The 55,719-nt window shown below is 60.2% G+C and carries 60 protein-coding genes, 2 tRNA genes and 1 pseudogene (1 of these 63 only partly in view); 23 read left to right on the top strand and 40 right to left on the bottom strand.

What is annotated here, in order from left to right:
* From astE to FH08_RS0114640, 9 genes are all read right to left on the bottom strand, one after another.
* A protein-coding gene (astE, locus tag FH08_RS0114600) for a succinylglutamate desuccinylase (protein WP_031359032.1) crosses the window boundary here: on the bottom strand, positions 1-234 show its start. Its footprint begins 801 nt before the window's first position; only the first 234 of its 1,035 coding nucleotides appear in the window; it begins with the start codon at positions 232-234; its stop codon lies beyond the left edge, outside the window.
* Positions 218-1,561, bottom strand: coding sequence for an N-succinylarginine dihydrolase (astB, locus tag FH08_RS0114605; protein WP_031359033.1), 1,344 nt, complete (start codon positions 1,559-1,561; stop codon positions 218-220). Before astB ends, astE begins: the two co-directional genes overlap by 17 nt.
* 9 nt (positions 1,562-1,570) lie before the next feature.
* Positions 1,571-3,046 carry a succinylglutamate-semialdehyde dehydrogenase gene (gene astD / locus FH08_RS0114610; protein WP_031359034.1) on the bottom strand — a complete coding sequence of 492 codons (1,476 nt, stop codon included), beginning with the start codon at positions 3,044-3,046 and terminating at the stop codon, positions 1,571-1,573.
* A gap of 11 nt (positions 3,047-3,057) precedes the next feature.
* Positions 3,058-4,095, bottom strand: coding sequence for an arginine N-succinyltransferase (gene astA / locus FH08_RS0114615; RefSeq protein WP_031359035.1), 1,038 nt, complete (start codon positions 4,093-4,095; stop codon positions 3,058-3,060).
* The gene (gene aruF / locus FH08_RS0114620; RefSeq protein ID WP_031359036.1) at positions 4,092-5,147 is read right to left on the bottom strand and encodes an arginine/ornithine succinyltransferase subunit alpha; all 1,056 of its coding nucleotides are present in this window, start codon (positions 5,145-5,147) and stop codon (positions 4,092-4,094) included. Before aruF ends, astA begins: the two co-directional genes overlap by 4 nt.
* 55 nt (positions 5,148-5,202) lie before the next feature.
* Positions 5,203-6,414 (bottom strand): aspartate aminotransferase family protein, encoded by a 1,212-nt coding sequence (locus tag FH08_RS0114625; protein ID WP_031359037.1) that lies wholly within the window; start codon positions 6,412-6,414, stop codon positions 5,203-5,205.
* Positions 6,415-6,662: 248 nt separating this feature from the next.
* Positions 6,663-7,478 carry an ATP-binding cassette domain-containing protein gene (locus tag FH08_RS0114630; RefSeq protein ID WP_051888277.1) on the bottom strand — a complete coding sequence of 272 codons (816 nt, stop codon included), beginning with the start codon at positions 7,476-7,478 and terminating at the stop codon, positions 6,663-6,665.
* Positions 7,479-7,621: 143 nt separating this feature from the next.
* Positions 7,622-8,056, bottom strand: a complete 435-nt coding sequence (locus tag FH08_RS0114635; protein ID WP_235210367.1) for a hypothetical protein — start codon at positions 8,054-8,056, stop codon at positions 7,622-7,624.
* A gap of 33 nt (positions 8,057-8,089) precedes the next feature.
* The gene (locus tag FH08_RS0114640; protein ID WP_235210368.1) at positions 8,090-9,292 is read right to left on the bottom strand and encodes an EAL domain-containing protein; all 1,203 of its coding nucleotides are present in this window, start codon (positions 9,290-9,292) and stop codon (positions 8,090-8,092) included.
* Positions 9,293-9,753: 461 nt separating this feature from the next.
* On the opposite strand from FH08_RS0114640, the gene FH08_RS0114650 reads away from it, so the two are divergent.
* The 4 genes from FH08_RS0114650 to rpsU all read left to right on the top strand — a co-directional run bounded on the left by FH08_RS0114650 (position 9,754) and on the right by rpsU (position 11,828).
* Positions 9,754-10,299, top strand: coding sequence for a GNAT family N-acetyltransferase (locus FH08_RS0114650; RefSeq protein WP_031359041.1), 546 nt, complete (start codon positions 9,754-9,756; stop codon positions 10,297-10,299).
* Positions 10,300-10,427: 128 nt separating this feature from the next.
* Positions 10,428-11,021, top strand: a complete 594-nt coding sequence (locus FH08_RS0114655; protein WP_031359042.1) for an IMPACT family protein — start codon at positions 10,428-10,430, stop codon at positions 11,019-11,021.
* A gap of 5 nt (positions 11,022-11,026) precedes the next feature.
* A complete protein-coding gene (locus FH08_RS0114660) occupies positions 11,027-11,383 on the top strand; it encodes a 2Fe-2S iron-sulfur cluster-binding protein (RefSeq protein ID WP_051888278.1) in 357 nt (118 codons plus the stop codon).
* A 232-nt stretch (positions 11,384-11,615) separates the two neighbouring features.
* Positions 11,616-11,828 (top strand): 30S ribosomal protein S21, encoded by a 213-nt coding sequence (rpsU, locus tag FH08_RS0114665; RefSeq protein WP_031359044.1) that lies wholly within the window; start codon positions 11,616-11,618, stop codon positions 11,826-11,828.
* 92 nt (positions 11,829-11,920) lie between these two features.
* On the opposite strand, the gene FH08_RS51865 is transcribed toward rpsU, so the two are convergent.
* The 3 genes and pseudogenes from FH08_RS51865 to FH08_RS0114675 all read right to left on the bottom strand — a co-directional run.
* A complete protein-coding gene (locus FH08_RS51865) occupies positions 11,921-12,223 on the bottom strand; it encodes a hypothetical protein (protein WP_152602831.1) in 303 nt (100 codons plus the stop codon).
* A 74-nt stretch (positions 12,224-12,297) separates the two neighbouring features.
* A tRNA-Met gene (locus FH08_RS0114670) sits at positions 12,298-12,374 on the bottom strand.
* A gap of 227 nt (positions 12,375-12,601) precedes the next feature.
* Positions 12,602-13,282 (bottom strand): annotated as a pseudogene (locus tag FH08_RS0114675) (peptide MFS transporter); the annotation flags it as partial.
* Positions 13,283-13,705: 423 nt separating this feature from the next.
* Between FH08_RS0114675 and FH08_RS0114680 the strand changes: the two are divergent.
* Positions 13,706-14,449 (top strand): SDR family oxidoreductase, encoded by a 744-nt coding sequence (locus FH08_RS0114680; protein WP_031359046.1) that lies wholly within the window; start codon positions 13,706-13,708, stop codon positions 14,447-14,449.
* Here FH08_RS0114680 and FH08_RS0114685 read toward each other — a convergent pair.
* The 15 genes from FH08_RS0114685 to FH08_RS0114755 all read right to left on the bottom strand — a co-directional run bounded on the left by FH08_RS0114685 (position 14,389) and on the right by FH08_RS0114755 (position 26,542).
* Positions 14,389-15,135: a ribonuclease HI family protein gene (locus FH08_RS0114685; RefSeq protein WP_063771202.1), complete on the bottom strand. Its 747-nt coding sequence runs from the start codon at positions 15,133-15,135 to the stop codon at positions 14,389-14,391. The genes FH08_RS0114680 and FH08_RS0114685 overlap by 61 nt on opposite strands.
* 100 nt (positions 15,136-15,235) lie before the next feature.
* Positions 15,236-16,477, bottom strand: a complete 1,242-nt coding sequence (gene ccmI / locus FH08_RS48430) for a c-type cytochrome biogenesis protein CcmI (protein WP_035566249.1) — start codon at positions 16,475-16,477, stop codon at positions 15,236-15,238.
* Entirely contained in the window at positions 16,474-17,055 is a 582-nt protein-coding gene (locus tag FH08_RS0114695) for a cytochrome c-type biogenesis protein (protein WP_235210369.1), read from the bottom strand. Before FH08_RS0114695 ends, ccmI begins: the two co-directional genes overlap by 4 nt.
* Positions 17,048-17,587, bottom strand: coding sequence for a DsbE family thiol:disulfide interchange protein (locus tag FH08_RS0114700; RefSeq protein ID WP_031359050.1), 540 nt, complete (start codon positions 17,585-17,587; stop codon positions 17,048-17,050). Before FH08_RS0114700 ends, FH08_RS0114695 begins: the two co-directional genes overlap by 8 nt.
* A complete protein-coding gene (locus tag FH08_RS0114705; RefSeq protein ID WP_051888279.1) occupies positions 17,584-19,623 on the bottom strand; it encodes a heme lyase CcmF/NrfE family subunit in 2,040 nt (679 codons plus the stop codon). The genes FH08_RS0114700 and FH08_RS0114705 overlap by 4 nt, the downstream gene beginning before the upstream one ends.
* Positions 19,620-20,090 (bottom strand): cytochrome c maturation protein CcmE, encoded by a 471-nt coding sequence (gene ccmE, locus FH08_RS0114710; RefSeq protein ID WP_031359052.1) that lies wholly within the window; start codon positions 20,088-20,090, stop codon positions 19,620-19,622. The genes FH08_RS0114705 and ccmE overlap by 4 nt, the downstream gene beginning before the upstream one ends.
* Positions 20,087-20,275 (bottom strand): hypothetical protein, encoded by a 189-nt coding sequence (locus FH08_RS53380; RefSeq protein ID WP_031359053.1) that lies wholly within the window; start codon positions 20,273-20,275, stop codon positions 20,087-20,089. The genes ccmE and FH08_RS53380 overlap by 4 nt, the downstream gene beginning before the upstream one ends.
* Entirely contained in the window at positions 20,275-20,994 is a 720-nt protein-coding gene (ccmC, locus tag FH08_RS0114720; RefSeq protein WP_031359054.1) for a heme ABC transporter permease CcmC, read from the bottom strand. The genes FH08_RS53380 and ccmC overlap by 1 nt, the downstream gene beginning before the upstream one ends.
* A 13-nt stretch (positions 20,995-21,007) precedes the next feature.
* A complete protein-coding gene (gene ccmB / locus FH08_RS0114725) occupies positions 21,008-21,676 on the bottom strand; it encodes a heme exporter protein CcmB (RefSeq protein WP_031359055.1) in 669 nt (222 codons plus the stop codon).
* A complete protein-coding gene (gene ccmA / locus FH08_RS0114730; RefSeq protein ID WP_051888280.1) occupies positions 21,664-22,359 on the bottom strand; it encodes a cytochrome c biogenesis heme-transporting ATPase CcmA in 696 nt (231 codons plus the stop codon). Before ccmA ends, ccmB begins: the two co-directional genes overlap by 13 nt.
* 11 nt (positions 22,360-22,370) lie before the next feature.
* The gene (locus FH08_RS0114735; protein WP_031359057.1) at positions 22,371-22,985 is read right to left on the bottom strand and encodes a NapC/NirT family cytochrome c; all 615 of its coding nucleotides are present in this window, start codon (positions 22,983-22,985) and stop codon (positions 22,371-22,373) included.
* 9 nt (positions 22,986-22,994) lie between these two features.
* A complete protein-coding gene (locus FH08_RS0114740; protein WP_031359058.1) occupies positions 22,995-23,501 on the bottom strand; it encodes a nitrate reductase cytochrome c-type subunit in 507 nt (168 codons plus the stop codon).
* A gap of 10 nt (positions 23,502-23,511) precedes the next feature.
* Complete coding sequence (gene napA, locus FH08_RS0114745) at positions 23,512-26,016, bottom strand: periplasmic nitrate reductase subunit alpha (protein ID WP_031359059.1); 2,505 nt, start codon at positions 26,014-26,016, stop codon at positions 23,512-23,514.
* Positions 25,988-26,323 carry a chaperone NapD gene (locus FH08_RS0114750; RefSeq protein WP_031359060.1) on the bottom strand — a complete coding sequence of 112 codons (336 nt, stop codon included), beginning with the start codon at positions 26,321-26,323 and terminating at the stop codon, positions 25,988-25,990. Before FH08_RS0114750 ends, napA begins: the two co-directional genes overlap by 29 nt.
* A gap of 60 nt (positions 26,324-26,383) precedes the next feature.
* On the bottom strand, positions 26,384-26,542 hold the full coding sequence (locus FH08_RS0114755) for a periplasmic nitrate reductase, NapE protein (protein WP_031359061.1): 159 nt from the start codon (positions 26,540-26,542) through the stop codon (positions 26,384-26,386).
* Between the two features lie 53 nt (positions 26,543-26,595).
* On the opposite strand from FH08_RS0114755, the gene FH08_RS52560 reads away from it, so the two are divergent.
* Positions 26,596-26,748 carry a hypothetical protein gene (locus tag FH08_RS52560; RefSeq protein ID WP_160172472.1) on the top strand — a complete coding sequence of 51 codons (153 nt, stop codon included), beginning with the start codon at positions 26,596-26,598 and terminating at the stop codon, positions 26,746-26,748.
* Between the two features lie 218 nt (positions 26,749-26,966).
* Here FH08_RS52560 and FH08_RS0114760 read toward each other — a convergent pair whose 3' ends face one another.
* A complete protein-coding gene (locus tag FH08_RS0114760; RefSeq protein WP_031359062.1) occupies positions 26,967-27,671 on the bottom strand; it encodes a glutathione S-transferase N-terminal domain-containing protein in 705 nt (234 codons plus the stop codon).
* Between the two features lie 293 nt (positions 27,672-27,964).
* Between FH08_RS0114760 and FH08_RS0114765 the strand changes: the two genes are divergently transcribed.
* From FH08_RS0114765 to FH08_RS0114775, 3 genes are all read left to right on the top strand, one after another.
* Positions 27,965-30,142 carry a malate synthase G gene (locus tag FH08_RS0114765; RefSeq protein WP_031359063.1) on the top strand — a complete coding sequence of 726 codons (2,178 nt, stop codon included), beginning with the start codon at positions 27,965-27,967 and terminating at the stop codon, positions 30,140-30,142.
* Positions 30,143-30,205: 63 nt separating this feature from the next.
* Positions 30,206-30,439: an AbrB/MazE/SpoVT family DNA-binding domain-containing protein gene (locus FH08_RS0114770; protein WP_031359064.1), complete on the top strand. Its 234-nt coding sequence runs from the start codon at positions 30,206-30,208 to the stop codon at positions 30,437-30,439.
* On the top strand, positions 30,432-30,842 hold the full coding sequence (locus FH08_RS0114775; protein ID WP_031359065.1) for a PIN domain-containing protein: 411 nt from the start codon (positions 30,432-30,434) through the stop codon (positions 30,840-30,842). The genes FH08_RS0114770 and FH08_RS0114775 overlap by 8 nt, the downstream gene beginning before the upstream one ends.
* 177 nt (positions 30,843-31,019) lie before the next feature.
* Here the strand turns inward: FH08_RS0114775 and FH08_RS0114780 are convergent, their stop codons facing one another.
* On the bottom strand, positions 31,020-31,271 hold the full coding sequence (locus tag FH08_RS0114780) for a helix-turn-helix domain-containing protein (protein ID WP_235210371.1): 252 nt from the start codon (positions 31,269-31,271) through the stop codon (positions 31,020-31,022).
* A gap of 73 nt (positions 31,272-31,344) precedes the next feature.
* Positions 31,345-31,674 (bottom strand): type II toxin-antitoxin system RelE/ParE family toxin, encoded by a 330-nt coding sequence (locus tag FH08_RS0114785; RefSeq protein ID WP_031359067.1) that lies wholly within the window; start codon positions 31,672-31,674, stop codon positions 31,345-31,347.
* A gap of 202 nt (positions 31,675-31,876) precedes the next feature.
* On the opposite strand from FH08_RS0114785, the gene FH08_RS0114790 reads away from it, so the two are divergent.
* Positions 31,877-31,966 (top strand) — tRNA-Ser (locus FH08_RS0114790).
* Between the two features lie 104 nt (positions 31,967-32,070).
* Here FH08_RS0114790 and FH08_RS0114795 read toward each other — a convergent pair.
* The 3 genes from FH08_RS0114795 to acs form a co-directional block, all read right to left on the bottom strand.
* Positions 32,071-34,089 carry a sodium:solute symporter family protein gene (locus FH08_RS0114795; protein WP_031359068.1) on the bottom strand — a complete coding sequence of 673 codons (2,019 nt, stop codon included), beginning with the start codon at positions 34,087-34,089 and terminating at the stop codon, positions 32,071-32,073.
* 7 nt (positions 34,090-34,096) lie between these two features.
* Complete coding sequence (locus FH08_RS0114800) at positions 34,097-34,426, bottom strand: DUF4212 domain-containing protein (protein WP_031359069.1); 330 nt, start codon at positions 34,424-34,426, stop codon at positions 34,097-34,099.
* 127 nt (positions 34,427-34,553) lie between these two features.
* Positions 34,554-36,536: an acetate--CoA ligase gene (gene acs, locus FH08_RS0114805; RefSeq protein ID WP_031359070.1), complete on the bottom strand. Its 1,983-nt coding sequence runs from the start codon at positions 36,534-36,536 to the stop codon at positions 34,554-34,556.
* 385 nt (positions 36,537-36,921) lie between these two features.
* On the opposite strand from acs, the gene FH08_RS0114810 reads away from it, so the two are divergent.
* From FH08_RS0114810 to FH08_RS0114855, 9 genes are all read left to right on the top strand, one after another.
* Positions 36,922-37,833, top strand: coding sequence for a DMT family transporter (locus tag FH08_RS0114810; RefSeq protein WP_031359071.1), 912 nt, complete (start codon positions 36,922-36,924; stop codon positions 37,831-37,833).
* 277 nt (positions 37,834-38,110) lie between these two features.
* A complete protein-coding gene (locus FH08_RS0114815; RefSeq protein WP_235210372.1) occupies positions 38,111-38,650 on the top strand; it encodes a TIGR00645 family protein in 540 nt (179 codons plus the stop codon).
* 80 nt (positions 38,651-38,730) lie between these two features.
* The gene (locus FH08_RS0114820; RefSeq protein WP_031359073.1) at positions 38,731-40,266 is read left to right on the top strand and encodes a fumarate hydratase; all 1,536 of its coding nucleotides are present in this window, start codon (positions 38,731-38,733) and stop codon (positions 40,264-40,266) included.
* A gap of 238 nt (positions 40,267-40,504) precedes the next feature.
* The gene (gene bfr / locus FH08_RS0114825) at positions 40,505-40,981 is read left to right on the top strand and encodes a bacterioferritin (protein ID WP_031359074.1); all 477 of its coding nucleotides are present in this window, start codon (positions 40,505-40,507) and stop codon (positions 40,979-40,981) included.
* 13 nt (positions 40,982-40,994) lie between these two features.
* Positions 40,995-41,927: a glutamate racemase gene (gene murI / locus FH08_RS0114830; protein WP_035566255.1), complete on the top strand. Its 933-nt coding sequence runs from the start codon at positions 40,995-40,997 to the stop codon at positions 41,925-41,927.
* Between the two features lie 266 nt (positions 41,928-42,193).
* The gene (locus FH08_RS0114835; RefSeq protein WP_031359076.1) at positions 42,194-42,433 is read left to right on the top strand and encodes a (2Fe-2S)-binding protein; all 240 of its coding nucleotides are present in this window, start codon (positions 42,194-42,196) and stop codon (positions 42,431-42,433) included.
* 396 nt (positions 42,434-42,829) lie between these two features.
* Positions 42,830-43,606, top strand: coding sequence for an energy transducer TonB (locus FH08_RS0114845; protein WP_031359078.1), 777 nt, complete (start codon positions 42,830-42,832; stop codon positions 43,604-43,606).
* Between the two features lie 80 nt (positions 43,607-43,686).
* A complete protein-coding gene (locus tag FH08_RS0114850) occupies positions 43,687-44,475 on the top strand; it encodes a MotA/TolQ/ExbB proton channel family protein (RefSeq protein WP_051888281.1) in 789 nt (262 codons plus the stop codon).
* A gap of 12 nt (positions 44,476-44,487) precedes the next feature.
* Complete coding sequence (locus tag FH08_RS0114855; RefSeq protein WP_031359080.1) at positions 44,488-44,913, top strand: ExbD/TolR family protein; 426 nt, start codon at positions 44,488-44,490, stop codon at positions 44,911-44,913.
* A gap of 370 nt (positions 44,914-45,283) precedes the next feature.
* Here FH08_RS0114855 and FH08_RS0114860 read toward each other — a convergent pair whose 3' ends face one another.
* A complete protein-coding gene (locus FH08_RS0114860; protein ID WP_031359081.1) occupies positions 45,284-46,246 on the bottom strand; it encodes a LysR family transcriptional regulator in 963 nt (320 codons plus the stop codon).
* Positions 46,247-46,429: 183 nt separating this feature from the next.
* On the opposite strand from FH08_RS0114860, the gene FH08_RS0114865 reads away from it, so the two are divergent.
* The 4 genes from FH08_RS0114865 (at position 46,430) to hemP (ending at position 48,818) form a co-directional block, all read left to right on the top strand.
* On the top strand, positions 46,430-47,302 hold the full coding sequence (locus FH08_RS0114865; protein WP_031359082.1) for a pirin family protein: 873 nt from the start codon (positions 46,430-46,432) through the stop codon (positions 47,300-47,302).
* A gap of 156 nt (positions 47,303-47,458) precedes the next feature.
* Entirely contained in the window at positions 47,459-47,869 is a 411-nt protein-coding gene (locus FH08_RS0114870) for an OsmC family protein (RefSeq protein ID WP_031359083.1), read from the top strand.
* A gap of 55 nt (positions 47,870-47,924) precedes the next feature.
* The gene (locus FH08_RS0114875; RefSeq protein ID WP_031359084.1) at positions 47,925-48,416 is read left to right on the top strand and encodes an SRPBCC family protein; all 492 of its coding nucleotides are present in this window, start codon (positions 47,925-47,927) and stop codon (positions 48,414-48,416) included.
* 141 nt (positions 48,417-48,557) lie between these two features.
* Entirely contained in the window at positions 48,558-48,818 is a 261-nt protein-coding gene (gene hemP / locus FH08_RS0114880; RefSeq protein WP_031359085.1) for a hemin uptake protein HemP, read from the top strand.
* A 299-nt stretch (positions 48,819-49,117) separates the two neighbouring features.
* Here the strand turns inward: hemP and FH08_RS0114885 are convergent, their stop codons facing one another.
* From FH08_RS0114885 to uvrB, 6 genes are all read right to left on the bottom strand, one after another.
* Positions 49,118-49,531, bottom strand: coding sequence for a heme-binding protein (locus FH08_RS0114885; RefSeq protein WP_031359086.1), 414 nt, complete (start codon positions 49,529-49,531; stop codon positions 49,118-49,120).
* 71 nt (positions 49,532-49,602) lie between these two features.
* Positions 49,603-51,009 (bottom strand): 4Fe-4S binding protein, encoded by a 1,407-nt coding sequence (locus FH08_RS0114890; RefSeq protein ID WP_031359087.1) that lies wholly within the window; start codon positions 51,007-51,009, stop codon positions 49,603-49,605.
* A 5-nt stretch (positions 51,010-51,014) separates the two neighbouring features.
* A complete protein-coding gene (locus FH08_RS0114895) occupies positions 51,015-51,860 on the bottom strand; it encodes an FTR1 family iron permease (protein ID WP_031359088.1) in 846 nt (281 codons plus the stop codon).
* Positions 51,861-51,941: 81 nt separating this feature from the next.
* Entirely contained in the window at positions 51,942-52,295 is a 354-nt protein-coding gene (locus tag FH08_RS0114900) for a cupredoxin domain-containing protein (protein ID WP_031359089.1), read from the bottom strand.
* A gap of 70 nt (positions 52,296-52,365) precedes the next feature.
* Positions 52,366-52,914, bottom strand: a complete 549-nt coding sequence (locus FH08_RS0114905; protein ID WP_031359090.1) for an iron transporter — start codon at positions 52,912-52,914, stop codon at positions 52,366-52,368.
* A gap of 324 nt (positions 52,915-53,238) precedes the next feature.
* Entirely contained in the window at positions 53,239-55,332 is a 2,094-nt protein-coding gene (gene uvrB / locus FH08_RS0114920) for an excinuclease ABC subunit UvrB (protein ID WP_031359091.1), read from the bottom strand.
* Between the last annotated feature and the right edge of the window lie 387 nt (positions 55,333-55,719).

Here is a 55,719-nt window from a genome sequence, read left to right on the forward strand (position 1 = left end):
CGCGACGAGCATCGAAAGCATTTCGATCGGCGCGGTTTCATCGCCGTGTATCCCCGCCGATGCCACCACGCTTTGCAGCACCTCGCCCTCAGGTTCGAATCGAACGATGCCGTCGCCGAGCCATGTCCACTTCACGCCGCCCGGCAACCGGCCTTCAGTCAGTGCGGGCTTCTTTCCATCGAGCACAAAGTCGAGAAAGTTCGCGAACATGGCCGGCTCAACGCTGGAAGTCATAGATGGCACCAAGCTTGAGAATCCCGGTCAGCGCGTCAAGTGCCGCGCGCGATTCATCGAGGAGTTTCAGATCGGCGAGATCGCCGGATGCAATGCGGTCGCGATAGTGCGTGTCGATCCAGGCATCGAGTTGCGCGAACAACGTGTCGTTCATCCAGACGCCGGGGTTGACTACGCCACGCTCCGCATCGTTGAGCACTACGCGCAGCCGCAAGCACGCAGGACCACCGCCGTTCTTCATGCTTTCGCGAAGATCGAAGACGAGGACCTCGTCAATGGACGTGGACCGTGTATGCAACGAATCGAGGTACTTGGCGACACGCGCATTTTCCCTGCACTCCTGCGGCACGACCAGCACCTGCCGGCCGTCGGGGCGTGTCAGCAACTGGCTGTTGAACAGATACGACGAGACAGCATCGGCCACGCTGACTTCTTCTTCGGGCACTTCGATAGCGGTGAACGCGCCGCCATGCGTTTCAAGTTTCGCGCGAAGCTGGTCGTACACGCCGGCCTGATTCAGGAACGCGCGCTGGTGGCAAAACAGCGTGTTGCGGTTACCCACGGCGATCACGTCGTTATGAAACACGCCTGCATCGATCACATCAGGAAGCTGTTGCGCGAAGACAGTGGCATCGTCGGAAAGACCATGAAGGCGTGCGACCGCACGGCTTGCTTCCAGCGTTTGGCGTGCAGGAAAGCGCTTCGGTTCTGCCGAACCCTGACCGTATTCGCTGCGTCCGTAGACGAAAAACTCCACGCCCTTCTTGCCATACTCGTTACAAAAACGCGTGTGATTGGCTGCGCCTTCATCGCCCAATGCGGGTGTGCCGGGCAACGCGTGATGAATCTTGAAATGCTTCTCATCGGCGAAAATGGCCGAGAGCGAACGACGCGTTTCTTCATGCTCGATCGCACGATGCAACTTCGTGCTGAGATTGGCCGGTGTGAAATGCACGCGGCCATCGTTCGTATCCGCCGATGGACTCACCGTCGCAGCGTTCGCGGTCCACATCGCCGAGGCGGAGCTCGCAGCGGCCAGCAATTCGGGCGCTTCTCGCGCAGCACGTTCGACTACTGCAGCGTCATCACCGGTGAAACCAAGGCTACGCAGCAACTTGAGCGACGGCCGCTCCAGCGGCGGCAGCACGCCTTGGTGAAATCCAAGGTCGGCCAACTGCTTCATCTTGCGCAGACCCTGCTTCGCCGCGGCCTTCGGATTGGCGGCCGATTTCTCGTTGTTGCGCGACGCGACATTGCCGAACGACAGCCCCGCGTAGTTGTGCGTCGGGCCGACCAGCCCGTCGAAGTTCGCTTCGAATGCTTGCATCGTGGTTCCTCAGAACTGAAGGCCGGGCGAGACGCTCGCGGGCATTTGCAACTGGGTGCTTTCGACGGATGCCATAGGATACGAGCAGTAGTCCGCTGCGTAAAACGCGCTCGGACGCTGGTTGCCGGAGCGGCCGATACCACCGAACGGCGCCGCCGATGACGCGCCGTTGGTCGGCCGGTTCCAGTTCACAATGCCGGCGCGAATGGTGCGCTGGAATTGGGTCCACGCGGCTTGGTCGTCAGCTAACAGGCCGGCGGATAAACCAAACGCGGTGTCGTTGGCGCGCTCGATCGCCTGATCGAAGGTCGCGTAGCGCGTGAGTTGCAGCATCGGGCCGAAGTGTTCTTCGTCGGGGACGTTGCGCGCATTCGTCACGTCGATGATCGCCGGCGTCACAAAGCCGAGCTGCGCGGAACGTTGCGTCATTTCAAGCAAGGGCTTGCCGCCCGCTTCGATCAACTGCGCCTGCGCCTGCACGAGCTTCGCGGCTGCGCGCGCCGAGATCACCGCGCCCATGAACGGTTGCGGGTCGGCATCGAAGGTGCCCGTTTGAATCTTCGATGTCACGTCGATCAAGCGCGCGGTGAACCGCTCGCCGAATGCGTTATCGGGAACGAACAACCGGCGTGCGCACGTGCAACGCTGCCCGGCAGAAAGGTAAGCCGACTGGATCGTGTGATGCACGGCGGCATCGATGTCTTCGACATCAGCCACCACCAGCGGATTGTTGCCGCCCATTTCCAGTGCGAGCACGATCTCCGGACGGCCGCCGAATTGCCGATGCAGCAACGTGCCGGTATCCGAACTGCCGGTGAAGAACAAACCGTCGATCTGCCGATGATTCGCCAGCGCAATGCCGGTGTCCTTCTCGCCTTGCAGCAGATTCAATACGCCTGCGGGCAAGCCGGCCTGCGCCCACAAGTCCACCGTCATTGCCGCCACGCCGGGCGCGAATTCCGATGGTTTGAACACCACCGTATTCCCCGCGATCAACGCCGGGACAATATGCCCATTCGGCAAATGGCCTGGGAAGTTATACGGCCCGAACACGGCCACGACACCGTGCGGACGATGCCGAAGTACTGCTATGCCATCAGCCATTTCCTGGCGCTTCTCGCCGGTACGTTCGTTATACGACTTGACGGAGATATCGACTTTGGCGGCCATCGTCGCGACTTCGGTCCGCGCTTCCCACAACGGCTTACCGGTCTCGAGACCGATGGTGTGAGCCAGCGCTTCCTTGTTCTCGGTCACGAGCGCCGCGAAACGCCGCGTGATCGCGATGCGCTCGTCCAGCGTCAACGCGGACCACGAAGCGAACGCGCGTCGTGCTGAAAGGACGGCGTGCTCAACGTCCTGAGCCGCTGCGCTCGCGCCTTCCCACACCACGTCGCCATTGCCCGGGTTACGCGATGCAAACGGTGCGCCGGTACCCTCGGTCCACGTGCCATCGATAAATAATTGAGTCGAAATCTTTGTCATGTTCCTTGTCCTTAACTTACGTTCTTCGCACGTGGTTGCGATGCCAGCACACGCACCGTATCGCCGGCTTGCACGCGCAGCGCGGCGGCCTCTTCCGGTGTCAGCAGGAAGGTGCCGTCCTCGGGCACGCCGAACGTCGCGCCGCAGCGGAAGTCGTCAAGCGATGTATTCGATACCAGGCTGCGAGCCTCGCCGTGCTCTGCACGCTCACCAATGCGCACCGTCACCAGCACGCTCTCGCGCACCGTGCGCAAGTCGGCTACGTGACATTCGAGGACGGGACCTGCATCGAAGATATCGACGTGATTTTCATAGCGCAGCCCTTCCGTTTCGAGCATCTTGCGTGCGGGCATGGTGTCCCGATGCGTCAACCCGACCGCCGCTTGCGCGTCTTCGGGCAGCATCGCGAGATAGACCGGATAGCGCGGCATCAACTCGGCGAGGAACGACTTCTTGCCGTGCGAGCTGAGATAGTCGGCGGCATTGAAATCGATCTGGTAGAAGTGCGATCCAACCGCCTGCCAGAATGGCGACGCGCCGCTTTCATCGAAATGGCCGCGCAGTTCAGCGCACAGGCGCTCCGGAAAGCGCTCGCGGAATTGCGCGATAAACATGAAGCGCGAACGCGACAGCAAACCACCCACGCCGGCCGTGCGGTATCGCGGACTTAAAAAGAGCGAGCAGACTTCCGCGTAACCGGTGAGATCGTGCGAAATGTTGAGCAGCGACATCTTGGTCCACACGCCCAGGTCGCGGCTGGCATGCACGACCGTCGATACACGGTAGTTATAAAACGGCTGCTCCAGCCCGACTTCCGTTTCAATACCGCACACGCCCGCAATATCGCCGGTAGCAGTGTCTTCCATCGCGAACAGATACCCTGCTTCGAAGGCTTCAGCCTCATCGGCGAGCGTTCGTCGGGCGCGTTCAACCCGCGCTGTCAGCGCATCGCGGTCTGGCTTGAAGGTGGTGAGTCCCGGTCCGGTCTCGTGCGCGAGCGCGACGAGCGCGTCGACATCTCCAGGCTGCACGCAGCGGACAACAATCATTGCAATTCTCCCGAAGCCTGATGAAGCGGCACGCAACGCACCGTATCGGAATCTTTCACGCTTAGAACCTTGCACAGTTCCGCCGACAGCGGCGCACCGGTCGCACGCGAGGACGGCAGGTTGACCAAAGCGCATCGAAACGCGTGCGCACCGCCGGCTGCGATCAGGTAAGGCGTGCCTGACGTGCCCGTGTCATCCTGAGCCATTCGCACGGTGCGAACTTCGTTCGCCAACACGGACGCACTGCGCTCCACCGCGACGGTCAGAACCGGGCCGGCATCGAAGATATCGACGAAACGATCCGGCTCGAAACCTTCCTCAAGGTGGATGTCATACGCGAGCAACGCACCGTCGTCCGGCTCGCCCAGCACGCGCTGCGCCTCGGGCGGCAACAGCGGCACGTAAAGCGGATAACTCGGCATCACTTCCGCGATAAACGTCCGGCTGCGGCCACCGGACTCCAGTTCGACCTGCTCGAAATCGCGGCCGAAGAACTTGCGCCCGACCGCTTCCCAGAACGGCGATACACCCGCTTCATCGGTGACGCCAAGCATTAGCGAGAAGACGTCGTCGGAGAAACGCTTGCGGTGCGCGGCCACGTACATCATGCGAGCGCGAGAAAGCAGATGCGCGGCAGCATCGTGCGTGGCTTCGCGCACCGATGGGTCGATATAGAAACCCGTCAGGCGGCTCTTGCCGGTGAGTTCATGCGACATGGTGAGCGCGTGAATCTTGCGGTTCACCTTGAGTTCGCGCGAGGCGTGGATCAGCGCGTCATTACGGAACGCGTAGAACGGTTCCGAATAGCCCGCCGATGCCACGATGCTCGAACTGCCAAGCAACGCGCCGGTCGCTGTTTCCTCGAGCACGAACAGATAAAACTCCTCGCCCGGAAACTCGACTTCCGCGCGAAACGAATCTTCGGAAAGCGCAACGCGCGTTTCCAGGACACTGCGGTCGCGCGGTAACGAATGCAGCACCGGATGCGCGGCATTCGCCATCCGTTCGAGCGCGTCGAGATCCGCGAGTCTTGCGGGGCGGACGATTAACATCGGCGGTTCCGTTGGTTGAGAGAATAGACCGAAGCCCGGACCGAAGCCCGCAGGTTCACTGAGCCACGTTGGCGATGGCCTTTTCGATGCGCGCGAAGCCCTCGTCGAGATCGGCCATGGGCATGATCAGCGACGGCGCGAAACGCAGCACGTTCGGCCCCGCGATCAGCATGATCACGCCTTGTTCCGCGGCAGCGTTGAGCACGTCCTTGGCGCGGTCCTTGTACGCGTCGGCGAGTTCGGCGCCGATCAGCAGTCCCTTGCCGCGAATTTCCTTGAACACGGAGAAACGCTCGTCGATGCGCTTCAGATGCGCCTTGATCGCCTCGCTGCGTTGCTGCACGCCTTCGAGCACGGCAGGGTCGCTGATCAGTTCAACCACCTTGTCCGCAATAGCCGCGCCGAGCGGATTGCCGCCGTACGTCGTCCCGTGCACACCGACCTTGAAATGCGCCGCGATCTTGTCCGTGGTCAGCATTGCGCCGATCGGGAAACCATTGCCGAGCGCCTTGGCGGTCGTCAGGATGTCCGGCGTCACGCCGTAGCCCATGTACGCGTAAAACGTGCCGGTGCGGCCCACGCCCGTTTGTACCTCGTCAAAAATCAGCAGTGCGCCGTGCTGGTCGCAAGCCTCGCGCAGACCCTGGAGGAACGCGGGATCGGCGGGCAGCACACCGCCTTCGCCCTGCACCGGCTCGACGATCACCGCACAGGTTTGCGGGCCGATCGCGGCACGGGCGGCGGCCAGATCGTTATAGGGAAGATGCGTGATGCCTTGCGGCGTCGGGCCGAAACCTTCGGCGTATTTCGGCTGGCCGCCCACGCTGACGGTGAACAGCGTCCGGCCATGGAACGACTGCGTGAACGAGATGATTTCGACTTTCTGCGGACCGGTGTTGTCGATAGCGTAGCGGCGCGCGAGTTTCAGCGCGGCTTCGTTCGCTTCTGCACCGGAATTCGCGAAGAACGCGCGGTCGGCGAAAGTCAGGTTCGTGAGGCGAGTCGCGAGCCGCAGCACCGGTTCGTTGGTGTAGCCATTACCGATATGCCAGAGTTTCTGGCCTTGATCGTGGAGCACTTTCAGCAGTTCGGGATGCGCGTGGCCCAACGCCGTCACCGCGATACCACCGGCGAAATCGACATAGTCACGACCTTCCGTATCCCATACGCGGGAACCGAGTCCGCGATCCGGCACGAAATTCGCCGGGGAGAAAAGAGGCACCATCACTTCGTCGAACGTACCGCGCGTTACATTGAGATCCGTCATGAACCGCTCCTATGCTTGTTCGGGTATTCCAGCTTATGTTCCAGCTCACACATTGTTATCAGATGGTAGGCGTGCGCGGGCCGCGCGTCTTGCGGGAACGCGACAAGGTTTCATGGTATTCGAGGGGATTGACGCTTGTAAGTCAGCCGAAAGACATAGGCGCGTGGCCTGTCGGTGAAAATCGGACGCGGAGCGATCAACCCGATCGCCCCGCCAGGCTCTCAGAGCCAGCACTAATAAGTCCAGCCCTACTTAAGGCTGCCGGACAAAAATTGCTTCAGCCGTTCGCTCCTGGGCGTGCTCAACACCTCAGCCGGCGCGCCCTCTTCTTCCGTGCGGCCCTGGTGCAGAAACATCACATGATTCGATACATTCCGCGCAAAGCCCATCTCATGCGTGACAACGATCATCGTGCGGCCTTCTTCAGCCAGCTTCTGCATGACCTTGAGCACTTCGCCCACCAGTTCGGGATCGAGCGCGGACGTGGGTTCATCGAAGAGCATCACATCGGGATGCATGGCGAGCGCGCGTGCAATGGCCACCCGCTGCTGCTGGCCGCCCGACAAATGCGACGGATACTGCTTCTCGACCTTGGGCGCCAGCCCAACCTTCTCCAGGCATTCCCGCGCCCGTTCGCTCGCTTCTTTCTTCGATAACCCCAGCACATGCATGGGCGCTTCCATGACGTTTTCAATCGACGTCATGTGCGCCCACAAGTTGAAATGCTGGAACACCATCGCGAGCTTCGTGCGCACGCGCTGCAACTGCTTGTGGTCGGCGACTTCGAGATTGCCCATGCGATCGGTTTTCGTGCGCACCGGCTCACCGTCGACGATGATCTCGCCCGCGTTCGGCCGTTCGAGGAAGTTGATGCAGCGCAGGAAAGTACTTTTGCCCGAGCCGCTCGAGCCGATGATGCTGATCACATCGCCGGCGTTGGCTGCGAGCGAAACGCCCTTGAGCACCTCGTTCTCGCCGAAACGCTTGTGGATATCGCGGGCGACGAGTTTGACCGCGGCGTTTTGCGCGGCGGCCGATGCAGCATTTTGTGCGGATGAGTCCAACGCATTCTCCCCGGAAGATGGGTCTGGCGGGCCTGTCGGGTCTGACACCCCGCCCTATGTCGATCATGGCTGCGGATTCTACCGAAAGCCGCCGGTGGACAGGCATAGGGACAAACGCCCTCGCGCGGCTGACGGCCAAACGCTCAGTCCTTTGCATCCGACGCGGGAGCCGGCATCACCGCCCGCGCTTGCTGCGCGACGCGGCCATTGGCCATCGCGATCTCGGGGCTGGTTTGCAGCATCGGCAGGTATTGGGCGTCGAAAGCGGCGTTGCGATCCTTCGCGCCGAACATGCCCGTCACCGCGTGCGCCATGTCGATACGGCCGTCCGGCGTGGCGTCAGCGTCGTCCAGCACGTCATCAAGTGCAGCAATCAGCGTTGAGAGTGGGCCCAGCCATTTGTAAGCGCTGCCGTTGATCACGATCTGCAGGAACTCACCGGGCGACACCGCGCCGAATTCGGCTTCGTGGCGGGTACGTAATTCGTCGAGGATGCTACGGTGCAGCGCCAGCAGCGGATGGCGCACGTCCTTGAGAAACGTGGTCGCGACCGGGTCGGTCATCCTGATGATGGTCATGGTCATTGCCCCGAAGTGGAAAATGAGCCAAGCCTACACCGTCGCCAGGCCACGCCCTACATAGCGAATAAAATCCGGCGCGGTCAGCGGCGCGGAAAAAAGCCAGCCTTGCCCGAATTGGGCGCCGCGCGTGCGCAGGTAACACGCCTGCTCCTCGCGCTCGATACCCTCGGCGACCACCTGTACATGCAGCGTCAGCGCCATGTCGATAATGTGCGACGCCACGCTGCTGGACGCCGCGTCCTGGTCGACCGTATCGACGAAAGACTTGTCGATCTTCAGCGCGTCCACCTGAAAATTCTGCAGGTGCGAGAGGCTCGAATAACCCGTCCCGAAGTCGTCGATATACACCGGATGTCCTGCATCGCGAAACGCCTGGATGACTTCCTTGGCGGCGTCGGCGTCGAGAAAACAGCGCTCGGTCGCCTCGATCCGGATCTGCTGCGGTGCGATCTTCGCAGCCGCAATCGCGGGCGTCAGCCGCTCCAGGAACCGGCGCGAAGTCAGGTCCGGCGCGCTCAGGTTGATCGACACGTAGAGTTCCCTGTAGCGCTGCAGGAACTCGCCGAGCTCGAGCAGGATCGTATCGAATACCTGGTCGGTGATGGCCTGGATCAGCCCACGATGTTCGGCGAGCGGAATGAAGTGATCGGGCCGCACAATGCGATTCTGGTGCTTCCAGCGCACGAGCGCTTCAGCACCAATGCAGCGCCGCGTAGTGAGATCGACGATCGGCTGATACGCCACGATGAACTGATGCCGGCGCACGGCGTCGCTGAGCTGCCCGAGTGGCGAAAGACGGCGCACCATCGACAGGCCGAGCCACGCGGAGAGCGTCAGGCCGCTCGCGACGCCCGCGAACAGCCAGGTCCAGGGCAGCGCACGCAGGCGTTCGGTGAAAGTCGCGTCGGATGCGCTCGCTGCGTTTGACGAGTCGAAACCACGACGCGCCGTGTCGGGGTTCGGAGGCATCGCCGTCGCGGCGAACGTGGGTGTCGGAAAATGGGCGAACAGCCGGGAAGGTGTGGCCACCGAGGTGTTGGCCATCAGCCGGATTGCGCCGGTGTCGACCATGCGCACGACATAGCGCTCGAGCACCGCAGCTTCCCGCGCTGCGGCGACACGTTCATTCACGCCCGGCGCAAACAGGACGCACAACACCCCCGGCAGCAACGCCGCGATCAGCACGATGCTAGCCAGGAACGCCACGCGCCCGCTGTGTCTGAACGTGATCATCGTGCGCTTTTCATGGTGCGACGCCTTTGCGCCGGATGCGCGCTGCATAATGGTTTTTAATGAGGCACCTGATGACATGTGTGTCGTGGCCGATTGGGTCAAGGCTCGCGGCCCGCGCCGTTAGCGTCGTTTGTCATGGTCCGGTTGTTCACGCCGCTAGTCGTGTCCACTTGGCTGACAACCGTATCCCTGTTTCCTTGCATCGTCCCTGCAAACGGCCCAGTTTAGCGGCCGGGTACGCCGGGCTTCAATGCTTTGCCGTCCACGAAATGCCTGCTTTGGTGGGCTGGCGCACGCCGGCTCGATGCTTTTCCGGCACGTGTGCGCAGACGTCTGGTAATTGGCGGATGAGTCCGATAGTCGTGAGAAAATCGGCGCTCCGGATGATGACCTTTCTCACCGGCCGATCAACACGATCAACACGATCAAAACGATCAACACCCAAACCACGGAGGTACTCGATGGCATTGCCTGACGCCGGCGCGCTCACGATCCGCGATGCGAACGCCGCCGATCTCGAAACGATTACCCGCATTTACGCCCACTACGTGCTGCACGCTCTCGCGACCTTCGAGGAAACGCCGCCGGCTGTCGACGAGATGCGCGCGCGGCACGCAACAATCACCGGTGCGGGCTTGCCTTATCTCGTGGCTGAAATGGATGGCGTGGTCGTGGGGTACACGTATGCGACCGCGTATCGGCCGAGATCGGCGTATCGGCACACGATTGAGGATTCGGTTTATATCGCCGATGGCTTCAGTGGGCGTGGCCTCGGTCTCGCGCTGCTGACGGCGCTGATCGAACGTTGCGACGCGGGGCCGTGGCGCGAACTCGTAGCGGTGATAGGCAACAGCGGCAACGCCGGGTCGATCGCGTTGCATGCGCGCCTTGGATTCGAGCATGTCGGCGTGCTGCGCAAGGTGGGCTACAAACACGGCCAATGGGTCGATACCGTGCTCATGCAACGCTCCCTCGGCGAGGAAAAGGCGTTGATTCCGCAGAAATAAGCCACGCGAACCGGCTCACGCGATTCATCTCCGGATAGTTCGCAGCGGCAACGCATTCGCCATACCATTGCATAGCATCGCGACCCTTTCGTCGCCAGTGTCTTCTTTCACAACACCCTGAGCTTTAGTTGCCCACTTACACCCTCGCCACCGCCGTCAGTGCAGAAATCGACATCCGCAAAAGCCGCTTTATCGCGCTCGCGATTCCTGTCGCCGATCGCGCAGCCGCGATGCTCGAACTCAATGCGCTGCGTGCCCTGCATCCCGGCGCCACGCATGTCTGCTGGGCGCTGCTGGCGGGCGGTGAATCCGGCATGTCCGACGATGGCGAGCCTTCCGGCACAGCCGGACGACCGATCCTGGAAGTGCTGCGCCATCACGAAGTGGATGGCGTGCTGGCCGCCGTCGTGCGCTACTACGGCGGCATCAAGCTCGGCGCGGGCGGCCTGGTCCGCGCGTACACCGACTCCATTGCAACTGCGATGCAACTGGCCGAACGCATAGAACGCGTGGCGCTCGGCGTGCTGCAAGTGGAAGTGGATTACGCCGATGAAGCGCGGGTGCGGCGCTGGATTGAACAAGAAGGCCATGCGCTCGATGAACCCGGCTACGGCATGACCGTATGCCTGTCGATCCGGATGCCGCTTTCGGTGCGCGACCAAGCCGCCGACGTTATCCGGGACCTGACCCACGGTCGCGCGGTCATTACCAAAGCGCCCTGAACACCATGAGCACCGCCGACCATCCACGCTCTTTTACGATCACACTGCTGCCCTCGCAGCGGAGCTTCGCGTCAACCGGGCAGACCACGATCCTGGAAGCAGCCGCGCTTGCCGGCTTGCGCCTGTCGAGTTCATGCCGCAACGGTACGTGCCGCTCGTGCCTGTGCCGTCTTGTTGATGGCACCCTGCAGTACCGGATCGACTGGCCGGGTCTGAGTGCGGACGAAAAAGCCACGGGCTGGATTCTGCCGTGCGTGGCGCTGCCCACGTCCGATTTGATTATCGATCAGGTGGATTTTCTGGAAATGCCAGATCCCGCCAATATCGCCGAAACAAAACGGGCTCGCGGCCGGGGATTTTGAGCACTCGAATCGGGCTCAGCACGACTGCGCGGAAATGGCCGATAACCGTCAGCCACCACTCGGGTATGTCGGGATTGTTGTCTTTTATCAAAGACATACGATGGCATTCCCAAGCCGCGAAGTGCGTCCCATAGGCCGTCCGATTGTTCACCGGCCTGTAATTAAGGCGTCGAAAAGTGTACAATTGCGTTTTTCCCAATTTTCTGGCAGGGCCAGACCAACTGAGATATCAATGACAAAAGTATTGTTGAAAGAGAACGAGCCTTTCGACGTCGCCATGCGCCGTTTTCGCCGCACCGTCGAACGTACCGGCCTGATTCAGGAACTGAAGTCGCGTATGGCTTTTGAAAAGCCGACCACCGAGCGCAAGCGCAAGAAAGCTGCTGCTGTTGCTCGCCTGCGCAAGCAGATCCGTCGCGCACAGTTGCCCAAGAAATTCTATTGATGTTGTTGTACGTCTGAACGGCGGCTTGCCGGTCGACTCAGTTCGATCGAAGCGCCCTGGCCCGGCGGTCAATTTGTGGCTCGATCCGCAAATCAATCATGACTTACTTCGCCCATCGAGGCGAACCCGGGCGAAGCTAAGGCCGCAGCTACATTGAGCACCCGCTTTGAGTACCGTCCAAGCGCACTTGCTGAATCGATCATGACGGCTCGGCCGCATGAATAGATCGCGCGGAAATATAAAACGCGCGCTACGCTTAGCCGCGCTTCTTCCGTTGAACTGTTGATCAGTCTCAAGGGGTCGATAACTGTATCGGCCTTGGCGCACGCATCCAGAGTTCGAAAGCCTGCACGATTTAATATCGTGCAGGCTTTTTGCGCTTGAACATTATTCATCGACGCACTTTCCAACCATGCACGACCGTAAACGCATAAAGCCCGGATAGTCCGGGCTTTATGCGTTGAATCTCTGGTTGCGGGGGTAGGATTTGAACCTACGACCTTCGGGTTATGAGCCCGACGAGCTGCCAGACTGCTCCACCCCGCGAAAAAGATTATAGCGCTAAGGGTATGTCAGGTCAAACCGAATCGAAGAATAATGATATCGACTGTGAATGCGTTGATTTTATTGCAGCGATGCAGGCTTCGCCTGAGGGTACGGATCGGCCCCGCGACGTACCGCTTCCACACAGCGCCGATGTTCCCGCGACAAGCGGTTCAACAGCGGCAGCAGAATGATTGCCACGGCGGCCCCGCCTGCCGCGAGCCAGCCAATACTGTCGCGATACCCAACGCCACACCGCCCACCGCGACCGCAACAAAGCGGCTCCACTTCATGGGTTCGTCGTCGGGAGCGGAGCCAATGCGCCCGACCGACCTCCGCATCACCATGAAGTTGATCAAGCCCAGCACCATGCCCGCAAAACACACGGCGAAGGCTACGTGCCAGCCCCAGTGATCCTTGATCCACGGCGTTGCGAGCATCGAAATGGTCGAGCCGATATTGACTGACATGTAGTAGATGGTGAACGCGCTGTCGAGGCGTGCGTCATCGCCTTCGTAAATGCGGCGCACGAGATTCGCTGCGTTCGCCTTGAAGAGACCGTTGCCGACCACGATCACACCCAGCGCCGCGTACAGGTACCCCAATGAATCGAACGGAATGGAGAGCATCAGGTAACCCGATGCCAGAACGCACGCACCGAAGATCATTGTGCGCCGCGCACCCAGCACCTTGTCGCCGATCCAGCCGCCTATTGCCGGCGCCGAGAACACGAGCGCGGTGAACGCGCCCCATGTGAGGTTCGCGTGGGAATCGGCGAAACCGAGCTTGTCGATCATGAACAGCACGAGTAATGCGGCCATGCCGTAATAGCCGAAACGCTCCCACATCTCGATGAGGAAAACAGTCGTGAACGAGCGTGTCTGAGACACGCTGGACGGATGTGGAGTCATGGGTGGGTAATCTCGATAGAGGTTGAACGGCGCCCTCTGCGTCTGAATCGTTCGCGACCCATCCGCCAGCCAGGCGATGTGGGATAAAACGCAGTCGATTCATTAATACAGGAGTCCGATACATGGGAAGTCGCGATTATCCCAACACTTTTCCAAAATGTGTGTCAAATGCTTGCACATACAGCGTTCAGTTTTTTGAGACTAAGGCGGCGAATGAAAATTGGATGAAGCGCTGAAGGCTCTCGCGCTGTTATTGTTTGATTAGCGTCAATTGTTCTTTGAATTGGACAGGTTTCTTATACTTTTTTAACCCTTCAATCATTTCGTATAACGATCTAATTGATCGATCCGGTACCGGCCCACGGCCTTTTTTAAAATTCGTGCTAACTTTGTGTCTTCAATTCATTCTCAGGTTGCATCGACATGAACACTACCAAGGCGATTCTCACCGGCCACACACGCGGTCTCGGTGCGGCGCTGGCCGACCTCATGCTGTCACGCGGCATCGCCGTGCTGGGGGTATCACGCGGCGTATCGCACAATCGGAGCAACATGCCCGCTTCAGCGCTCTTGCAGGAAGTCGAACTCGATCTCGCGGATCCCGTCGCGCTCGGTGAATGGCTTGGGACTGAAACGCTCGCGCGTTTTGTCGACGGCGCGCATACGGTCCTGCTGATCAACAATGCCGGCATGCTGCAGCCAGTGGGCGCAATTGAAGGGCAGGACGTGAACGCTATCGGGCGCTCGGTGAGCCTGAATGTTGCCGCGCCGTTGATGTTGTCGGCAGCAGTGGCAGCCGCAAGCCCGCAGGCGGCTGATCGGCGGATTGTGCATATCTCGAGCGGTGCGGCACGCAACGCGTATGCCGGCTGGAGCATCTATTGCGCGACGAAGGCGGCGCTCGATCATCATGCGCGCGCGGTCGCGCTGGATAACAACCGGGCGTTGAGAATTTGCAGCGTTGCACCGGGTGTTGTCGATACCGGCATGCAAGCCGAGATTCGCGGCACGGGTCTGGAACAGTTTCCGTTGCGGGAAAAATTCGATGAACTCAAACGCAGCGGCCAGCTTTCGACCCCAGCCGATGCCGCACGAAAAGTGCTCGACTACGCGTTGAGTGGCACGTTCGGTGACGCGCCCGCGGTGGACGTACGCGACTTGTCGTGAGCGTCTGCATGAGTGTCGCCGCGAACTGCTTGCTGGGAAAGCGCATCGGCGGCTGTGTTGCGGGCGCGGGGAATCCACTGGAGGCGAACATCGGCGAGTTGCGCGATCAGACCGCGCGCCTGCGCCGCGTAGGTGCTTAGCGCGGGCGCGCTGCCGGCTTCGTCGCCAAGCACGTCTTCAATGACGACCTGACTGTCGCCATGAATCACAAGCTTGGCCGGGGCCGGCTTTCGTGATACCGCGGCTTCGAGCACCGCGATCAGCGCAAGATATTCTGCCTCGCAACTGTCGCCATGACCGGCCCGCGCGCTGATTTTCACAACGTCGCCGTCCGGGCCCTCCAGCACACCGCCTATGCCAATCTTGCCAGGATTCGGATGCGCCGAGCCGTCGAACCAGGCATGCCAGGCGGCGGCATCACGGACAGCCGGCCGCACTCTTCTGGCCGCGCGCTCGGCGGCACGTTCTTGCTCACGACGATGGCGCGACTGTTCGGTCGCGGCCCTTTCCCGACGCCGCGCGCTCACGAGCTCCGTGAGCGTCTGCGTACCGGCGGATTTTTCCAGCGTCTGCGTCAAGGCGGCGTGAGCGGAGAGCGATGTGAGCTTCGACAACCGCCGGCTCATCGCACGCTCCTTCTTGTAGGCAATCAGGAATAGCTCTTCGAACTCGAACATGCTGGGCATCAAGGTGATCGAATGAGGTGATCGAATGCCGAGCTTAACAAGTTTTTGCAGCGGGTCGAAAATCGGAGGGCTGAGAACGTTGCCGGTTGATATGAAGCGCTTAGGGCGCTGGCGCGGCGATCACTACGCTGGCGTGTCGATGCTCCGAGCCTTGGGCGTCGCCTCGTCCAGTCAAGTCGCTCCCGCCCGTTGCCGAAACAATCCGCGCTTCCACCACAACCTGCTGGTGCGCCGAGAGCGTATCGGCTGCGTTGATGGCAAGCGAGTCATCGAGAACGATCGTAGTGGGAAGTTGACCTGCGGCCAGATGACGCTCGGCGAGCAATGTGTTCGACGGGGCTGCAGCAACGACCGCGCTCGCTGGATTCAGCGAAGTTGGTGCGTCGCTCGCGCGTGCCGTCACGATCACCGCTGCATCGGAGGCGACGTGCGCGCCATCGGCCAGTCGAATATCCACGGTAACCGCGCTCACGCCCAGCGCCCCATCAATATTCTTACGCAGCTGGACGGCCTCGGGCGAATCCACCTTGAGCGTCGCAAGCAGCCGTCGCCAATACTCGATCGCGCGGGCATACCCCCGCGCTTCGAACGCCGCCGACGCCGCCAGCGCAAGCGCCTTCGGATCAGCGGGATCGATGGCGAGCGCCGCCGCGATCTCCTCCGATGCTCGCCCGGCGAGTTGGCCATCGTCCGCGCTGGCGATGGCATCGGCGAAATCAGCTCGCAGCGATGCGTCGCGCGGCTCGAGCGCTACTGCTTTCGCGTAGGCTGCGACCGCGTCTGTTGGCCGCTCGAGGACGGTGTACGAGCGTGCGAGCGTGGCCCAGGCGGCGGCATCGCGAGGATCCGGCGCATGGTCGCGCAGACGAAATGCGAGCCGCGAAACCATCATCTCGACCGACATCGACGACATGTCGTGCGAGACGCCCAACGAGACACCCAGCGACTCGTCCAGCGGGTTGTCCAGCTTAAGCGCCGCCGGTTCGCCGAGCTTCAGATACAGCAGGCACGCAGCGCTCGGGAAAAGCGCAATCAGCACGGCACAGGTTGCGGCGCGTGTAGCCGTACGCGGTGTGGACCGGCGTGCAAGCGAACGCGAACCGGTGGCATCGGCAAGTACGCGCTGTTCTATATCGCTGCGCATGCTTGCATGTTGGTCTGGCGATAACGCGCCCGTGCGCAGATCCGCGTCGGCATCAGCCAATTCCCGCCGATACAGCGACACGCTCAGCGCTCGAGTCCTCGGTGCAGCGGCTACGCTTTCCCGCTGCATCAACGGCACGACTGCGCACAGGATGGCCGTTATCAGCATCACGGCTGCGATGATCCAGAAGGTGATCATGTACGGTTGCCCAGCAGACGTCGGGCGCGTTGCTGCTGCAGGTCGGTGAGCTTTGGCGGCATCATCTTCCGGCGTTGCAAAACGATGCCGGCGAACACCCCGAGGCCAAGTGCGAGGAGCGCGAAAGGACCGAGCCAGAGGACCCACGTCAGCGTTTTGAACGGTGGATCGTAGAGAACGAAATCTCCGTAACGCGTCACCATGTAGTCGCGAATCTGCGCATCGGTTGCGCCCTGCTGGACTTGCTCGTGAATGATCAAGCGCAGATCGGCGGCGAGATCGGCCGTGGAATCCGCGATGGTTTCGTTCTGGCATACAAGACAGCGAAAGCTCGATTCGAGGCGGCGCATGCGACCGGCGAGTTCTGGAGCGGCACTCGCATTTGCGGTTATTCCGGCGCTTGTGCTGGCATCGACCTGGCTTCGAACGTTGCTTTGAACCTGCGCTTCAACCGTAACGTGAGCGGTTCCCTGAGCGCTGGAATCGGCATCGGCGATCATCACAACGCCGGATCTCGCGGCTGCGCCTGCCACACCAATCACCAACACGCAACACAACCCGGGCACGATCCTATTCATCGCTGCCCTCGCGTTGAAGGCTTCGCACGAGCGGCAGGATTTGCGTGTCGAGTGCGGCTTGCGTGAGCGGTCCCGAGCGTTTGAAGCGGATCACACCACGCCGGTCGACGATAAACGTTTCAGGCACGCCATACACGCCATAGTCGATACCCGTCTGCCCCGAGCGATCAATCATCGTTGCAATATACGGGTCGCCCGCCTGCTTGAGCCACTGTCGCGCGGCATCCGGCTCATCCTTGTAATCGAGCCCGTAGATCGGAACGATGTTCTTTCGTGCGAGCGCCACGAGCGCCGGCTGTTCATCGCGGCACGACTCGCACCACGACGCCCAAACGTTCATCACCCACACCTGGCCGCGCAACGCTTCGGGAGACAGGCGCCGGCCGGCGGCATCGAGACGCGGTAGGTCGAACGCGGGTGCTTGCTTGCCGATGAACGTCGACGGCAAGCGTCCCGGATCGTTCGATAACGACGCCGCCAACACCGCGCTCAAGCCCGCGAAGAAAATTAGCGGCAGCAGGAAGCGTTTCATGATCTCGTCTCCTTCACGTTCGCTACGTTCGCCGCTGCGATAGCCGCCTGAGTTCGAATACGCGCATGAACCGCACTCGATGCAACCTCCCGCCGCTCGCGCACGGCAAGCCGATACCGCCGGTCGCTTGCCGCCAACACGCCGCTGAACGCCATCAACAAACACCCCGCCCAGATCCAGTCGACGAATGGTTTGATCTGCACGCGCACGGTCCACGCGGTGTTGCTGTTTCCGGCTGCATCGCCGAGGGCGACGTAGAGATCGCGGAACACGCCGCGGTTGACGGCGGCTTCGGTCATCGTCGTTTTCTGCACGGTAAAGAAGCGCTTTTCCGGATGCATCACCGCAATCACGCGCCCTTCCCGGCTCACCACGATCTTCGCCCGCAGTGCGCGATAGTTCGGACCGTCAAGCGGTTTGGTGCCATCGAAGCGAAAGGTGTAGCCGCCGGCCTCGATCGATTGCCCGACATCCAGCCGTGCATCGCCTTCGGTTTCATAGCCTTTGACCAGCGTCACGCCGGCGATAAAAATCCCGATGCCGACGTGCGCAACCAGCATGCCGTAGAACCCGCGCGGCACATGGAAGAACCGCAGAACCCACGGCCCTCGCTGTTCCGCGATACGCCCGGCCAGCGCCGTGAGCATGGTCGTCGCGCACCACACGGCCAGCAGCATGCCGAGCGCCACCATCGGTTTCCATCCGCCCGCGAGCCACGGCAACGCGATCGCCGACGCCACGCTGACCACGACCGCCCAACTCAAACGCACGGCGATATCGGGCAGGCGCGCGGACTTCCACCTTGCAATCGGACCGATGCCCATGAGGAATACGGCGGGCGTCATCAACGGCACGAATACCGCATCGAAATACGGCGCACCGACGGAAATTTTTCCGAGCCCGAGCACATCGAGCACGAGCGGATACAACGTGCCGAGGAATACCGAAGCGGCCGCGACCATCAGCAAGACGTTGTTCGATAGCAGCAACGACTCACGCGATATCGCGGCGAATCCCGGACCCAGCCCGATCTTCGGTGCCCGCCATGCGAACAATATCAACGCGCCGCCGGTCACTATCGACAGGAACATGAGGATGAAAATGCCACGCGTGGGATCAGAGGCGAACGCGTGCACCGACGTAATGACGCCCGAACGCACAAGGAACGTGCCGAGCAAGCTAAGCGAGAACGCGCAGATCGCGAGCAACACGGTCCACGCGCGAAAACTGCCGCGTTTATCAGTGACGGCGAGCGAATGCATCAGCGCCGTACCAACGAGCCAGGGCATGAACGAGGCGTTCTCCACGGGGTCCCAGAACCACCATCCGCCCCAGCCGAGTTCGTAGTACGCCCAGCCGCTGCCGAGCATGATGCCCAGCGTCAGGAAGGTCCACGCGGCCGTGGTCCACGGGCGCGACCAGCGCGCCCAGGCGGCATCGAGCTCCCCTGACAACAACGCCGAGACAGCGAATGAGAACGCTACGGCGAAGCCGACATACCCCATGTACAGAATGGGTGGATGCGAGACCATGCCCGGGTCTTGCAGCAACGGGTTGAGATCGCGGCCATCCATCGCGGGCGGCAAAAGACGCGTGAACGGATTGGAAGTCCAGAGCATGAACGCCAGAAAACCCGCGTTGATCCAGCTCATCACGCCGAGCACGCGCGCGACCATGGGTCGCGGAAGCTGCTTGCTGAACACAGATACCGCCGCCATCCACCACGTGAGCAGCAAGGTCCAGAGCAACAGCGACCCTTCATGGCCGCCCCAGACCGCGGCGAAGCGGTAGATGAGCGGCAGCATCGAATTGGAATTCGATGCGACATACGCCACTGAGAAATCGTTGCCTATGAACGAAACCGCGAGGCAAGCGAACGCCATCGTGACGAATCCGCATTGGGCACGTGCAAGCGCCCACGCGCTTCGGGTCCAGGCGGATATCCCGCGTGCCGCGCCGACAAGCGGCAACACGCCGGCCATGATCGCGAGGAGCAACGCCACGATCAACGCAAACTGACCGAGTTCCGGGATCATCGGGTGACTCCTGCGGGAGCAAGTGCCTTATCCGATACCCGCATGGAGCGCGCGCGTTTGATGGCATCGGCGGCATCCGGCGGCATGTATTTTTCATCGTGTTTGGCCAGCACCTGATCCGCCAGGAACACACCGTCCGGCAACAACCTGCCCTGAGCCACCACACCCTTGCCTTCGCGAAACAGATCAGGCAACGCCCCGCGGTAAAGCACCGGAATCTCTCGAGCGGTGTCGGTGATCATGAACCGCACGGTCAGGCCACCGGCGTCGCGCTCGACCGAACCGCGCTCTACCAACCCGCCTACGCGCAATCGCGCTGCGTGTTTCACGCTGCCCGAGGCGAGTTGCGAGGGCGTGACGAAGAACATCACGTTGGCGTTAAACGCATTCAACACGAGCGCGGCCGCGCCGCCGAGCGCCACAAGCCCGGCGGCGACACCGCACGCGCGCCGCGTGCGCCCTTTCACGGTTTCTCCGTCAATGTGCTTGTGCGCGTGTGCGTCTGGGCAACACGCCCGCGCCTGCGCTGCCGCCTGTTCGAACCGACAGTTATTGCGATCTCGATGGCGAGCACGAGGAAGGTAATGTCGAACGCGACCCACAGGTACCAGAGATCGCCATCGCCACCGGTCAAGCTGTTCATGATGTTCATCACGCGCCCTCCCCTTCATCGATAATCCGCCGCACCCGTACGAGCGCCATGGCAATCGCGTAACACCAGAACGCCAGCGTCATCACCACAAGGCCGGCGAGCATTGAGCTGTCCATCGATACCCCGCTGCCGAATGAAAGCGATGCGCCCTGATGCAGCGTGTACCACCACTGCACCGAGAAATAGATGACGGGCACGTTGACCACCCCGGCGAGCGCGAGCACGGCACAGGCACGATCGGCTCGGCGGGTGTCGTCGATGGCGCCATGCAGCGAGATGAAGCCCAGATACAGGAACAGCAGAATCAACTCGGACGTGAGCCGGGCGTCCCAGACCCACCACGCACCCCACGTTGGGCGGCCCCACAGCGCGCCCGTCACGAGCGCGAGGGCGGTGAAAAGCGCGCCGGTCGGGGCGATGGCGCGGGCCATCATCGCGGAAAGGCGTGCGTTCAGGATCAGGCCAAGCGCAGCGTAAGCGGCCATCACGACATAGAGCAGCATCGACATCCACGCCGCCGGCACATGCACGAACATGATGCGATACACATCGCCCTGCACGGCGTCCGTGGGCGCGATGAACAACGCGATCTGGATGCCCGGCATCACGAGCAAAAGGGCGGCAATAGCGAAGCGGGGAATCATCTTCCCCGCCAGCCGGTGGAATGGTCTCGGAGATGCATAACGCAACCAGCCGGTCAGCGCTATAGACGAGTTCATGATTGATATGCCCTCATTCCGCAGAGATCCGTAACGCCGCGACGGTTGCCACCGGGCAGAGCGCGAGTGCCGCAAGAAGGCTTGCGCCGAGGAGCGAAAAGTTGGCCGTTGACCATGCGCCGGCGCGTGATGGATCGGCCGCGTTGGCGCCGAAGATCAGCACCGGCGTTTCGAGTGGCAGCACCAATACCGCGAGCAGCATGCCGCCGCCGCGTACGCCGAGCGTCAGTGCTGCGCCCATCGAACCGATCAGGCTCAGGACTGGCGTTCCGAGCAACAGTGCCCCTGTGAGGCGGCAGACGGTATCGAAGGGCAACCCGTATTGAAGCGCCAGAACGGGCGCAAGCAACACGAGCGCAAAGCCGCTCGTGAGCCAGTGCGCGCCAATCTTCGCCATGACTATCGTCAACATCGAACGCGGCGAAAGCAGCATCTGGTCGAGTGCGCCATCGGCAAAATCGGGGCCGAATAAACGCGCGAGCGACAGCATCGCGGCGAACAGCGCGGTCACCCACAACACGCCGGGCGCAATAGCCTGCAACAGCGCGGGGTCCGCACCGACTGCGAGCGGAAACAGGCTCGCCGCTATCACGAAGAACAGCAGGCAGCCGAGGGCGGCGGTGCGTCGCCGCCACGTCAGGGCCAGTTCGCGCTGCACGATGCGCGCCGTCAGTCGGAACATCGGCCGCACGGTTCGAAGTAGAGGTTGCGGGTAGCCGAGGGCGCGGTGGTGATGAGCTTATGCGTGGTCATCAATACGATGCCGCCTCGCTCCAGATGTCCCGCGATGCAGCGTTCGAGCACGCCGGACGATTCTTCGTCCAGCGCTGCGGCCGGTTCGTCGAGCAGCCACAGCGGCTTGTGTTCCAGCAACAGCCGCGATATAGCGAGCCGGCGCTTTTGTCCCGCGGACAAGCCGCGCACAATCGCGTGCCGGTAGCGGTCGAGCCCCACGCTCTCGAGCGCTTTCTCCTGGACCTCTATCCGCTCTTCCGCAACTTCGCCCAACACCGAGCTGAAGGTCAGGTTCTCGGCTGCAGTCAGGTCGTCGCTGATGCCGTTCAGATGCCCGAGATAAGCAAGCGATTGCCGCCACACTTCCGGGCGCGCCTGGGCATCCTTGCCGCGCCATCGCACCGTGCCCGCGCTCGGCTGCAATAACCCCGCGAGCACGCGCAGCAGCGTGGTCTTGCCGCTGCCGTTCGGGCCGTGGATCTGCAGCACCTGGCCGGCGTCGACGTCAAATCCTACGTTGCTAAAGAGCCTTTCTCCACCGCGGTCGAAAGCGAGTTTGTCGACAGACAAAAGTGCATCGCCCGATCCTGCCGTAGAGAATTCCGATGGGATAAACGTGTTGTGATTCATCGATAGACCTCTCAATTTGAACGCGCTTCGCGCAATTGTTGATCTCGCATTGCCTGAGTCATGTCTGGCAATTCGTGTGCAATGCCCTTGTGGCAATCGATACACGTCTTCTCGCCCGTGGCGAGAAAGCGCTGATGCGCGTTTTGCGCCCGCGGGCTTTGGCGCGTGAAATCCATCGACTCGAACGAGTGGCAATTGCGGCACTCCAGCGAGTCATTCGCTTTCATGCGGCGCCATTCGTGTTCAGCGAGTTCCAGCCGCTTCTCCTGGAATTTTTCACGCGTGTTGACCGTTCCGAACAGCTTCGCCCACACTTCCTTCGACGCCTGCATCTTCCGTGCGATCTTGTCCGTCCAGTTGTGCGGCACATGACAGTTGGAACAAATCGCACGCACGCCGCTACGGTTGCTGTAATGAATCGTGGTCTTCAGTTCGGCGAAGGTGTTGTCGTGCATCTCGTGGCAACTGGTGCAGAACGCTTCCGTGCTGGTCACTTCCAGCGCGGTGTTAAACGCACCCCAGAACACCACGCCCGCGATAAACCCGCCGAGCGTCAGGAAGCCCAGGCTGTAGTAGGTGCTCGGGCGGTTAATCGTCTGCCAGTAGCGCTTTATCAGGCCGAACATCGCACGCTCCTATTTCTTCCCGGCCGCTTCCGGCCCAGCAGGCCCGGCAGGCCCGGGCGCGACGCGCACATCTTCCGCATCCTTGAACGTGTTGCCGACGAGCGGCTTCGTATCAGCTTGCGGGACATGACACTGCGTGCAGAAATAGCGCCGTGGCGAGAGGCTTCCGAGCGTTTCGTTGTCTCGTGTGAGGTAGTGCGATACGCCGATGGGCACGGCTCCGCTCTCGGCCGCGCGGCTCCTCGCATGGCACGCGAGGCAGCGGTTGGCGTTCTTGTCGAGTTGATAACCGTCGATCTTGTGCGGGATCGTCGGCGGCTGCTGTGCATAGGCGCGGCCACGGATGACATCCTTATTTTCGATAGGTGCAATCAACGGCGGTTTCGCCTCTTCATCGATCGGCGTTGTGCCGCGCATGGCGTCGTGAAACGGTTCGGCAGGAATCACCGGCTGGGTCCACGCCGCCTGGGAAAAAACGCAAAGACTTGCTGCAACCACCACGGTCCACGTTCGCATGGCCGCCTCCTCAGACTCGGACAATCTTGACGGCGCACTTCTTGTAATCTGTCTGCAGCGAGATCGGATCGGTGGCGTCGAGCGTCACTTTGTTGATCAGCTGGCTCGCGTCGAACCACGGTACGAACACGAGACCGCGCGGCGGTTTGTCACGACCGCGTGTCTCGATCCGCGTACGGATGAAACCGCGTCGCGACATCACCTTGACTTCATCGCCGCGTCGCAGGCCGAGTGCTTTTGCATCGTCGGGATGCATGAAACAAACGGCATTCGGGAAGGCCCGATATAACTCCGGCACGCGGCGCGTCATCGATCCGGAATGCCAGTGTTCGAGCACGCGTCCGGTTGCGAGCCAAAATGGAAAATCCTTGTCCGGTGCTTCAGCCGGTGGTTCGTAGGGCAATGCGAAAATTACCGCGCGGCCATCCTTGTTGCCGTAGAACTGGTAACCCGTGCCGGCTTTCACGTAGGGATCCGACCCCTCCTTGTAGCGCCAGCGCGTCTCCTTGCCGTCCACCACCGGCCAACGTAAGCCGCGCGCTTCGTGATACGCGTCGAATGGCGCGAGATCGTGACCATGCCCACGGCCGAAAGTCGCGTATTCCTCGAAGAGCCCCTTCTGCACATAAAAACCAAAGGCCTTCGCTTCATCGTTTTTATAATTTGGATTGCTTTCTTTATTGGTGAATTTATCGACCTGGCCGTTGCGGTAGAGCACGTCGTAGAGCGTCTTGCCCTTCAGTTCCGGCTGCTTCGCGATCAACTCCGGCGGCCAGACTTCCTCGATCTTGAAGTGCTTCGAGAACTCCATTAGCTGCCATAAATCGGAGCGTGCACCATTCGGCGCTTCCACCAGTTGATGCCAGAATTGCGTCCGGCGCTCGGCATTGCCGTACGCGCCCTCCTTCTCCACCCACATCGCCGCGGGCAGGATCAGGTCAGCCGAGACGGCCGTCGCGGTCGGGTACACGTCCGACACCACAATAAAATTCTCAGGGTTCCGATACCCCGGCAGCGTCTCTTCGTTCAGGTTCGCGCCTGCCTGGACGTTGTTGTTGCACATGACCCAGTACGCGTTCAACTTGCCATCTTTCAGCATGCGGTTTTGCAGCACCGCGTGGTATCCCGGCTTCTCTGGAATCGTGCCTGCAGGCAGCCGCCAAATTTGCTCCGCATGCGCCCTGTGTTCGGGATTCGTCACCACCATGTCCGCCGGCAACCGATGCGAGAAGGTCCCCACTTCCCGCGCCGTGCCGCATGCGGACGGTTGCCCGGTCAGCGAGAACGGGCTATTGCCCGGCGTCGCGATCTTGCCAGTCAGTAGGTGAAGGTTGTAGATCATGTTGTTTGCCCACGTGCCGCGCGTGTGCTGGTTGAAACCCATGGTCCAGAACGACATCACCTTGATGTCCGGATTGGCGTAAAGCTCCGCGAGCTGATCGAGCTTGGCCTTGGGCACACCCGACAACTTCGTCACGTAATCCGCGTCGTACTTCGAGACGAAGCGCGCGAACGCGTCGAAGTCCATCGGCTTCGAACCGCTCGGATCGCCCGCGTTTTTGGCGGCTTTCTGCAACGGATGATCGGGACGCAGGCCATAGCCAATGTCCGCATTGCCTTCCTTGAACGTCACGTGCTTCGTGACGAAGTCCTTGTTCACGCGATTCGTCTTGATGATCACGTTCGCAATGTAATTCATGATCGCGAGATCGGACTGCGGCGTGAAGATCACCCGATAGTCGGCGAGATCAAAGCTGCGATGCTCGAACGTCGACAGCACCGCGACCGTTGTCTTGGGGACGCTCAGCTTGCGGTCCGTCACGCGGGTCCAGAGAATCGGATGCATCTCCGACATGTTCGATCCCCAGAGCACGAATGCGTCAGCTTGCTCGATGTCGTCGTAGCAGCCCATGGGTTCGTCCATGCCGAAGGTTCGCATGAAACCGGTCACGGCCGACGCCATGCAATGCCGCGCGTTCGGATCGAGATTGTTGCTGCGAAACCCCGCCTTCATGAGTTTCACCGCGGCATAGCCTTCGAACACGGTCCACTGGCCCGAGCCGAACATGCCGACCGCTGTCGGCCCCTTCGCTTTCAGCACGCGCTTGAATTGCTCGGCCATCGTGGCGAATGCCTGATCCCATGAAACCGGGGTGAACTCACCGTCCTTCGCGTACTTGCCGTCCTTCATGCGCAGCAGCGGCGTGGTCAGGCGATCCTCGCCGTACATGATCTTCGAGAGGAAATAACCTTTTACGCAATTCAGGCCGCGATTCACTTCGGCCAGCGGATCGCCTTGTGTTGCCACGACCCTGCCCGCCTTCACGCCCACGGTGACGCCGCATCCGGTTCCGCAAAAGCGGCACGGCGCTTTCGACCAGGTGACGTCAGCCTCCGCTATCGCGACTGCGGCTTTGCTCGCGCCGGCGGCCAGAACGGGCAGCGCAACGCCGGCCGCCGATGCGGCGGTCGCCGCCGCGGTCTGTTTAATAAAGCTTCGACGCGTCAGGCTCATCGCGAATCTCCTGGTCGAGCGCTTCAATATCCTCGTGATGCTGATAAACAAGCGAAGCCGAATAAACACCCGGGAGCGCATGGATGGCGCTGAGCTGATCGGCGATGACGGTGGACCGGCTGGCCTCCAGCGTTACGACCATTTTCCCTTCGGGGCTGACCGCGTGAATTTCAGATCCCGGCAGCAATGAAATCGCCTGTTTGATCTTTTCCAGATTCGATTGACTCGCATGCACGACGATTCCCGCAATATGCGACTCGGGAATTGAAACGAGTTCAACGAATGCATTTTTCAGGCGTGCAGACATACATCGACTCCTGTCGCTTTCAATTACGTGAAACGAATTAATCCGCGCGTTAGTCGTTATTCAGTGCGGCGGACCGCCGATCAGCATTTGATAGAACCACACGCTGAAACCATAAATGGCAACGAACATGATGGTCAATACAGGAACCATGATAATGGTCAGAAAGAGGAAGCTACGGAGCTCTTCCGTCTTTCGAAGGCGAGTTTCGGTTTCCGTCATGATTATGAAATACGAGAGGCTGCGCGATTAAAATCCGGTTTTTTTGAGATGCTGTGAAGGTGATTGTTGGCGCAGGCGGGGAAAGCGTCAAGGGATTTATTGTTTTAGGAGCTTGCGAGAAACGTGTGATTGTTGCAGTTAAAAATAATTATGAAAAACGGGTGTCTTTATATCGCTGGTTATTAACCCATACGAACTCGATTTAATTGAAATTTCAATTCTTGAACTTTGAATAAATTCCGTGGTTTTTTAATGGTTTGGTTTAGGATCGACGATCGCGACTGGTTGGAATCCGCTCGGCCGGTGGAAACCGCTACCTAAGTGTAGGCTCGGCCCAAGATGTCATTGCCCAATGTACAGACAAACGAAGGCAGCGCGTGGCCACCTTCGTCGCGAATACCTTTCAGCCGGTTCGCAAGCCTCCTCACCCCCGCTTCGGAATATTCAGCCCTCTTGCCACCGCCGGCCTGGCGACGAACGCATCGAGCGCACGCGTGACATTCGGGAAGTTTTCGATGCCGACTAACTCACCCGCTTCGTAAAAGCCGACCAGGTTTCGTATCCACGGAAAGCTTGCTATGTCGGCGATCGTGAAGTTATCGCCCATGATCCATTCACGCCCTTGCAGCCGCTGTTCGAGTACGCCAAGCAGACGCTTCGACTCCGCCACGTATCGGTCGCGCGGGCGCTTGTCTTCGTAGTCCTTGCCGGCGAATTTGTTGAAGAACCCGAGCTGGCCGAACATCGGGCCAATGCCGCCCATCTGGAACATGAGCCACTGGATCGTCTCATAGCGTCCGGCCGCATCCTGGGGGATGAACTTGCCGGTCTTGTCGGCGAGATAGAGCAGGATCGCGCCGGACTCGAACAAGGGCAGCGGCTTGCCGTCCGGTCCATTGGGATCGATGATCGCGGGGATCTTGTTGTTCGGATTCAGCGATAAAAACGCCGGCGACATCTGGTCGTTGGTCTCGAAGCTGACCAGATGCGGCTCGTACGACAGCCCGGTCTCCTCCAGCATGATTGCGACCTTGACACCGTTGGGCGTCGGCAGCGAATAAAGCTGAATCCGGTCGGGATGCTGCGCAGGCCATTTTGCCGTGATGGGGAAGGCGGAGAGATCGGTCATGGTTATCCTTTTAAACGTTCAGACTTTAAGACTCTGGAAGAGCGGGCTCGGCGATACGGCGCGACAGCACGCCGGATCGGGTGTTGGTTTGTCTGGGTGTGCAGGACGACAAATATAGACATTCCGGCGACGCTTGTCTTTTTACACGACGCCGCGACGCGGCCAGAAACGGGCCAGAATCGGATCGGATCGATAAAGAAGCGTTAACATAGCGGTATCAGGAATCTCGAATACACCGCATGGCGGCTGGAACGCGTGATTGCACCGAATACAAACAGAGCTGGAGATATCCCATGAGTCAAATGATCAAGCGAAACGGATTACAGGTTGCAGCCGAGCTCAGCCAGTACGTCGATGATGAAGCGCTGTCGGGCATCGGCATTGAGAGCGACGCGTTCTGGAAAGGCTTCGATGCCCTCGTCCACGACCTCGCCCCGAAGAACCGCGCGCTGCTTGCTGAACGTGACCGGTTGCAGACGGAACTGGACCAGTGGCATCGAAAAAATCCTGGTCCCGTGCGTGATCTGAAGGCTTACCGCGCGTTTCTGGAAGGCATCGGTTACATCGTGCCGGCGAGCGCTGCTGTGCAGGCCACGACCGAGAACGTCGATACGGAAATCGCCGAACAAGCCGGACCGCAACTTGTGGTGCCGCTCTCCAACGAGCGTTACGCGCTCAACGCCGCGAATGCGCGCTGGGGCAGCCTGTATGACGCGCTCTACGGCACCGATGCGATACCCGACACCAACGGCGCCGAACGCACCGCGCAATTCAACCCGGCTCGCGGCGCGGCGGTGATTGCGCGCGCCCGCGCGTTCCTCGATGAAGCCGCGCCGCTCGCCAACGGTTCTCACGTCGATGCCACCGCGTATCGCGTAGAAGGCGGCAAGCTTGTCGTGGCGTTGAAAAACGGCTCGTCGGCGTTGAAATCGCCGGGGCAATTCATCGGTTTTCAGGGCGATGCGGGCTCGCCTTCCGCAGTCCTGCTCAAGCATCACGGCCTGCACTTCGAGATCCAGATCGATGCGACCAACTCCATCGGCAAGACCGATGCCGCGCATGTGAAAGACGTGTTGATGGAGGCGGCGGTCTCGACCATCATCGATTGCGAGGATTCGGTCGCAGCCGTCGATGCCGCCGATAAAGTCCAGCTCTACCGCAACTGGACCGGCCTGATGAAAGGCGATCTGTCGGAACAGGTCACCAAGAACGGCAAGACCTTCACGCGCCGCCTGAATGCCGATCGCGAATACACCGCACCCGATGGCTCGACGGTAAAGCTGCATGGCCGCTCGCTGCTGTTCATCCGTAACGTCGGGCATCTGATGACGAATCCGGCTATCGTCGATCGCGACGGCCACGAGATTCCCGAGGGCATTCTTGACGCCGTGATGACGTCGCTCGGCGCGCTGCACGACCTGAAAAACAAGCTCAATTCGCGCACGGGATCGATTTACATCGTCAAGCCGAAGATGCACGGCCCGGCGGAAGTCGCGTTCGCCGATGAGCTGTTCGGGCGCGTGGAAGACCTGCTCGGCCTGCCGCGTCACACCATCAAGATGGGCATCATGGACGAGGAACGGCGCACGAGCGTCAACCTGCAGGCGTGCATTGCGGTGGCATCGGCGCGGGTGGCGTTCATCAACACGGGCTTCCTCGACCGTACCGGCGACGAGATGCACAGCGCTATGGAAGCCGGTCCGATGATGCGCAAGGGCGACATGAAATCGTCGGCGTGGATCACGGCTTATGAGCGCAATAACGTGCTCGCGGGGTTGAGCTCGGGATTGCGTGGACGCGCGCAAATCGGCAAGGGCATGTGGGCGATGCCCGACCTGATGCACGCCATGCTCGTACAGAAGATCGCTCATCCGAAGGCGGGCGCGAATACGGCATGGGTGCCCTCGCCCACCGCCGCGACGCTGCATGCACTGCATTACCACCAGGTCGATGTGCAAGCGGTGCAGCAGGAACTGGAGAAGACCAGCTACGCTAGCGCACGCGATGAACTGCTCAATGGGCTGCTGACGATTCCCGTCGTGGAAAAGGCGCAATGGCCGGATGAGGAAATTCGCCAGGAAATCGAGAACAACGCGCAGGGGATTCTGGGTTACGTGGTGCGGTGGATCGACCAGGGCGTGGGATGTTCGAAGGTGCCGGATATCCACGATATCGGGCTGATGGAAGATCGCGCGACACTGCGCATTTCGAGCCAGCATATTGCGAACTGGCTGCATCACGGGGTGGTGTCGGAGGCGCTGGTCAACGAGACGTTCGAGCGCATGGCGGCGGTGGTTGATAAGCAAAATGCCAGCGACCCGGATTACCAGCCGATGGCCGGTCACTTTGAAACGTCACTGGCTTTCAAGGCGGCGAAGGCGCTTGTTTTTGAGGGACGCGCGCAGCCTAGTGGCTATACGGAACCGTTGCTGCATAAGTTCCGGCTGGAGGTTAAGCAGTTGCACGGTTGAAAGATCGGAGCCTGCCCGCTCGCTGGATATACAATACCACAACGTATATCCAGCGAGGAAGTCATGCAGGTATCCAAGTGGGGAAACAGTCTGGCGATCCGCCTCCCTGCAGCTGTAGTGGAAGCGCTTGAATTGCACGAGGGCGACGATGTAGAAGTCGTTATTGCGGGTGCGCGCGAATTCCAGATCAAGAAAAAGCCGACCGGCCGGGCGCTGCTGGACCGGCTCCGCCAATATCGTGGTCGTCTGCCGGCAGATTTCACATTCAGCCGCGACGACGCCAATCGCGATGGCTAAGGTATTCCTGGACAGTAACGTGGCGCTTTACCTTCTGTCCGGCGACGCGGTCAAAGCAGACCGTGCTGAGGGTTTGATGGCGGAAGGCGGTGTCATCAGCGTTCAAGTGCTGAACGAAATCGCGAATGTGACTCGGCGCAAGTTGGCCATGTCGTGGCACGAGACAAACGATGTGCTGGATGCAGTTCGGGCGGTATGCACGACTGAGCCTCTGACCGTGGAAACCCATGATACCGGCCGGCGGATTTCAGAGCGATACGGGTTGTCTGTCTATGACTCGATGATTGCAGCAGCAGCGCTACTCGCCGGATGCGATGTCCTCTACTCCGAGGACATGCATGATGGGTTGGTTATCGAGGAGAGGTTGCGGATTGTTAATCCGTTTGTTGGTACGGGTGTGTGACCTGCGATGGTTGCGATGTATGTTTGTTGTTCAACAAGCACGCAAGAGCATTGCATCTTTGATTACTCTGACCAGAGCCTAATCGCCGATCATTCGATGGCTTCAATATCCGCGCCGAGATTCATCATTCCGCGCGAGCGCAGTTCACGATTCAGCCACCGGACCGAGCCACGGCACTCACACCATTGAGATAACAAGGCGCTTACCGCACGCAGCCGCATACTTGCGCAACGTGGCGAAAGAAGGTGAATGCTTTTCGCTGGAAAAGGACGCTTCGAGCCGTGATACGGCCGATGCAGTCGTGCCCATGCGCTCGGCGATTTGCGCTTGCGTCAATCCGGCCTCCTTGCGGGCCACAAGTACGGCATCCAGCGCGGAGTACTCTTCGGAAAGTGCATCGTACGCCGCCTTCACGCCCGGTTTTGCCATGATCTTGTCGCGGAAAGCCCTGTCGTGTGGCACCGGGTCATATCGTTCCGCAAGTTCGCGTTCCAGTCTGGTCTTAGCCATAGTTCCGTACCTCCTTCATACGCCTGCGGGCGATACGCAATTCGCTGTCTGGCGTTTCCTGGGTTTTCTTGGTGAACGAGTGCAGTACTACGATGCGCTGTTCCACCTGCGTGCAGTAGAACACGCGCCCGATACCTTCCGGGCCTTTGGGGCGCAACTCGAACAATCCGTCACCCATCGCTCGCGAGTGCGGCATACGCAGATTTGCACCGTGAACTTCCATTGTTTCCACAAGGCGAAAGTAGCTTGCAAGGATGCCACCGGGAAGTTTTTCTACGTCCTCACGGACGCGGGCAGAGTAATAGGCGATGGTCCATGTCATCAGCTAAATGTTAGCATATTTGCGATATTTATGTGGGGAGGGGACGGAGTCTCTCGCCGCAGCCTTCCGTTTGTCGGCGTGCTAACCCGAAAGCGAAGCATCGTGAGATCGCTCCGTTTCATGCGTGTCCGCCCGTTCCGAACCTCTTCTCAACAAGGGGGCTGGCATAGGGGCGCGAGTTTGCTATAATCCGCGACTTGCTGGAGAGATGGATGAGCGGTTTAAGTCGCACGCCTGGAAAGCGTGTTTAGGGTCAAACCTAACCGGGGTTCGAATCCCCGTCTCTCCGCCAGAATACGTTTCACATTGTTGAGTAGCACCCGAAACCCGCATCGAGCCTTGTGCCGACGCGGGTTTTCTGTTTTCCGGTGCGTCCCAAACTGCAAACATTCCCCCTCACGGATGCCGGATGTAATCAACCAACGCCCTCGTATACGCATCCGGTTTCCGATCAAACAGACTCACCACCACCGCCACCACAAACCCCGCCGGCACCCCGAACACTCCCGAACTGATCGACTCGATCCCAAACCACCTCGCGCCCGACCACCCTGTCATCTGCGTGAAATACGGGTACGTCGACACGATGTAATACACGCACACGCTCAACCCCGCCAGCATCCCCGCGACCGCCCCAAGCTTCGTGGTCCGCTTCCAGAACACGCCCAGCACCAACGCCGGAAACAAGCTCGACGCCGCCAACGAAAACGCCGCCCCCACCAGGAACAGGATATTCCCCGTATTAAGCGAAGCCACATACGAAGCAAACAACGCCACCCCCAGCAACAATATCTTCGATATGGTGACCCTTCGCTGACTGCTCGCGGTTTTATCGACCATGCAGTAATACACATCGTGCGAAAGCGCATTCGCGATCGTCAGCAGCAAGCCATCGGCGGTAGAAAGCGCCGCGGCAAGCGCCCCCGCCGCGATCAACCCCGACATCACATACGGCAACCCCGCAATCTCCGGCGCGGCGAGCACCACCATATCCGGCTGCATCTGAATACCGGACCAGCGCACGATGCCGTCGCGGTTCACATCGCCGATGTGAATCAGATACGGCTCCACCTTGCGCCATTGCATGACCCAGTTAGGGAGATCAGCGAACTTGTGCCCGACGATTCCCGTCAGCATCTCGTACTTGATCAGCACTGCGAGCACGGGCACGCTCACATAAAACAGCGCGACGAAAAACAGCGTCCATCCGACCGAGCGCCGCGCGGATGCCACCGATGTAGTCGTGTTATAGCGAGTCAGGATATGCGGCAAACTCGCCGTTCCCAACGACAAACACAGCAGTAACGACAGAAAATTCCGCCTGTGCAATTGCGCGCTTTCATCGTCGGAAGGGGGGAATGCCTCAGCCATTGGCACCGACGGTGCGGCGCGTTCAAGCATCTCATCGCGGGCGCGGTTCCATTGAACGTTCGCCTCGGCGGGTGTCTTCGGGAACGACGCCAGTTCGCGTTCCCGCTCGCCGATATCGCGCAACGGCCCGTTGTGCCGGCGCAAGTCCGCTATCTCCTCAACAAGCCGCGCTTGGCCCGTATGAAACGACGCCGGCAACTCATCGATCTGCGTCTGGATCTGCTGCGCCTGACGCCGGTAATCGTCGCGGACCCGGGCTTCCTCGGGCGAACGCTCAACCGCCCGCTCAAGCACTTCCACACGCTCCAGCAAGCGTCCATACGAAAGCTGCGGCAACCAGCCGAGCCCTTCGCGATGCGCGATCATCGAGACGGGAATCAGCATGGCGCTGATCAGGATGATGTACTGCGCGACCTGCGTCCACGTGACCGCACGCATGCCGCCAAGAAACGAGCACACGAGAATACCGGCGAGCCCGCAGAAGATCCCGATAGCGAAATCGATACCGATAAACCGCGACGCAATCAGCCCGATGCCCTGGATCTGCGCGACGAGATAAACGAACGAGCACAGGATAGCCGCGAACGCCGCGATCCCGCGCACGAGGTTGCTCGAAAAGCGCGTGCCGAGGAAGTCGGGGATGGTGTAGCGGGCAAGCTTGCGAACGTAGGGCGCGAGCAGGAACGCGACGAGACAATAACCGCCGGTCCAGCCCATCATGTAGGCGAGGCCATCGTAACCGGTCGCATAGATGGACCCGGCCAGCCCGATAAACGACGCCGCCGATAACCAGTCCGCAGCCGTCGCCATGCCGTTGAACGCGGACGGCACGCGCCGCCCGGCCACGTAATACTCAACCAGATCCGACGTCCGCGACAACAAGCCGATCACAGCATAGACGGCTATCGGCACGAACAGGAACACATAGCCGATCCACGTGCCCGGGCCGGTCACGCGCTCGATGCGCGCCATCACATAGATGAACAGGAAGAAGCCGAGCGTGTAAAGCGCGTAGGCCCGGATGAGTCGATGGGTGAGCTTCATCGGCAATTCATGGCTCGGGCGGCGCTTGAGCAAGAGACCGTTGCAAGCGGGCATCGGCGAATTGCATCAGCACGATATACACCACGATCAACGCGACATACACAAGGATCGCGCCCTGAGCGCCAAAGTAGAACGGCAGCGGAAAGCCCGCGAAACGTATATCAGCGAGTCGCGTTGCCATCAGCGGAATGCCGAACGACACCACCAATCCGATCAGCATCAGCACCGAGATCAGCACAAGATTCGTTCGCCAATACAACCGATGCGCGAGCGCCATCGCCTCCGTGACGGGCGGTGGTTCGGCGGGACTCGGAGGAGGCGTCGGGATCGAAGACATGTGCTTATCTACCAAATGCTTCAAGAAGCGGCAATCGGGATCGACATCGTGCGCCGGGCGTAAGATATAAAAACGGCTCCCTGAAACTGGGAGCCGTTCTTTCAAGCCGGATGATACTCAAGCCAAATTAACGCGCTTCGCCGAGTTGATCCAGGATCGCGGGATTCTCTAAAGTCGAGATGTCCTGCGTGATCTCCTCGCCCTTGGCGAGCGAACGCAGCAACCGCCGCATGATCTTCCCTGAACGAGTCTTGGGAAGATTCTCGCCAAAACGAATGTCCTTCGGTTTCGCGATCGGGCCGATTTCCTTCCCGACCCACGCGCGCAGTTCATTGGCGATCTGCTTCGCTTCATCGCCCTCAGGACGCGAGCGCTTCAGCACGACGAACGCGCACACCGCTTCGCCGGTCGTATCGTCGGGACGACCGACCACCGCCGCTTCCGCCACGAGCGGATTCGACACCAGCGCCGACTCGATCTCCATGGTCCCAAGCCGATGCCCCGATACGTTCAACACGTCATCAATGCGCCCCATGATCGTGAAGTAACCCGTCTCCTTGTCGCGCACGGCGCCGTCGCCGGCGAGGTACAGCGTGCCGCCGAGTTCTTCAGGGAAGTAACTCTTCTTGTAGCGCTCCGGATCGCCCCACACATTGCGCAATGCCGACGGCCATGGCCGCTTGATCACCAAAATCCCGCCCTGCCCGTTCGGCACGTCCTGACCGGTTTCATCGACGACAGCCGCCATGATGCCGGGCAACGGCAGCGTGCAGGAACCCGGCACGAGCGGCGTGGCGCCCGGCAGCGGCGTGATCATGTGGCCGCCGGTTTCGGTCTGCCACCACGTATCGACGATAGGACAAATACCCCGGCCCACGTTCTCGTGATACCACATCCACGCTTCCGGATTGATCGGCTCGCCGACCGTGCCGAGAATGCGCAGCGTCGACAGATCGAAGCTCTTCGGATGCACTTTTGCATCGGCTTCGGCCATCTTGATGAGCGAACGGATCGCGGTCGGCGCGGTGTAGAAAATCGTGACCTTGTGCTTCGCGATCATGTCCCAGAAGCGCCCGGCGTTCGGATAGGTCGGCACGCCTTCGAACACGATCTGGGTCGCACCAATGGCGGTCGGACCGTACGCGATATAGCTATGCCCCGTGATCCAGCCGATGTCGGCGGTACACCAGAACACGTCGTCGGGCTTGGCGTCGAAGGTCCACTTCATGGTCTGCGCTGCCCACAGCAAAAAGCCGCCGGTGCTGTGCTGCACGCCCTTCGGTTTGCCCGTGGAACCGGACGTGTACAGGATGAACAGCGGATGTTCGGCGCTGACCCATTCCGGCTCGCACTGATCGGATTCATGCTCGACCAGCTCGTGCATCCAGAGGTCGCGGCCTTCATGCCATTGCGTCTTGCCACCCGTGCGCTTGTACACGATCACGCTCGTGACCGCGTCGCAACCGCCGGCTGCGATGGCTTCATCGGCGATGCTTTTCAACGGTAGCGCCTTGCCGCCGCGCATTTGTTCATCCGACGTGATGAGCGCGACCGCGCCCACGTCCACCAGCCGCTCGTTGAGCGACTTCGACGAGAACCCGCCGAACACGACCGAGTGCGTCGCACCGATGCGCGCGCAGGCTTGCATGGCGACCACACCTTCCACCGACATCGGCATGTAGATCACCACGCGATCGCCCTTCTTCACGCCGCGCTTCTTCAGCGCATTGGCGAAGCGGCAAACGCGCTGCAGAAGATCCTGATACGTGACGTTGACAACGGCGCCGTCATCGGCTTCGAAGATGATTGCGTTCTTCGCGCCATGGCCGGCTTCCACATGACGGTCGATGCAGTTATACGATGCGTTGATCTCTCCGTCTTCGAACCACTTGTAGAACGGCGGATTCGATTCGTCGAGCACAGTGGTGAACGGCTTGTGCCAGCTAAGCGTCTCGCGCGCGAGCCGCGCCCAGAAGCCTTCGTAATCGCGTTCGGCTTCGGACGTTAAAGCCTCGTACGCGTCCATGCCAGAAATCGCTGCACCAGCCGTCGCTTTGGCCGAAGGCGGAAAAATACGGCGTTCGTGAAGTACGGATTCAATCGCAGACATCGACAACCCCTTCTTTGATGGTGACTCTGATAACCGCGACACCGGAGCTCAGGCTCCGAAGCCGCTATGTCTTTTAGGCGTGGACGACACACGCAATGCCAAGCGTTATGCCGTGTCTCCTGCCTCTTTGCGTGACCTGCTCGTGCAGCGCAGCATACGCGCGCCAGGTTTCATATGGCGAAGATAAGCCGCGCGCCTTACCCACTTCTTACGCAACCCACCCGAGGGCAACGGGGTATACACGTAGGGATCGGCACTTTTACAATGCGGCCTTTCAACGCATCGATGCAATGATGCGCTTTGCGCTCCCGCGTCGCCTGGGTTGCGCGCGATCCATGACGACGCGCCACGCCATGTTAACTGAACTCGTCGTCCGGATTCCAGCTTGAATCGTTACGCGCTCTACCTCATCGCAGCCATGCTGCTGGTCGGCAGCAATGTCGGCGTCGGCAAGTCGGTGGTTGCTTTCATCCCCGTCTCGCTGTTCGCGTTGCTGCGCTTCGTGATTGCAATGGCGGTGCTCTGGCCGTTGCTACGACCAGCGAAGATCCGGCTGGTCAAGCGCAGCGAGTGGGCCAACTTGTTCCTGCAGGCGTTTTTCGGCACCTTCATGTTCACGCTGCTGATGCTTAACGGCGTGCAGCGCACGAGCGCCGTCGCGGCGGGCGTGATCACCAGCACGATTCCAGCGGTCGTCGCGTTGTTCTCGTGGTTCTTCCTCAAGGAACGCCCGAACGGGCGTGCGTTAATTTCCATCGCGCTTGCCGTCGTCGGCGTGGTCGTGATCAACGTCGCGCAGGGAACGGCAAGCGCGCACGGATCGGGCAGCGCATCGCACGATACTTCGCTGCTGGGCAACCTGATGGTGCTTGGCGCCGTCTGTTGCGAGTCGTTCTACGTGATCCTGTCGCGACGCCTGACGCAGACCCTTCCCGCTATCGATATCTGCGCCTACACGCATTTCTTCGGCTTCTTGCTGATTCTGCCGCTGGGATTCTCAGCGCTCGTCAGCTTCAATTACGGCAGCGTCAGCCTGAGCATCTGGAGCCTCGTGCTTTGGTATGGACTTTCAGCGAGCATCTTTTCGTTCTGGCTGTGGATGAAAGGCATCCGGCACGTCGACGGCAGTCTCGCCGGTGTATTTTCCGGGCTATTGCCGATCGCAGCAGCGCTCTACGGCATTGTGTTTCTCGGTGAACGTCCGACTATCGCGCATGGAATCGCACTGGCGTGCGTGGTCACCGGGATCGTCCTGGCCAGCATGAAGGCAAAAACGGCGCCGCCCATGATTTCCTGATCGGGGATGGGTTTCGCTAGCTTCACGGAACGAGCAGTGAGCGGGTTTTGGCGGCTGCCGCGCGTGCGGACTTCCTAAGGGTTGACCCGCAACCCGGTTGCGTCGTCGCGCTACAATGACGCGCTTTCTCAAAAAAATGCGCTCGAAATCCTGTTTCGGCCCATTTAGCACTCGCCACGACCAAAGCAACTACTCGACTCAATCAACCTTCCACGACCCGGCACCGCTCATGTCCGCAGCCCCGAACATCCCCGGCACCCGTCCTCCCCGGGCTTCAATGAAGCCGCTTCCAGCAGTCATTTTCATGAGCCGCTGGCTCCAGGTGCCGCTGTATCTCGGCCTGATCGTGGCGCAAGGCGTCTACGTCGTGCTGTTCCTGAAGGAAGTCTGGCACCTCGTCACCCACATGACGACGCTCGACGAAACCAACATCATGCTAGTCGTCCTCGGCCTGATCGACGTGGTCATGATCTCGAACCTGCTGATCATGGTGATCGTGGGCGGTTATGAGACTTTCGTCTCACGGCTCGGCGTGGAAGGTCACCCCGACCAGCCGGAATGGCTCGATCACGTGAACGCCGGCGTGCTGAAGGTCAAGCTGTCCATGGCGCTCATCAGCATTTCGTCCATCCATCTGCTGAAAACATTTATCAACCCGGACCAGTACTCCGAGCATGCAGTGATGTGGCAGGTGATCATTCATGTGGCATTCCTCGCGTCCGCGTTGATCATGGCGTGGGTCGACCGCCTGACCACGCACACGCATCCGGAACATTTTCACGAACCTTCCGGCACGCCCGCGAAGGCTCACGAGTAAGCTGCACAACTACACCCATGAGCGCTTCTTAAAGCGCCGTAAACAGTCCCGATAACGCCCCGTCCCCACACGTTCAAGCCATGACAATCATCAAGCAGGAAGACCTGATTCAGAGCATTGCGGATTCGTTGCAGCACATCAGCTATTACCATCCGCTCGACTACATCCAGGCGCTCGGCCGCGCATACGAACTCGAAGAGAGTCCGGCCGCGAAAGACGCCATTGCGCAGATCCTGACGAACAGCCGCATGTGCGCGGAAGGTCATCGGCCGATCTGCCAGGACACCGGCATCGTCACGGTGTTCGTCAAAGTGGGCATGGACGTGCGGTGGGCGGGTGAGTCAGGTCCGGCCACCATGGGCGTCACCGACATGATCAACGAAGGCGTGCGCCGCGGTTACCTGAATCCGGACAACGTGCTGCGCGCCTCCATCGTGAGCCCGCCCGAAGGCGCGCGCAAGAACACGAAGGACAACACGCCGGCAGTGATCCACTACGAGATCGTCCCCGGCGATAAAGTCGATGTCCAGATCGCGGCCAAAGGCGGCGGCTCGGAAAACAAGACGAAGTTTGCGATGCTGAACCCATCGGATTCCATCGTCGACTGGGTGCTGAAAACCGTGCCGCTGATGGGCGCCGGATGGTGCCCGCCCGGCATGCTCGGAATCGGCATTGGCGGGACGGCGGAGAAAGCGATGGTCATGGCGAAGGAATCGCTGATGGACGCCATCGACATTCAAGACGTCATTGCACGCGGACCGCAGGACTGGATCGAAGAGTTGCGCGTGGAGTTGCACGAGAAGGTGAACGCGCTGGGTATCGGCGCGCAGGGTCTGGGCGGCCTCGCCACCGTGCTCGATGTGAAGATCATGGCGGCGCCCACGCACGCGGCATCGAAGCCGATCGCAATCATCCCGAACTGCGCCGCCACGCGACACGCGCACTTCACACTCGATGGTTCGGGCGTGGCGAAACTCGACGTGCCTTCGCTCGACGCATGGCCGAAGGTCGAATGGGTCGCGAATACGGAGACGAGCCAGCGCGTGGACCTGAACACGTTGACGAAGGAACAGGTCGCGGCATGGAAGCCGGGCCAGACGCTGCTGCTCTCCGGCAAGATGCTGACCGGACGGGATGCTGCCCACAAGCGTATTGCCGACATGCTCGCCAAAGGCGAAAAGCTTCCCGTCGATTTCACGAACCGCGTGATTTATTACGTCGGCCCGGTCGACCCCGTGCGCGATGAAGTCGTTGGCCCGGCAGGTCCCACCACGGCCACGCGCATGGACAAGTTCACGGACATGATGCTGTCGCAGACCGGCTTGATCTCGATGATCGGCAAGGCGGAGCGTGGCCCGGTTGCTATCGAAGCGATCAAGAAGCACAAGGCCGCGTACATGATGGCAGTGGGCGGCGCGGCGTACCTGGTGTCGAAGGCGATTCGCGGCGCGGAGGTCATTGCGTTCGAAGACCTGGGCATGGAAGCCATCTACGAATTCGACGTTCAGGATATGCCGGTCACCGTTGCTGTGGATTCGACCGGGACCTCCGTTCATCAGACCGGGCCGAAGGAATGGCAAGCAAAGATCGGCAAGATTCCGGTCGCAACGGTTTAAACTATCACCTTAGCAATAAGGGCTAAAAAGAGCCGGGCCGTGTGAATGAACCACGGCCCGGCTCTTTCATTTTCGGGCTTTTTCGAGCTATTCCGCAGAGAACTGTTTTCATTCTCATTCCGCTGCGTGGAAATACGAAATCTCCGCTAAATAGCGGGGAAAACACCATTTTTCATCTTGGCTTTTTAAACTTGAGCGGTTATGTTTGAAAGCTGAAACGCCCACACAAGGAAATAACATGCAAGGCGATATCAAAGCCCTCGAATACCTCAATCAGCAGCTGAAGAACGAGCTGACTGCGATCAACCAGTACTTCCTGCATGCACGCATGTACAAGCACTGGGGCCTGGAAAAGCTCGGCAAGCATGAATACGACGAATCGATCGGCGAGATGAAGCATGCCGACTGGCTGATCCAGCGTATTTTCATGCTCGACGGCCTGCCGAACCTGCAGGACCTGCACAAGTTGCTGATTGGTGAAGAGACCGAAGAAATCCTGAAGTGCGACTTGAAGCTCGAACAGATTTCGCAGAGCACATGCAAGGAAGCCATCGCGTATTGCGAATCGGTTCGCGATTTCATCTCGCGTGAAATCTTCGTGAAGATTCTCGACGATACGGAAGAACACATCGACTGGCTGGAAACGCAGATCGATCTGGTGGCGAAGGTCGGCATCCAGAACTATCAGCAAACCATGATGGGCGAGAGCGAGTAAACTAGCGGCCACAATGCCCTTCGACGCCCTTCGTTCAGCGGTTGACTCCGCTGTCAGTTCTGCTGTGAGTTCCTCTCCTGAGACGCTCGGTTCGAGCGCGCCTGTCGCTATCTTCGATTCGGGCCTTGGCGGTTTATCCGTGTTGCGTGCGGTGCGTGCTGCGTTGCCGAACGAACGGCTGATCTACGTTGCGGATTCGCTCTACGCGCCGTACGGTGAACGCGACGACGACTTTATCGCCGACCGGACGCTCGCGATCGGCGAATGGCTGGTGTCGCAGGGTGCGAAGACGCTGGTCGTTGCATGCAACACGGCGACCTCGCAGTCAATTGCTCAAGCGCGCGAGCGCTTGCCCATTCCCGTGATCGGCGTGGAACCGGGTATCAAGCCAGCAGCGCTCACGTCGCACACGCGCGTCGTGGGTGTCCTGGCAACGGCCGTCACGTTACGCAGCGCGCGCTTTCAGGCACTGGCCGAGCGCCATACCGGTGATTGCCACTTCATCCTGCAGCCGGGGCACGGTCTCGTGCAGGCGGTGGAACGCTGCGACACGAACTCGCCTGAACTCGTTACGCTGCTGCGAAGCTATGTGCAACCCATGCTCGATGCCAACGCCGACACGCTGGTGCTCGGCTGCACGCACTATCCTTTCCTCGATGAAGCCATCCGCTCCATTTCAGGCGACCGGCTCACGCTGATCGACACGAGTATCGCGATTGCGCGGCAACTCGAACGGCAACTGGATTCGTTTGGACTGCGCGCAGCGCCGGCTCAGGCTCAAGGTCAGGATGAAGCTCAGGCAACAGAATTGCCGCTTTTTTACTCGACCAGCGACGGTCAGGCTCTACGGCAACTCGCAGCGTCGCTGCTCGGACTGGATGTGACTGTCGAACGCGTCGTGATCCCTTCGCGGCGGACCCTGGCACTGGAATCCGATCCGGTCTAAGCCGGCGACTCCAGACGGCTTTCAACGGTCCCGGCCGTGCCAGTCTCTCTCCCAAGCCATAAAACCCCCGCTTTTCGGCTGAAAAGCCCCTTCCCCGCACGCGGATTCAGTTTTTTACATAATCACGACGCCTTGTGCGACAAGCCTCTGCGTCCCGTCCCTTTTTCCCGCCTGCTGCGCACCGAAAAAAACCGTTCACCCCTATTGCCAACCTTCCAATAAGGAATGATAATAATTCGCATTAACGTTAGCTATCGCGGTTAATCATGATCGTCTGTGTGTGCAAGTCAGTGTCCGACAGAAAGATTCGCGCCTCCATTGCGGATGGCGTTGCTACGTTCGACGAACTGCAATTCGAACTGGGTGTGGCCATGTGCTGCGGCAAGTGCGAAGAAACCGTGCGCGACGTCATGTTGCAAAGCGGTTGCGCCTCGCATTGCACCATGCAGCACAGCGATCAGCATCAGGCGGTACCGCTGACGTTCTACGAACGCAAGGCCGCGTAAGCACGCTCCAGGTCAACGGGGATTTGCCTAGTGCAAATCACTGCTGTGTTGCTGCAATAACCACGCAATAACTGGGCATTAACCAGGCATTAACTTCGCAATGACCGTGCAATGACTGCGCGACAACTCCGACGCGCGCTTTTCAAGCCGATCGTCACCCGTCGCCAGCCTTGCCAGGTGTAAAAACGCAGTCCCCGCTTCTCCGCCCGCAAGCCAAGTCACATCGAGCCAGCCCGCCAACCCCCGTCCAAGGAGGGAATGATGGAATTGCTGATCGGTTTCGTGGCCACGCTGTTTATTTCTCTGCTCATCTTTCGAAAATGAAGTCCTCCAGTCTCGCATGCTGCATGGGCTTTCGCTGTTCGTACGGCGTCGCCGCCGTACAACCACGCTGATATGCCGTCTCCCCTGATCTCGCCCGGCAATTCGGCTGCGGCGCTTAACGCACACACCTCCCGTTCGATCGAATCCTCAGGCCTCAATCCACGCGTGATTGCCGCGAGTGTCGCCGTGCTGGCGATTCACGTGGGCCTGCTGGCCGTCGTGCTCACCCTGCGTAACGAGCCGCCGCTGCGCCCGATCGAATCGAAGACCATCACCGCCGAACTGATCAGTCCCGCGCCGCCGCAGCCGTTGGCAGCGCCTGTGGCGATTCAGTCGACGCCGGCTCCAACGCCGCCGAAACCGGTTCCACCGAAGCCGGTACCAAAGCCCAAGCCGGTTGTTCAGCCACACGTCAAGGCCGCACCGACACCGTTGCCGGAAACCACGGCGCCCTCGCCTGTCGCTGCAGCCGCGCCTGAGCCCGCTCCCGCTCCGCCTACGCCGCCGGTTGCGGCAGCGCCGGCCGCCGCGGCGCCGGCTATCGGGCGTCCGACCATGGAACTCAATGCGCCGAAGGACGTCGCGCATCTCGAGTGCAACATCGCGATGCCGGAGTACCCGGCGGTCTCCAGGCGTCGCGGGGAATCGGGGACGGCGCTGGTGAAGTTCGTCGTCGGGCTGACGGGGAAGATCGAGAACATCGAACTGAAGAAGAGCAGCGGGTCGTCGCGACTGGATGACGCCGCGCTCGATGCCATGCGCTCGAGTGCATGCAAGCCCTATAAGGAAAACGGCGTGGCGATCCGCGCTGCGTATTCCCAGCCGTTCGTATTCGGATTGAACGACTAGCGCCACCGTCGGGACCAAGCCAGCGAACGCTGAACAACAAAAAGATTCGACCTAATTTCTAGATATCTACAGGAACTGCAATGCAAAACTACGGCTTGGCGCATGTCTGGGCGCAAGGGGATTTCGTCACGCGGGGCATCGCGCTCGCGCTGGCGATCATGTCGATCCTGTCGTGGACAGTGATTCTGGTGAAGGGCCTGAACGTGGTGCGCCTGAAGCGCCTCACGAAGAACGCGGAGCTAGCTTTCTGGCATTCAGACGATTTCGCCGACGGCATCAGGAAGCTGAGCAATCAATCCTCGAACGCGCAGGACAATCCGTTCCTCGCACTCGCCCTCTCCGGGCAGGATGCAGCCGATCACCATCATCAGACGCAACCGCATCTGCACGACCGCATGGACGTGTCGGACTGGATTACGCGCTGCCTGAAGGACACCATGGATGAAGGCGTCGGACGCATGCAGGCGGGGCTCGCCGTACTCGCATCGATCGGCAGCACGGCGCCGTTCGTCGGTCTGTTCGGCACGGTGTGGGGCATTTATCACGCGCTGCTGACCATCGGCGCGACCGGTCAGACGTCCATCGATCAAGTCGCGGGACCGGTCGGCGAGTCGCTGATCATGACGGCGTTCGGCCTGTTCGTCGCCATTCCGGCGGTGCTCGGCTACAACGCGCTGACGCGCGGGAACAAGACCATTGTCACGAAGCTGAACCGCTTCGCGCACGGCCTGCACGCGTTCTTCGTGACGGGCACCAAGCTCGCGTCCAGCAAGCGTGGCGACGGCCTGCGCCTGGCCACGCAAACCGCGCCGGGCGCCGCTGCGGGGTCTACGTCCGGCTCCAAGCAGCCTGCATCGCATGTGAGCTAAGGGGACGTCGCCATGGCCATGAGCCCTTTCTCCAGTGACGAGGACGACGGCATGATGAGCGAGATCAACATGACGCCGCTCGTCGACGTCATGTTGGTTCTCCTGATCATCTTTCTCGTCACGATTCCCGCCATCAACCATGCGGTGAAAATCGACTTGCCGAAAGCGAGCAGCCAGCCGCAGGACACGAAACCCGCGCATGTGGACGTTGCTGTCGAAGCGGACGGCACGGTGTTGTGGAACGACCAGAAGGTCGACGACGCCGCGCTGCAATTGCGCATAGCCGATGCGTCAAAGCAGACGCCGCAGCCGGAATTGCGCTTGCGTGCGGACCGCAAGGTGCCGTATGAGCGTGTCGCCGATGTGATGTCGGCCGCGCAAGGCGGCGGGTTATCGAAGATCGGCTTTGTCACCGAGCCGAAGGCGGGCGGCAAGTAGCGCGGCACGGTTTGCGCGCTTACGTCGTTTCGAAGCCCTTCGGGGACCCCAAAGTAAAAGGCCTTCATCGCAGTGATGAAGGCCTTTTTTTGTGTGCGCGCCGGCACATTCGGGCTAGCGATTACTTTGGCGTCGAGACATTCGAATCCGCGGTATCACCACATGCGACAGCCGTGCTCGACACGGACAGCGCTATCAGCCCTATCAGGCCTACTATAAAAGTGGCCGTGAGTTTTCGCATAAGCAGCTCCTTAGCGAAGAGATTTCAATATAGCGCCCGGGCACAACTCGTTCAAGCGGGCGGCGATTGAATCTGACCATCGCAAGCGCACGCTTCAATGTCAGAAACTTAAGGCGGCGCCGCGATTAGTCACACTGTTTCGCGAGCGGGCTCCACAGGGAGAGGACATTCTCCCGGGAAGCGATTGCCGTCATTGATCGACTCGACAAGAAAATCGACGAAAGCGCGAATGGCCGGCACCATGCCCTGCCGGGATAAAAACACCGCGTAGAGCTGCGGCGTAGGAAAAGTCCAGCCGGGCATCACCGGCGACATCTGGCCGGTACGCAGCGCAGCGCCGTACATCATGTCCGGCAATGCCGCGATACCCACGCCACGCAACACCGCTTCACGGATCATGCCGAGGTCTGCGGTCACAAGGCGCGGTTCGTGCTCGAACTCGTGACGCGTGCCGTCGGGCGCGATCAGGCGGAACACGTGACGTCCGTCGGTTGCAGGAACATCAATGGTATCGAACTGGGCCAGCTCCGACGGCGTGAGCGGCGGCGCGTTCGGCTTAAGCAGCGAGGGCGCGGCCACCAGCATCTGTTCTGCCCGCCACAGTGGACGCGCAACGATGGTCGAGTTGACGGGTGGTTCCGAGCGCACGCGCAACGCAACGTCGATTGGGTCTTCGAACAAATCGATCACGCGATTCGTCACGCTCAAGATGACGCGAACTTCGGGGTATCGATGCAGGAAATCGGGCATCACCTCTGACAAGAACGTCTGCGCGATCGTCACCGGCACGCTGACCCGGACACTGCCGCGCGGCGAATCCCGCAGGCTATGCACGATATCGACCGCGGCCTGGGCTTCTGCGAGCATCGCCTTGCAATGCTGGTAGAAGAGTTGCCCCGCCTCCGTGAGTGCGAGTTTTCGCGTGGAGCGCTGCATCAAGCGCACGCCGAGCGACGTCTCGAGCTCGGACACGCGCCGCGACAAACGCGACTTGGAAATACCCAGCACCCGCTCCGCCGCCGAGAAACCGCCATGCTCGACAACGTACGAAAAATACATCAGATCATTGAGGTCATGCGAATCAGGTTTCATGCGGTCAGGTTTTTCGTTGGGGTTTTCGTTGGGTGTTCGTCGTTCTACAGGCGGGACAATCCATTGCGGTTTAACGGCTTTTTCCGCGAAATACGGTCCATATAATAGCGCTATGTTTTAAATTTGGCGCTAATGCCTCATCCGTTGCATCGGCCACGCTGGCCCTACCCAAGCGAGGACAAAATGGAAAGCACACGCAGTATCGAACGCACGATTGCCGCGCTCCGCACGGTGGAGGGTGGTGGTTTCGTCGTACATCGCCCGTTCCCGACGCGGCTCTTGATGGATTTCGACCCGTTCCTGCTCCTCGATGAAATGGGCCCCGTCGACTACGCGCCCGGCGAGGCGAAAGGCGCGCCCGATCATCCGCATCGCGGCTTTGAAACCGTGACGTACGCTCTCGAAGGCCAGTTCGGCCACAAGGATTCGGCGGGCCATTCCGGCACCTTGCGTCAGGGCGACGTGCAATGGATGACGGCCGGCGCAGGCGTGGTTCACAGCGAAATGCCCGACCCCGAATTCACGCGCACCGGGGGCCGCGTGCATGGCTTGCAGCTGTGGGTGAACTTGCCCAAGCGCGACAAGATGATCCCGCCGCATTATCAGGAAATCGCGTCCGAACAGATTCCGGTCGCGACCAGCGACGACGGCCGCGTGCGCGTGAAGGTCATCGCGGGTGAAGCGCTGGGCGTCAAGGCAGCGATCGAAACGCGTACGCCTATTCTTTACCAGCATTTTTCGCTGCAACCGGGCGCGTCGATCGTGCATCCGGTGCCGCGGGACTTTCGTGTGTTCGGCTACGCGTTGTCGGGCAACGGTTTGTACGGCGAGGCGAAGCAAGCCGTGCGGGCGCAGCAGATGATCGTGTTCGCGGACGATGGCGATACGGTCACGTTCGCCGCAGGCGAAGAGCCGCTCGAATTGCTGTTGATTGGTGGCGTGCCGTTAAAGGAACCCGTGGTCCGATACGGCCCGTTCGTGATGAACACGGAGGAAGAGATCCGCCAGGCGGTAGTTGATTACCAGGAAGGACGTATGGGCACGATCAGCCACTAGGCGGCCTCGCCGCCGTCGAGCGGTCAGACCGTGCTTGTTTCACCGGCGCGGCACGAATGACACTATTTGCGTCACAATAGTCATTCGTGCCGCGCCGTTTTATCGTCTGCTTTTATTGCCCGCACCGTCTGTCCAACACTCACTCCGGAGTACCGCATGGCCGAAAAATTTGTGACGCCGCCTGTCAGCGCCCGTATCGGCGCGACAGATTTTCAGGTTTCGCTGAGCGACGGCCAGCATGACTGGATCGCCGACGAACCGTCATCACATGGTGGCGCAGATACCGGCCCCACTCCCCACAGCCTGTTGCTGTCGAGTCTGGGCGCGTGTACGTCGATCACGCTGAAGATGTATGCGAAGCACAAGGCATGGCCGCTTGAAGCGGTGCACGTGACGCTCACCATGGACATCACGCCCGAAGGCACGGTGATCGATCGCCAGATCCTTCTGACTGGCGAACTCGATGAAACCCAGCGGGAACGGCTCTTGCAAATTGCAAATGCGTGCCCCGTGCACAAGATTCTCAGCGGCACGATCATGATTCAATCGGGCCTTATGGCTGCATAAGCGGCGGCATAAGCGGCTTGCCGGCCAATCGAACAAACCCAAGGAAACTGTCGTTTTGAATTTCGAACACCTCATCCAGATCAACGACCCGCTCAATCCATTCGTGGAATCGATGACCCGCGAACAGGTCTGGCAAGGACTCGTGCTGCGCGTGGAACAGCCGCAATTATTCGTGATCGGCCTGGATCGCTGCGTGATCCTGTCGCGTGTTGGCGACGTGCTCGAACGCGAACTGCACTACGGTCAGGCCATCGTGCGTGACCGCGTGACGCTGATCCCCGAAGCCAGTGTCCGCTATGACATCCTGCCGACGGCCGATTACGTGGGCGGCTCACTGACCATGGCCATCGAACAACCGGACGAGCTTCAGTTGTTCCTGCGTTTTACTTACGCCACCACGCTGCCTGTGGCCGATGATCCACAGGCAAGCGCCGACGCGCTTCAGACGCAGGAGATCGTGAAGTCGGCATACCGGGAAGCGGATATCGACACCGTCCGGCTGATCCGGCAATTCGCTCACGGCAATCTCGAAGGCCCGCTGCACTAAGGCAGCGCCACGTTTCGATTGATTCGGCTAGCGGACAGTCAATGACTATCGAAACGTGTGATCGATGAATACTTCGTTGTTGTAAATGGGAATGGTTATCATTAAGATTACTCCATCGACTCAACGAACGGACTCTTCGACATGACCGACCTCCTGCGCTCCAACACGCTTCGGCTTCGTCGCCCCGTCGAACGCTCCGCGGCGGCAAGCATCTCGCGGCCCCGGACGGCAGCTGTCACGACCGCGCGTGCTGCGCCGTCGAGTATCGTGTCCGACAGCGGCGAGCGTTCGCTACGCAGCGACACCTTGCTGCAAGGTCATAGCCACATCAGCATCATGCATAACGGTGAAACGTATCAGTTGCGCGCGACGCGTCTTGGCAAGCTGATTCTCACCAAGTAGAAGGTAGGAGCGCACAGGAACACGCAGGACCGAATTGCAGTACCGGGTATTGTGGGGACCACCTCTTCGAGAGGTGTTTGGCAGTAGCCAGCAATGACGGCTTGCACGCGAGAATTTAGACCCCTTCGTGCAAACACCAGCCAGTCGTCGATAGCCAGCGAAGCCGCTTTTTTTGGTTCCCGCCATGTGCTTTGAACAGCACCATCAGTTAAACAAAAAGCACGTTTTCGCGAGAAAACGTGCTTTTTTATTTAGGCCGACGGGCTGCGATCGGCCATGCTTAAAACTGCTTTTGAACCTTAAACGTTCTCGATCCCCAATGCCGCGATTCCCGCTCGCGCCACCGCAGCATCCTGATCCGACTTCACGCCTGACACACCTACCGCGCCGACAATGTCCGCACCCACCACGATCGGCACGCCACCTTCCAGCATGGCCGTCATCGGTGCGCTCAGGAACGCCGTGCGGCCTTGCTTGATCATGTCTTCATACACTTTCGTTTCGCGCCGGCCGAGCGCGGCGGTGCGTGCCTTACCCGCCGACATCTCGGCGGTGCTTGCGCCTGCGCCATCCAGCCTGTGCAGGTGAAGCAGATGACCGCCGTCATCGACGACAGCAATCGACACGCACCACTTGTTCGCCAATGCATGCGCTTCAGCTGCGGCCGCGATGGTTTTTACGTCGACATCGGTTAATACGGGTTTCGTTCTCATTGGGTCACCTGTTGGGATAGTCGTTGCATTGATAAAGGGATCGGTTCGCGATTCTCTCGATACCCGCAACGTTACCGCGAAAAGCCCCAGAACATCAGATACCAGGCGCTATCGACCACGGCGAGCGCGGCGATGAACCATAGCATCGCAACGCTTTGCGTCACAAAACGGCCAATCGCATACCTGCCGATGACCCGCCAGGCGAGCCACGCGCTCCACAGATTCGCGACGCCGAGCAAGCCGAGACGTACGTCGGTCACCCACCAGAGCGGCAAGTGTTCAGCGCGCAGCAAGGACACGGTCGTCGCCGATAAACCCAGGAACACGCCGCATCCCGCCACGGGAATCAGCGCCTGTGTCAGGTGATGCAGGCGCGTGAAACTGAAGCGCCCGAGCATGCGCGTGCCTGCGGCCAGCAAGGCGAGGAGCGCCGTGCCGTACACGAGCCCCGTCACCACGATATAGCCCACGACCATCCCGCCGTCGAGCCACGAGAACACATCGTTTTGTTCGGGGTAATGCGTGAACAGGAACCAGGGCGCGTTTGTATCGAGCGGCCAGAGAATATTGCGATCGATCAGCCACGCAGCAAAGATCTGCTTCAAGTCGACAAACCATGTACTTACGGTCCAGTGGAACGCGCCAATCGCAATGCCCAGCAAGCCGTAGAGGATCAGCGCGGTGTCCCACGGATTCGCTTGTTTATCGCCGAGCTGCACGACTTCGGCCGAGGGCGAGCGCCACTCGAGCGAAATAGCGTCCCGATGGCCGCTGCAACGGCCGCACATATGGCAGTCCGACGCGCCTTTCATGGCGCGCAGCGGCACGAGCGGCGCGCAGTTGACTGGGATCACGCGATGCCCGTGCTCACCCTCTTTATACGACCGGCGCCACGCGTCTTCATTCACCTTGTAGTGGAACGGTGCAAGCCGCGCCAGAAGCGAAAACACCCCGTTCACGGGGCAGAGATACTTGCACCACACGCGTTTCTCGCGCCCATACAACACGCCGACAATCATCGCGCCGACGGTCGAGCCTCCGAGCACCAGCAACACGGCTTTCGGATATTGATAAACGCTGACCATCTGGCCATAGATGGTGGTAATGCCGAACGCGACGAATGGCCAGCCGCCCCAGCGCAACCAGCGCGGAATGGCCCAACCGCGGCCGAACTTGCTCGCAAACTCGGTCAGCGCGCCTTCGGGACACAGCACGCCGCACCACACGCGGCCGAGCATCACCATGGAGAGCAGGACGAACGGCCACCAGATACCCCAGAACACGAACTGCGCGGCCAGCGTCAGGTTGGTCCAGAGATGCGCGCTGCCGTCCGGCAGCGGCAGAACCGCTGGAACCAGAATCAGAAATGCATACACGGCAACCACGACCCATTGAACGCCGCGGATCATGCTGCCGTGTTGCTGCATCCATTGCCCGGCTTGCTGCAGCCGTCCGGGCCGATGCATCACCTCGCCCATACCGCTCATGCCACCCTTCTCGCCGATTTTTGCGTCATCCGGTTTTTCGACCGGCGCAGCAGCAGGAAGACCACGGCCCAATACACGACGTACCCAATCAGGTTCATGCCGGCAGGATGCGCGCGATAACCCGTCAGCGTGGCGACCAGCGAGCCGAAGGTGCTGGAGTCATCGAGCAGCCAGGACGTGTTCCACACTTGGTTCATGACGACGGGCAGGATCTCCTTGTCGATGAGTTTATCGACACCCGTTTCAAACAGACCCGCCGCGAGGAACAACAGCATGATTTCCGTCACGCTGAAAAAGAGCCGCCACGAGAAGATCTTGCCGCCAAGCTGCAGCAGATAGAACGTCAGGAACGCCAGCGCCAGACCAATCGCGACCGCCAGATACTGCATGGGGTCGACGTGGCCCGACTGACCGAAGCCGAGGCCGTACAAAAAAATCACGGTCTCGCTGCCTTCCCGCGCAATAGCGAGCGCGACGAGCAAGGTCACGCCCCACCAGTTCGCGTTCTGCTTGCTCCTTTCGAGCGACGCTTCCATATCCCGTTTCATGGAGCGCCCGTGGTGCTTCATCCACAGCACCATTTGCACGATCAGCACGCACGCGACCAGAACCATCCCAGTCTGAAAATAATCCTGTGCATCGCCTGAGAGCTCATCCGTGAAGCCAACCAGCGCCGCGCCCAGCGCCACTGCAGCCAGCAATCCCGCCGCCACACCGGCCCACAAATACGGAATGCCGCGACGCGCGTCGGCGTCGCCATTTTTCAGCCATGCGTACAGGATGCCGACGACCAGCAGCGCCTCGACACTCTCCCGCCACACGATGAAAAGAACCTGACCCATCACTTACCTCCCGCTCTTGCAAGCCGAAGCGGTTTGCGCGTGACGCTGAACGGACAGCGCGCGAACCGGCCCGGCGTGACCTCACTTCGCGACGATGACACCCTGCGCCGACTGATGAAAATCGTCGAAGAACTTGTATTCGCCCTTGTCCAGCGGCGCTATGACAACGAAGGAATCGGCGCCCGGCGCGAGCACTTTTTCCTTGCGCAACTGGATGCTTTCAAACTCCGCCGCACCCTTGCCAATGTTGTGCACTTCGATCTTGATGCGCTGCCCCGCCGGCACTTCAATACGCGTGGGATTCAGCTTGCCGTCGTTCATTTCCAGCTTGAAGGTCGGCAGGTCGGCGGCTTGCGCTGCTGTGACACTGGCGAACCATCCGGCCGCCAAGGCTAGCGACAGCGAGGCGGCGACCAACTTGGTTTTGCGTTGCATGCATGCTTCCTGGCTGCGGCGTCCGGTCCGACGTTTCAATCACGTCATGCTGGACGCCTGGCTCGAATACTTAGTAACCACCCTTCTTGCCGATGCCGGCGAACGGGAAATCGTATTCGATCGTGTACGGCTTGAACCACGCACCCACGCCGGTTTCCTTGTCGACGTGACGGCCGAACGCCATGTGGCCGGTTTGCATCGGCGGCGCAATGTTGAGTTTCATGTGGTATTTGCCCGGGCCGAACAACTTCACGTTGTCGCCGTAATGCGGGCCGTCGTTAGCGACCATGGCCATCATGTCGCCCTTGATGGTTTGCGTGGTGCCAACCTTGGTCAGTTCGTACGTCACCTGCAGGTAAGGCATCCAGTCGCCTTCCGCAAAGCCGTTCGGGTTGTTCTTCACGGCGTGGATATCGGCTTCCAGGTGGACGTCCGAATCCGATGCCTTGCGCATCATGCCTTCCGGTTCCATCGTGATCGGCTGCAGATACACCGCGCCCACTTCCATGCCGTTTTCGATGTGCTGCTTGCCGATCGGATATTCGGCCGCCGACGCCGACACCACTGCCGCCAGTGCGACTGCAGCCACCGACCCGCGCACCAAAGTTGAAACCTGCATCCTTCACTCCTTCTTGTTATTGATCAGACCGCCACTGTGCGTGCTTGCGTGCGTTCGACCCGACCCGGTCAGATCACCGATCGATCCGGCATCGGCGATAGGAAATTGCAATATAGATGTAACATGCAACGTTAATACGAACCATTCTCAATGGGAGTGGAGTTTAGCACTGATCGGAAGGCGGAACAATTTGATGGAGATCAACAAGGCTTGTGCCCGTTGGGTTTCTGAGATGAAAGAGATCTTTTTCAAGCGGAATTTTGGGCAAAAAAAGGCGGCGAACCCTCTCAGGTTGCCGCGCTTTCGACGCTAAAACGCTTACGGTCAGCTGATGCCTGTAATGTGGTCGCCCACATTGGCGCCAAACACGCGCTGCCTTAAAAGCGACAGTTGGTCGCGGGTCTGCGCAGCTTTTTCGAACTCGAGGTTTTTCGCGTGATCCATCATCTGCTTTTCGAGACGCTTGATTTCCTTCGATAGCTGCTTCTCGGACATATCCTCGAACTTCGCTCGCGTCTGCGCTTCCTTCAATTCGGCGCGGGCGTCGTCGGCGTTATAGACACCGTCGATAATGTCCTTGATCCGCTTGGTCACGCCACGCGGCGTAATACCCATCGCGAGGTTATGCGCGATCTGCTTCGTGCGGCGCCGTTCGGTCTCGCCGATCGCACGCTTCATCGAATCCGTGACTTTGTCGCCGTAGAGAATCGCCTTGCCGTTCACGTTACGCGCAGCCCGGCCCACCGTCTGGATCAGCGAACGTTCCGCGCGCAGGAAGCCCTCCTTGTCGGCATCGAGGATCGCGACCAGCGACACTTCCGGGATATCAAGCCCTTCCCGCAGCAGGTTGATCCCGACCAGCACGTCGAACGTTCCGAGGCGCAAATCGCGGATGATTTCCACACGCTCGACCGTATCGATGTCGCTATGCAGGTAGCGCACCTTCACGCCGTGATCCGCGAGAAATTCGGTGAGTTGTTCGGCCATGCGCTTCGTCAGCACCGTAACCAGTACACGCTCGTGCACTTTGACGCGCTCATTGATCTCGCCAAGCACGTCGTCCACTTGCGAGCGCGCCGGGCGCACTTCAATCTCGGGATCGACCAGACCGGTCGGGCGCACAAGCTGCTCGGCCACCTGCCCCGCCGTGCGGTTTTCGTAATCGGCCGGTGTAGCCGAAACGAAGATCGCCTGGCGCATCTTGCGTTCGAATTCGTTGAACTTCAGCGGCCGGTTGTCCAGCGCCGATGGCATCCGGAAACCGTAGTCGACCAGATTCTCCTTGCGCGCCCGGTCGCCGTTGTACATGCCGTTCAACTGACCGATCAGCACGTGCGACTCGTCGAGCAGCATGAGCGCGTCGGGCGGCAAATAATCGACGAGCGTTGGCGGCGGTTCGCCCGGCGCCGCGCCGGAAAAATGGCGTGAATAGTTCTCGATGCCTTTGCAGAAACCCAGTTCCTGCAGCATTTCCAGATCGAAACGCGTGCGCTGTTCAAGCCGCTGTGCCTCCACCAGCTTGCCGTCCTTGTGAAAGAACTCGAGCCGTTCGCGCAATTCCAGCTTGATTGTCTCAATAGCGCGCATCACCGTATCGCGTGGCGTCACGTAGTGCGACGACGGATACACGGTGAAACGCGGAATCTTGTTGCGCACGCGGCCGGTGAGCGGATCGAAGAGTTGCATCGACTCGATTTCGTCGTCGAACAGCTCCACGCGAACCGCCATTTCCGCGTGCTCCGCCGGGAAGATGTCGATGGTGTCGCCCCGCACGCGAAACGTCCCGCGTGAAAAGTCGGCTTCGTTGCGGTTGTACTGCATCGCGATCAGGCGCGCGATGATGTCGCGCTGGCCCAGCTTGTCGCCGGTGCGCAGCGTCAGAATCATCTTGTGATATTCCGACGGATTGCCAATACCGTAAATGGCCGACACCGTCGCCACAATCACCACATCGCGCCGCTCGAGCAGGCTTTTCGTCGCCGACAGCCGCATTTGCTCAATGTGCTCGTTTATCGACGAATCCTTCTCGATAAACAGATCGCGCTGCGGAACGTAGGCTTCCGGCTGGTAATAATCGTAGTAAGAAACGAAGTATTCGACTGCATTGCGAGGGAAAAACTCGCGAAACTCGGCGTAGAGCTGCGCGGCAAGCGTCTTGTTCGGCGCGAACACAATGGCCGGCCGGCCCATGCGCGCAATCACGTTCGCCATGGTGAACGTCTTGCCGGAGCCCGTTACGCCGAGCAATGTCTGGAACGACAGACCGTCCTCGATCCCTTCCACGAGCGTTGCGATTGCCGTCGGCTGGTCGCCCGCCGGCTGATACGGTTGATAAAGCTGGAACGGAGAGCCTTCGAACCTGACGAACTTGGATTCGTCGAGGGTCTCGTCGGTTTCGAGTAGCGGGGTATCGGACATGAGGGAGAGGTGCCTTGGCCGAGAGCAAACACCCATTCTAGCGGTTCGCGCTGGAGCGGGTTTGGACGGCGAATCAGGATTGATGGGACAGGTTTCAGGCGATTTGTGCCGGGCTTCGCAGGATGTCCCGTGTTTTCAACATGGGGCGCCGATACCGAATCGCAAGTGATTGTTTTGACGAGTGAAAGCTTCGCGCTCATGTTCGAGCACGTGGCGGGGACTTGTCTGCGTTTGCATAAAAAATCGGCAAATTGCCGGAAAAAAATAACCAAATCCGGTGTTTCTTCCATTTCCCGACGCCGTAAAGCACCGCTCGATTCGTTACAATGCCGAACTGGGGTTTTCATCGATGGGACGGAGTTTTGTTGGAGTTTGTTGGCTCCGGTT

The sequence above is a fragment of the Caballeronia sordidicola genome (genome assembly GCF_000729995.1).
GTDB lineage: Bacteria > Pseudomonadota > Gammaproteobacteria > Burkholderiales > Burkholderiaceae > Caballeronia > Caballeronia sordidicola_A.

Excerpts from the sequence above, each read along its gene's own strand:
- astB (WP_031359033.1), bottom strand. The coding sequence starts at position 1,561 with ATGCAAGCATTCGAAGCGAACTTCGACGGGCTGGTCGGCCCGACGCAC.
- astD (WP_031359034.1), bottom strand. The coding sequence starts at position 3,046 with ATGACAAAGATTTCGACTCAATTATTTATCGATGGCACGTGGACCGAG.
- astA (WP_031359035.1), bottom strand. The coding sequence starts at position 4,095 with ATGATTGTTGTCCGCTGCGTGCAGCCTGGAGATGTCGACGCGCTCGTC.
- aruF (WP_031359036.1), bottom strand. The coding sequence starts at position 5,147 with ATGTTAATCGTCCGCCCCGCAAGACTCGCGGATCTCGACGCGCTCGAA.
- FH08_RS0114625 (WP_031359037.1), bottom strand. The coding sequence starts at position 6,414 with ATGACGGATCTCAATGTAACGCGCGGTACGTTCGACGAAGTGATGGTG.
- FH08_RS0114635 (WP_235210367.1), bottom strand. The coding sequence starts at position 8,056 with ATGACCATCATCAGGATGACCGACCCGGTCGCGACCACGTTTCTCAAG.
- FH08_RS0114640 (WP_235210368.1), bottom strand. The coding sequence starts at position 9,292 with ATGATCACGTTCAGACACAGCGGGCGCGTGGCGTTCCTGGCTAGCATC.
- FH08_RS0114650 (WP_031359041.1), top strand. The coding sequence starts at position 9,754 with ATGGCATTGCCTGACGCCGGCGCGCTCACGATCCGCGATGCGAACGCC.
- FH08_RS0114660 (WP_051888278.1), top strand. The coding sequence starts at position 11,027 with ATGAGCACCGCCGACCATCCACGCTCTTTTACGATCACACTGCTGCCC.
- rpsU (WP_031359044.1), top strand. The coding sequence starts at position 11,616 with ATGACAAAAGTATTGTTGAAAGAGAACGAGCCTTTCGACGTCGCCATG.
- FH08_RS51865 (WP_152602831.1), bottom strand. The coding sequence starts at position 12,223 with ATGAATAATGTTCAAGCGCAAAAAGCCTGCACGATATTAAATCGTGCA.
- FH08_RS0114680 (WP_031359046.1), top strand. The coding sequence starts at position 13,706 with ATGAACACTACCAAGGCGATTCTCACCGGCCACACACGCGGTCTCGGT.
- FH08_RS0114685 (WP_063771202.1), bottom strand. The coding sequence starts at position 15,135 with ATGCCCAGCATGTTCGAGTTCGAAGAGCTATTCCTGATTGCCTACAAG.
- ccmI (WP_035566249.1), bottom strand. The coding sequence starts at position 16,477 with ATGATCACCTTCTGGATCATCGCAGCCGTGATGCTGATAACGGCCATC.
- FH08_RS0114695 (WP_235210369.1), bottom strand. The coding sequence starts at position 17,055 with ATGAATAGGATCGTGCCCGGGTTGTGTTGCGTGTTGGTGATTGGTGTG.
- FH08_RS0114700 (WP_031359050.1), bottom strand. The coding sequence starts at position 17,587 with ATGAAACGCTTCCTGCTGCCGCTAATTTTCTTCGCGGGCTTGAGCGCG.
- FH08_RS0114705 (WP_051888279.1), bottom strand. The coding sequence starts at position 19,623 with ATGATCCCGGAACTCGGTCAGTTTGCGTTGATCGTGGCGTTGCTCCTC.
- FH08_RS53380 (WP_031359053.1), bottom strand. The coding sequence starts at position 20,275 with ATGAACATCATGAACAGCTTGACCGGTGGCGATGGCGATCTCTGGTAC.
- ccmC (WP_031359054.1), bottom strand. The coding sequence starts at position 20,994 with ATGAACTCGTCTATAGCGCTGACCGGCTGGTTGCGTTATGCATCTCCG.
- ccmB (WP_031359055.1), bottom strand. The coding sequence starts at position 21,676 with ATGTTCCGACTGACGGCGCGCATCGTGCAGCGCGAACTGGCCCTGACG.
- ccmA (WP_051888280.1), bottom strand. The coding sequence starts at position 22,359 with ATGAATCACAACACGTTTATCCCATCGGAATTCTCTACGGCAGGATCG.
- FH08_RS0114735 (WP_031359057.1), bottom strand. The coding sequence starts at position 22,985 with ATGTTCGGCCTGATAAAGCGCTACTGGCAGACGATTAACCGCCCGAGC.
- FH08_RS0114740 (WP_031359058.1), bottom strand. The coding sequence starts at position 23,501 with ATGCGAACGTGGACCGTGGTGGTTGCAGCAAGTCTTTGCGTTTTTTCC.
- napA (WP_031359059.1), bottom strand. The coding sequence starts at position 26,016 with ATGAGCCTGACGCGTCGAAGCTTTATTAAACAGACCGCGGCGGCGACC.
- FH08_RS0114750 (WP_031359060.1), bottom strand. The coding sequence starts at position 26,323 with ATGTCTGCACGCCTGAAAAATGCATTCGTTGAACTCGTTTCAATTCCC.
- FH08_RS0114755 (WP_031359061.1), bottom strand. The coding sequence starts at position 26,542 with ATGACGGAAACCGAAACTCGCCTTCGAAAGACGGAAGAGCTCCGTAGC.
- FH08_RS0114760 (WP_031359062.1), bottom strand. The coding sequence starts at position 27,671 with ATGACCGATCTCTCCGCCTTCCCCATCACGGCAAAATGGCCTGCGCAG.
- FH08_RS0114765 (WP_031359063.1), top strand. The coding sequence starts at position 27,965 with ATGAGTCAAATGATCAAGCGAAACGGATTACAGGTTGCAGCCGAGCTC.
- FH08_RS0114770 (WP_031359064.1), top strand. The coding sequence starts at position 30,206 with ATGCAGGTATCCAAGTGGGGAAACAGTCTGGCGATCCGCCTCCCTGCA.
- FH08_RS0114775 (WP_031359065.1), top strand. The coding sequence starts at position 30,432 with ATGGCTAAGGTATTCCTGGACAGTAACGTGGCGCTTTACCTTCTGTCC.
- FH08_RS0114780 (WP_235210371.1), bottom strand. The coding sequence starts at position 31,271 with ATGGCAAAACCGGGCGTGAAGGCGGCGTACGATGCACTTTCCGAAGAG.
- FH08_RS0114785 (WP_031359067.1), bottom strand. The coding sequence starts at position 31,674 with ATGACATGGACCATCGCCTATTACTCTGCCCGCGTCCGTGAGGACGTA.
- FH08_RS0114795 (WP_031359068.1), bottom strand. The coding sequence starts at position 34,089 with ATGAAGCTCACCCATCGACTCATCCGGGCCTACGCGCTTTACACGCTC.
- FH08_RS0114800 (WP_031359069.1), bottom strand. The coding sequence starts at position 34,426 with ATGTCTTCGATCCCGACGCCTCCTCCGAGTCCCGCCGAACCACCGCCC.
- acs (WP_031359070.1), bottom strand. The coding sequence starts at position 36,536 with ATGTCTGCGATTGAATCCGTACTTCACGAACGCCGTATTTTTCCGCCT.
- FH08_RS0114815 (WP_235210372.1), top strand. The coding sequence starts at position 38,111 with ATGAAGCCGCTTCCAGCAGTCATTTTCATGAGCCGCTGGCTCCAGGTG.
- FH08_RS0114820 (WP_031359073.1), top strand. The coding sequence starts at position 38,731 with ATGACAATCATCAAGCAGGAAGACCTGATTCAGAGCATTGCGGATTCG.
- bfr (WP_031359074.1), top strand. The coding sequence starts at position 40,505 with ATGCAAGGCGATATCAAAGCCCTCGAATACCTCAATCAGCAGCTGAAG.
- murI (WP_035566255.1), top strand. The coding sequence starts at position 40,995 with ATGCCCTTCGACGCCCTTCGTTCAGCGGTTGACTCCGCTGTCAGTTCT.
- FH08_RS0114835 (WP_031359076.1), top strand. The coding sequence starts at position 42,194 with ATGATCGTCTGTGTGTGCAAGTCAGTGTCCGACAGAAAGATTCGCGCC.
- FH08_RS0114845 (WP_031359078.1), top strand. The coding sequence starts at position 42,830 with ATGCCGTCTCCCCTGATCTCGCCCGGCAATTCGGCTGCGGCGCTTAAC.
- FH08_RS0114850 (WP_051888281.1), top strand. The coding sequence starts at position 43,687 with ATGCAAAACTACGGCTTGGCGCATGTCTGGGCGCAAGGGGATTTCGTC.
- FH08_RS0114855 (WP_031359080.1), top strand. The coding sequence starts at position 44,488 with ATGGCCATGAGCCCTTTCTCCAGTGACGAGGACGACGGCATGATGAGC.
- FH08_RS0114860 (WP_031359081.1), bottom strand. The coding sequence starts at position 46,246 with ATGAAACCTGATTCGCATGACCTCAATGATCTGATGTATTTTTCGTAC.
- FH08_RS0114865 (WP_031359082.1), top strand. The coding sequence starts at position 46,430 with ATGGAAAGCACACGCAGTATCGAACGCACGATTGCCGCGCTCCGCACG.
- FH08_RS0114870 (WP_031359083.1), top strand. The coding sequence starts at position 47,459 with ATGGCCGAAAAATTTGTGACGCCGCCTGTCAGCGCCCGTATCGGCGCG.
- hemP (WP_031359085.1), top strand. The coding sequence starts at position 48,558 with ATGACCGACCTCCTGCGCTCCAACACGCTTCGGCTTCGTCGCCCCGTC.
- FH08_RS0114885 (WP_031359086.1), bottom strand. The coding sequence starts at position 49,531 with ATGAGAACGAAACCCGTATTAACCGATGTCGACGTAAAAACCATCGCG.
- FH08_RS0114890 (WP_031359087.1), bottom strand. The coding sequence starts at position 51,009 with ATGGGCGAGGTGATGCATCGGCCCGGACGGCTGCAGCAAGCCGGGCAA.
- FH08_RS0114895 (WP_031359088.1), bottom strand. The coding sequence starts at position 51,860 with ATGGGTCAGGTTCTTTTCATCGTGTGGCGGGAGAGTGTCGAGGCGCTG.
- FH08_RS0114900 (WP_031359089.1), bottom strand. The coding sequence starts at position 52,295 with ATGCAACGCAAAACCAAGTTGGTCGCCGCCTCGCTGTCGCTAGCCTTG.
- FH08_RS0114905 (WP_031359090.1), bottom strand. The coding sequence starts at position 52,914 with ATGCAGGTTTCAACTTTGGTGCGCGGGTCGGTGGCTGCAGTCGCACTG.
- uvrB (WP_031359091.1), bottom strand. The coding sequence starts at position 55,332 with ATGTCCGATACCCCGCTACTCGAAACCGACGAGACCCTCGACGAATCC.